49 protein-coding genes and 1 tRNA gene (2 of these 50 running past the window's edge) are annotated in these 57,096 nt (G+C 67.7%); 17 read left to right on the plus strand and 33 right to left on the minus strand.

The window, feature by feature from the left end; genetic code table 11:
* The 5 genes from AC1DIQ_RS03540 to pilG all read right to left on the minus strand — a co-directional run.
* Positions 1 to 5,268 carry the 5' portion of an Hpt domain-containing protein gene (locus tag AC1DIQ_RS03540; RefSeq protein ID WP_478049443.1) on the minus strand. It extends 1,554 nt beyond the left edge of the window, so 5,268 of the gene's 6,822 nt are visible here — the first part of the coding sequence; it begins with the start codon at positions 5,266 to 5,268; the stop codon falls past the left edge of the window.
* Positions 5,269 to 5,362: 94 nt separating this feature from the next.
* Positions 5,363 to 7,399 carry a methyl-accepting chemotaxis protein gene (locus AC1DIQ_RS03545; RefSeq protein ID WP_088432920.1) on the minus strand — a complete coding sequence of 679 codons (2,037 nt, stop codon included), beginning with the start codon at positions 7,397 to 7,399 and terminating at the stop codon, positions 5,363 to 5,365.
* A 43-nt stretch (positions 7,400 to 7,442) separates the two neighbouring features.
* A complete protein-coding gene (locus tag AC1DIQ_RS03550; protein WP_282262489.1) occupies positions 7,443 to 7,973 on the minus strand; it encodes a chemotaxis protein CheW in 531 nt (176 codons plus the stop codon).
* Entirely contained in the window at positions 7,973 to 8,335 is a 363-nt protein-coding gene (locus tag AC1DIQ_RS03555; RefSeq protein WP_019185138.1) for a response regulator, read from the minus strand. The genes AC1DIQ_RS03550 and AC1DIQ_RS03555 overlap by 1 nt, the downstream gene beginning before the upstream one ends.
* Positions 8,336 to 8,353: 18 nt before the next feature.
* Positions 8,354 to 8,755: a twitching motility response regulator PilG gene (pilG, locus tag AC1DIQ_RS03560; RefSeq protein ID WP_121039045.1), complete on the minus strand. Its 402-nt coding sequence runs from the start codon at positions 8,753 to 8,755 to the stop codon at positions 8,354 to 8,356.
* A gap of 257 nt (positions 8,756 to 9,012) precedes the next feature.
* Between pilG and gshB the strand changes: the two genes are divergently transcribed.
* Complete coding sequence (gene gshB / locus AC1DIQ_RS03565) at positions 9,013 to 9,963, plus strand: glutathione synthase (RefSeq protein WP_478049444.1); 951 nt, start codon at positions 9,013 to 9,015, stop codon at positions 9,961 to 9,963.
* Entirely contained in the window at positions 9,960 to 10,847 is an 888-nt protein-coding gene (locus AC1DIQ_RS03570) for an energy transducer TonB family protein (protein ID WP_121039053.1), read from the plus strand. Before gshB ends, AC1DIQ_RS03570 begins: the two co-directional genes overlap by 4 nt.
* Positions 10,848 to 10,952: 105 nt before the next feature.
* Here the strand turns inward: AC1DIQ_RS03570 and tsaB are convergent, their stop codons facing one another.
* From tsaB to mrcB, 4 genes are all read right to left on the minus strand, one after another.
* Positions 10,953 to 11,663, minus strand: coding sequence for a tRNA (adenosine(37)-N6)-threonylcarbamoyltransferase complex dimerization subunit type 1 TsaB (gene tsaB, locus AC1DIQ_RS03575; RefSeq protein ID WP_478049445.1), 711 nt, complete (start codon positions 11,661 to 11,663; stop codon positions 10,953 to 10,955).
* Between the two features lie 5 nt (positions 11,664 to 11,668).
* Complete coding sequence (locus AC1DIQ_RS03580) at positions 11,669 to 13,726, minus strand: ATP-dependent DNA helicase (protein WP_478049446.1); 2,058 nt, start codon at positions 13,724 to 13,726, stop codon at positions 11,669 to 11,671.
* A 70-nt stretch (positions 13,727 to 13,796) separates the two neighbouring features.
* Positions 13,797 to 14,324 (minus strand): hypothetical protein, encoded by a 528-nt coding sequence (locus tag AC1DIQ_RS03585; RefSeq protein ID WP_121039063.1) that lies wholly within the window; start codon positions 14,322 to 14,324, stop codon positions 13,797 to 13,799.
* 15 nt (positions 14,325 to 14,339) lie between these two features.
* Positions 14,340 to 16,781: a penicillin-binding protein 1B gene (gene mrcB / locus AC1DIQ_RS03590; protein ID WP_152151925.1), complete on the minus strand. Its 2,442-nt coding sequence runs from the start codon at positions 16,779 to 16,781 to the stop codon at positions 14,340 to 14,342.
* 96 nt (positions 16,782 to 16,877) lie between these two features.
* Here mrcB and AC1DIQ_RS03595 point away from each other — a divergent pair, with 96 nt between their 5' ends.
* Complete coding sequence (locus AC1DIQ_RS03595) at positions 16,878 to 18,977, plus strand: glycosyltransferase (RefSeq protein ID WP_478049447.1); 2,100 nt, start codon at positions 16,878 to 16,880, stop codon at positions 18,975 to 18,977.
* Here the strand turns inward: AC1DIQ_RS03595 and AC1DIQ_RS03600 are convergent.
* Together AC1DIQ_RS03600 and AC1DIQ_RS03605 are read right to left on the minus strand one after the other, a co-directional pair.
* A complete protein-coding gene (locus AC1DIQ_RS03600; protein WP_478049448.1) occupies positions 18,974 to 20,536 on the minus strand; it encodes a hypothetical protein in 1,563 nt (520 codons plus the stop codon). The genes AC1DIQ_RS03595 and AC1DIQ_RS03600 overlap by 4 nt on opposite strands.
* 29 nt (positions 20,537 to 20,565) lie before the next feature.
* Entirely contained in the window at positions 20,566 to 22,719 is a 2,154-nt protein-coding gene (locus tag AC1DIQ_RS03605) for a RelA/SpoT family protein (RefSeq protein ID WP_121039075.1), read from the minus strand.
* A 132-nt stretch (positions 22,720 to 22,851) separates the two neighbouring features.
* Between AC1DIQ_RS03605 and AC1DIQ_RS03610 the strand changes: the two genes are divergently transcribed.
* On the plus strand, positions 22,852 to 23,376 hold the full coding sequence (locus tag AC1DIQ_RS03610) for a hypothetical protein (protein ID WP_121039078.1): 525 nt from the start codon (positions 22,852 to 22,854) through the stop codon (positions 23,374 to 23,376).
* A gap of 57 nt (positions 23,377 to 23,433) precedes the next feature.
* Here AC1DIQ_RS03610 and hrpA read toward each other — a convergent pair whose 3' ends face one another.
* The gene (gene hrpA, locus AC1DIQ_RS03615) at positions 23,434 to 27,537 is read right to left on the minus strand and encodes an ATP-dependent RNA helicase HrpA (protein WP_478049449.1); all 4,104 of its coding nucleotides are present in this window, start codon (positions 27,535 to 27,537) and stop codon (positions 23,434 to 23,436) included.
* Between the two features lie 96 nt (positions 27,538 to 27,633).
* On the opposite strand from hrpA, the gene AC1DIQ_RS03620 reads away from it, so the two are divergent.
* The 6 genes from AC1DIQ_RS03620 (at position 27,634) to AC1DIQ_RS03645 (ending at position 34,665) form a co-directional block, all read left to right on the plus strand.
* On the plus strand, positions 27,634 to 28,185 hold the full coding sequence (locus AC1DIQ_RS03620) for a Dps family protein (RefSeq protein ID WP_019185151.1): 552 nt from the start codon (positions 27,634 to 27,636) through the stop codon (positions 28,183 to 28,185).
* Positions 28,186 to 28,794: 609 nt separating this feature from the next.
* Positions 28,795 to 30,600 carry a DNA helicase RecQ gene (recQ, locus tag AC1DIQ_RS03625; protein WP_282263336.1) on the plus strand — a complete coding sequence of 602 codons (1,806 nt, stop codon included), beginning with the start codon at positions 28,795 to 28,797 and terminating at the stop codon, positions 30,598 to 30,600.
* 94 nt (positions 30,601 to 30,694) lie between these two features.
* Positions 30,695 to 31,090, plus strand: coding sequence for a CopL family metal-binding regulatory protein (locus AC1DIQ_RS03630; protein ID WP_152151913.1), 396 nt, complete (start codon positions 30,695 to 30,697; stop codon positions 31,088 to 31,090).
* Positions 31,091 to 31,194: 104 nt separating this feature from the next.
* On the plus strand, positions 31,195 to 32,988 hold the full coding sequence (locus tag AC1DIQ_RS03635; protein WP_152151911.1) for a copper resistance system multicopper oxidase: 1,794 nt from the start codon (positions 31,195 to 31,197) through the stop codon (positions 32,986 to 32,988).
* The gene (locus AC1DIQ_RS03640; protein ID WP_121039092.1) at positions 32,985 to 34,052 is read left to right on the plus strand and encodes a copper resistance protein B; all 1,068 of its coding nucleotides are present in this window, start codon (positions 32,985 to 32,987) and stop codon (positions 34,050 to 34,052) included. Before AC1DIQ_RS03635 ends, AC1DIQ_RS03640 begins: the two co-directional genes overlap by 4 nt.
* Before the next feature lie 100 nt (positions 34,053 to 34,152).
* Positions 34,153 to 34,665 (plus strand): GNAT family N-acetyltransferase, encoded by a 513-nt coding sequence (locus tag AC1DIQ_RS03645; RefSeq protein WP_121039095.1) that lies wholly within the window; start codon positions 34,153 to 34,155, stop codon positions 34,663 to 34,665.
* Between the two features lie 18 nt (positions 34,666 to 34,683).
* On the opposite strand, the gene AC1DIQ_RS03650 is transcribed toward AC1DIQ_RS03645, so the two are convergent.
* Positions 34,684 to 34,980: a TFIIB-type zinc ribbon-containing protein gene (locus AC1DIQ_RS03650; protein WP_121039098.1), complete on the minus strand. Its 297-nt coding sequence runs from the start codon at positions 34,978 to 34,980 to the stop codon at positions 34,684 to 34,686.
* Positions 34,981 to 35,133: 153 nt separating this feature from the next.
* Between AC1DIQ_RS03650 and AC1DIQ_RS03655 the strand changes: the two genes are divergently transcribed.
* The 3 genes from AC1DIQ_RS03655 (at position 35,134) to AC1DIQ_RS03665 (ending at position 37,233) form a co-directional block, all read left to right on the plus strand.
* Entirely contained in the window at positions 35,134 to 35,898 is a 765-nt protein-coding gene (locus tag AC1DIQ_RS03655) for a CPBP family glutamic-type intramembrane protease (RefSeq protein WP_121039101.1), read from the plus strand.
* Positions 35,899 to 36,020: 122 nt separating this feature from the next.
* Entirely contained in the window at positions 36,021 to 36,419 is a 399-nt protein-coding gene (locus AC1DIQ_RS03660; protein ID WP_152151904.1) for a response regulator, read from the plus strand.
* Between the two features lie 148 nt (positions 36,420 to 36,567).
* On the plus strand, positions 36,568 to 37,233 hold the full coding sequence (locus AC1DIQ_RS03665; protein WP_121039107.1) for a DUF3011 domain-containing protein: 666 nt from the start codon (positions 36,568 to 36,570) through the stop codon (positions 37,231 to 37,233).
* Positions 37,234 to 37,254: 21 nt separating this feature from the next.
* Here the strand turns inward: AC1DIQ_RS03665 and AC1DIQ_RS03670 are convergent, their stop codons facing one another.
* On the minus strand, positions 37,255 to 37,926 hold the full coding sequence (locus AC1DIQ_RS03670; RefSeq protein WP_121039110.1) for a lysozyme inhibitor LprI family protein: 672 nt from the start codon (positions 37,924 to 37,926) through the stop codon (positions 37,255 to 37,257).
* 238 nt (positions 37,927 to 38,164) lie between these two features.
* Between AC1DIQ_RS03670 and AC1DIQ_RS03675 the strand changes: the two genes are divergently transcribed.
* Positions 38,165 to 39,013, plus strand: coding sequence for a hypothetical protein (locus tag AC1DIQ_RS03675; RefSeq protein ID WP_478049450.1), 849 nt, complete (start codon positions 38,165 to 38,167; stop codon positions 39,011 to 39,013).
* Positions 39,014 to 39,216: 203 nt separating this feature from the next.
* Positions 39,217 to 39,381: a hypothetical protein gene (locus tag AC1DIQ_RS03680; protein WP_183073690.1), complete on the plus strand. Its 165-nt coding sequence runs from the start codon at positions 39,217 to 39,219 to the stop codon at positions 39,379 to 39,381.
* 221 nt (positions 39,382 to 39,602) lie between these two features.
* Here the strand turns inward: AC1DIQ_RS03680 and AC1DIQ_RS03685 are convergent, their stop codons facing one another.
* Complete coding sequence (locus tag AC1DIQ_RS03685) at positions 39,603 to 40,073, minus strand: DUF2383 domain-containing protein (RefSeq protein WP_478049451.1); 471 nt, start codon at positions 40,071 to 40,073, stop codon at positions 39,603 to 39,605.
* Positions 40,074 to 40,299: 226 nt separating this feature from the next.
* Between AC1DIQ_RS03685 and AC1DIQ_RS03690 the strand changes: the two genes are divergently transcribed.
* Positions 40,300 to 41,748 carry a S41 family peptidase gene (locus tag AC1DIQ_RS03690; protein ID WP_183073691.1) on the plus strand — a complete coding sequence of 483 codons (1,449 nt, stop codon included), beginning with the start codon at positions 40,300 to 40,302 and terminating at the stop codon, positions 41,746 to 41,748.
* Positions 41,749 to 41,848: 100 nt separating this feature from the next.
* Positions 41,849 to 42,223 carry a DUF6713 family protein gene (locus tag AC1DIQ_RS03695; RefSeq protein ID WP_121039122.1) on the plus strand — a complete coding sequence of 125 codons (375 nt, stop codon included), beginning with the start codon at positions 41,849 to 41,851 and terminating at the stop codon, positions 42,221 to 42,223.
* Between the two features lie 371 nt (positions 42,224 to 42,594).
* On the opposite strand, the gene AC1DIQ_RS03700 is transcribed toward AC1DIQ_RS03695, so the two are convergent.
* The 18 genes from AC1DIQ_RS03700 to aspS all read right to left on the minus strand — a co-directional run.
* Positions 42,595 to 42,670 (minus strand) — tRNA-Lys (locus tag AC1DIQ_RS03700).
* Positions 42,671 to 42,742: 72 nt separating this feature from the next.
* A complete protein-coding gene (gene queC / locus AC1DIQ_RS03705; protein ID WP_121039125.1) occupies positions 42,743 to 43,408 on the minus strand; it encodes a 7-cyano-7-deazaguanine synthase QueC in 666 nt (221 codons plus the stop codon).
* A 115-nt stretch (positions 43,409 to 43,523) separates the two neighbouring features.
* Positions 43,524 to 44,222, minus strand: a complete 699-nt coding sequence (gene queE, locus AC1DIQ_RS03710; protein ID WP_121039128.1) for a 7-carboxy-7-deazaguanine synthase QueE — start codon at positions 44,220 to 44,222, stop codon at positions 43,524 to 43,526.
* A 131-nt stretch (positions 44,223 to 44,353) separates the two neighbouring features.
* A complete protein-coding gene (gene ybgF / locus AC1DIQ_RS03715) occupies positions 44,354 to 45,160 on the minus strand; it encodes a tol-pal system protein YbgF (RefSeq protein WP_121039131.1) in 807 nt (268 codons plus the stop codon).
* A gap of 3 nt (positions 45,161 to 45,163) precedes the next feature.
* Positions 45,164 to 45,679 carry a peptidoglycan-associated lipoprotein Pal gene (gene pal / locus AC1DIQ_RS03720; RefSeq protein ID WP_121039134.1) on the minus strand — a complete coding sequence of 172 codons (516 nt, stop codon included), beginning with the start codon at positions 45,677 to 45,679 and terminating at the stop codon, positions 45,164 to 45,166.
* A gap of 64 nt (positions 45,680 to 45,743) precedes the next feature.
* On the minus strand, positions 45,744 to 47,063 hold the full coding sequence (gene tolB, locus AC1DIQ_RS03725) for a Tol-Pal system beta propeller repeat protein TolB (RefSeq protein ID WP_046272625.1): 1,320 nt from the start codon (positions 47,061 to 47,063) through the stop codon (positions 45,744 to 45,746).
* 211 nt (positions 47,064 to 47,274) lie between these two features.
* Positions 47,275 to 48,333 carry a cell envelope integrity protein TolA gene (gene tolA / locus AC1DIQ_RS03730; protein WP_121039137.1) on the minus strand — a complete coding sequence of 353 codons (1,059 nt, stop codon included), beginning with the start codon at positions 48,331 to 48,333 and terminating at the stop codon, positions 47,275 to 47,277.
* On the minus strand, positions 48,323 to 48,751 hold the full coding sequence (gene tolR, locus AC1DIQ_RS03735) for a protein TolR (protein WP_121039140.1): 429 nt from the start codon (positions 48,749 to 48,751) through the stop codon (positions 48,323 to 48,325). Before tolR ends, tolA begins: the two co-directional genes overlap by 11 nt.
* A gap of 23 nt (positions 48,752 to 48,774) precedes the next feature.
* Positions 48,775 to 49,554 (minus strand): protein TolQ, encoded by a 780-nt coding sequence (gene tolQ, locus AC1DIQ_RS03740; protein WP_121039143.1) that lies wholly within the window; start codon positions 49,552 to 49,554, stop codon positions 48,775 to 48,777.
* Between the two features lie 10 nt (positions 49,555 to 49,564).
* Positions 49,565 to 50,008: a tol-pal system-associated acyl-CoA thioesterase gene (gene ybgC, locus AC1DIQ_RS03745; RefSeq protein WP_478049452.1), complete on the minus strand. Its 444-nt coding sequence runs from the start codon at positions 50,006 to 50,008 to the stop codon at positions 49,565 to 49,567.
* Positions 49,998 to 51,038 (minus strand): Holliday junction branch migration DNA helicase RuvB, encoded by a 1,041-nt coding sequence (ruvB, locus tag AC1DIQ_RS03750; protein ID WP_121039149.1) that lies wholly within the window; start codon positions 51,036 to 51,038, stop codon positions 49,998 to 50,000. The genes ybgC and ruvB overlap by 11 nt, the downstream gene beginning before the upstream one ends.
* Positions 51,039 to 51,279: 241 nt before the next feature.
* The gene (locus AC1DIQ_RS03755) at positions 51,280 to 53,199 is read right to left on the minus strand and encodes a potassium transporter Kup (RefSeq protein WP_121039157.1); all 1,920 of its coding nucleotides are present in this window, start codon (positions 53,197 to 53,199) and stop codon (positions 51,280 to 51,282) included.
* A gap of 58 nt (positions 53,200 to 53,257) precedes the next feature.
* Positions 53,258 to 53,848, minus strand: coding sequence for a Holliday junction branch migration protein RuvA (gene ruvA / locus AC1DIQ_RS03760; RefSeq protein ID WP_088433901.1), 591 nt, complete (start codon positions 53,846 to 53,848; stop codon positions 53,258 to 53,260).
* 10 nt (positions 53,849 to 53,858) lie between these two features.
* Positions 53,859 to 54,380 (minus strand): crossover junction endodeoxyribonuclease RuvC, encoded by a 522-nt coding sequence (gene ruvC / locus AC1DIQ_RS03765; protein ID WP_121039160.1) that lies wholly within the window; start codon positions 54,378 to 54,380, stop codon positions 53,859 to 53,861.
* A 96-nt stretch (positions 54,381 to 54,476) separates the two neighbouring features.
* Complete coding sequence (locus tag AC1DIQ_RS03770; RefSeq protein WP_478049453.1) at positions 54,477 to 55,208, minus strand: YebC/PmpR family DNA-binding transcriptional regulator; 732 nt, start codon at positions 55,206 to 55,208, stop codon at positions 54,477 to 54,479.
* Between the two features lie 83 nt (positions 55,209 to 55,291).
* The gene (locus tag AC1DIQ_RS03775; RefSeq protein ID WP_121039166.1) at positions 55,292 to 55,924 is read right to left on the minus strand and encodes an esterase/lipase family protein; all 633 of its coding nucleotides are present in this window, start codon (positions 55,922 to 55,924) and stop codon (positions 55,292 to 55,294) included.
* A gap of 109 nt (positions 55,925 to 56,033) precedes the next feature.
* A complete protein-coding gene (locus AC1DIQ_RS03780; RefSeq protein ID WP_193222761.1) occupies positions 56,034 to 56,567 on the minus strand; it encodes a GNAT family N-acetyltransferase in 534 nt (177 codons plus the stop codon).
* Positions 56,568 to 56,695: 128 nt separating this feature from the next.
* Positions 56,696 to 57,096 carry the 3' end of an aspartate--tRNA ligase gene (gene aspS, locus AC1DIQ_RS03785; RefSeq protein ID WP_121039169.1) on the minus strand. Its footprint extends 1,357 nt past the window's final position, so the window shows 401 of its 1,758 coding nt (coding positions 1,358–1,758); its start codon lies beyond the right edge, outside the window — the gene reads right to left on this strand; its stop codon occupies positions 56,696 to 56,698.

Raw genomic sequence — 57,096 nt, forward strand, 5'->3', positions numbered from 1 at the left:
GTCCAGTTCCAGCGGGTCGAACGTGTGATCGGCCTGGTCCTGCTCACGCTGATAGCGCGCCACGATCTGTGCTTCGGTTTCCAGATCAAGGCGGCGCAGCTGATCGCGCAGACGGGCATTGGTGCGGTCCAGTTCGCCCATGGCGCCGCGGAAGGCACCGAGCTGCTGTTCCAGACGCGAACGGTAGATCGCCACTTCACCGGCGTGGTTGACCAGCCGGTCGAGCAGATCGGCGCGCACGCGCACCTGTTCCTGCTGCGGCCGCGGCAGACCATCTTCCTCGCTGACGGTTTCCAGCGGCACCGGTGCCGACAGCGGCGCCGCCACGAGCGCGGCGATGGCGGCCTCCACCTTGGCATCGCCGGACGGCAGCGTGTCATGGGCGGTCTCGAGCGGCTCGGGCTCGGCGCGGCCCTGGGTACGCTGCTCGAACGCGGCGATCAGGTCATCCGGCATCGCCACGGTGCGGTGCTGGCCGGTGCGGGTCAGCAACTGGTGCAGGCGATCGAACCCGCGCTCCAGCAGGTGCACGTCGCTGCGGTCGATATCGGTGCGGTTGGCCGCGACGGCCTCCAGCAGCGATTCAATGCCGTGGCCAAGATCGCCGATCGGGTTGATCCCGGCCATGCGCGCGCCACCCTTGAGGGTATGCAGGTCGCGCTGCAGGCCGGCGATCACCTCGCGGTCCTGGGGCGCGGCGCGCAGCTCGCTGATCAGGCCATCGCAGTGGTCGAGCAGGTCCTTGCCCTCTTCCACGAAGATATCGACCAGCTCCTGGTCGAGCTGGGTGAAATCGAGCGCATCGCCCGACGCGAGGTCGTCACTGTCGGTGGACTCCACCGGGCGGGCGTCGTCGGCTTCCGGGGCGTTCGTGAAGGTTGCAGCGGGTGCGTCCTCCAGTTCGAAGAAGCGCGCCGGGGAGGCAGCGTCGGCGGAGGCATCGGGCGCCGTGGTCTCGATCGCCTCGGCGAACGCATCGGCTTCGCCGGCGTTCTCAGCCGTGGCGTCCAGACCGAGCACGCCGGTATCGGAGGCATCCGGCGCATCGACGACGGTCAAACCGTCATCCACCGCCTGCTGGGCGTCCACCACCTCGCCGAAGGCCGGCGGCGGCGGCAGGACCTCATCCAGCGCATGGGCGTCTTCGTCGCTGTCCGGATCGGTATCGCTCCAGCTGTCGTTGGCCGCGTCATCGACCGCGACCGCGTAGGCGCTGCCCTGCTCATCGTCATGGGCATGGGCATCGACATCAGCGGCGGCCGGACCGTCGGTGGTCGCCTCTGCCGAGTCGGAGCGGCTGTCGGTCGCCGTGTCTGCCACGCCTTCGGCCTCGGCCTCGGCCTCGGCCCTGGTGCTGGTGCTGGTGCTGGTGCTGGTGTCGGTGTCGGTGTCCGAGTTGGCGTCGGTTTCATCGCCGACGTCGACCGGACGTTCCGGCGTGACCGGCTCGGCGAGATGATCGAAGTAGCGCGAGAGATCCTCGGCCGAGGTCAGCTCGACCGCTTCCAGGCCCGCATGCACAGACGCCAGATCCGCGTCCTCGGCTGCGACATCCGGCGAAGGCGGCGCATCTGCTGCGCGCGCGGTGTCCGGCAGCGCGGCATCGAAGTAGGCGGACAGGTCGTCCGTGCCGGTCAGCTCCATGGCGATGAGGGCATCGTCGTCGGCCTCAGCGGCCGCGCGACCGGGCTCGATCACGCTCAGGCCATCGGCATCGATCTCGGCCTGCTGCTCGCCGGTAGCCGTGGTGTCGTCGGCGGTCGCGAGCAGCGGCACGGCGTCGTCCTGCACGTCATCACCGGTCGCGGCGAACGCATCACCCTGCGCATCGGAGACCGGGGCGAACGGCCCTGCCTCGGCATGCGCATCTGCTGCTTCGACGACTTCGTATGCCTCAACGGGTTCAACGGCTTCAACGGCTTCAACGGCTTCAACGGTATCCGCGCCTGCAGCCAGGACCTCGACCGCAGCCACGTCGATGGCAGCCACGTCCACGGCATCTGCGGCCGTCGCTTCGGTTACCGCTTCCGCTTCCGCTTCCGCATCCGCTTCAGTCGCCTCGACGGACGCTTCGTCGTCCACCAGGTCAAGATCGTCCTCGACCAGTGCCGGCCAGCGCGCCTCGGGCAACGTATCGGCCAGGGCGACCAGGCGGGCCGCCAACGCGTTCTGCACGGGCACCCGCGGCGCCTCGTCCTGCAGTGCCGCCATGGTGGTGGTGATCGCGACGCTGGTCTCGGCGAGCGCGTCGATGCCCGCCGCGCTGGGCAGTGCATCGGCAGCCAGGGAGCGCTTGATATAGCTTTCCGCCGCACCGGTGACCGCCGTGATCTCCGGCACGTCGGTCATGGCGAAGGCGCCGTTCATGGTGTGCACGGCGCGCAGCAGCCCGTCGGTCACTGGCTGGGGTGCATCGGCGGCGACATCCAGCCACGCCTGCAGCGTCGCCTGATGGATCTCAACCTCGGCTTCCAGGATCTCGCGCAGCACGCTGTCGATGTTGGCCGGCGTGCTCTCGATCACCGGCGCAGCGTCAGGCGTCCCACTGTCCACGGCCGTTGCCACGGCGGCTGCAGCGGCACGCTGCAGGGGCACATGGAAGGTCTCCTCACCGGCGGCCACGCGATCGGCGATGGCCTGCATGGCCTGCAGATCGGCGGTGACACGGCTGCCATCGCGCAGCGCGGCATTGAGCTGCGGCAGCACCTCGTAGGCCTGGCCGACCAGGGCGACCACCGCCGGCGAGGCCGGGCGGCTGCCATCGAGCACGCGGTTGAGCATGCCCTCGATCTTCCAGCTGAACTCGCCCAGGGTGCGCGCACCGACCAGCCGGCCACTGCCTTTGAGCGTATGGAACACGCGGCGGATCGGGCGCAGGCGGTCCAGGTTGTCCGGCGCGATGCGCCAGGCCGGGAGCAGGTTGCCCAGGTTCACCAGTTCTTCGTCGAACTCTTCGATGAAGACCTCGCGGATGTCCTGGTCGATGTTCTCGCCATCGTCCTCGAAGCCGGCCTCGATGCTGGTGTCGTCGGCGGGCACGGCCACTGCCGGGCTCGCCGCTGCAGAGGTGGCCGGCACCGTACCGGTGCCGGCGCCTTCCGGGCGGAACTGCGCGGCGGCGGCGTCCAGTTCGGCCAGGAAGCGGGTGGATTCGTCGTCCAGCTCGATACGGCGGATGACCGCATCCTGCACTGCGGGCGGCGGCAGCGCGGCATCTGCCTCGGCCTGCAGCACCGTGTCGGTGCCATCGATGAACGCATCGGTCGGCTCGGCGACACTGTCGTCCACCGAGGCCACCGGAATCTCCTGCAGGAACGTCGGCAGGGCTTCCACATCCACCGCACTCTGCGCGAACGGGCTGGAAGCAGCCGTCTCCGCGGCAATGCCATCGCTATCGGTGTCGGTGTAGGTGCCGCTGTCATCGATCTGAAGCGACAGCACGTCGTCGGCGTTGCGCAGGTCCTCATCGAAGGTGAATTCGATCGGCTCGTCGCTCAGCTCCAGCATCTCGTGCTCGGCGGCCACCGGATCAAACCCGGTGCCCGTGGCCACGAAGGCCGGCATCTCCAGCGACACGTCCGAAACCTCGGGCGCACGCTCCGACGTCGGCACATCCACCGCGTCGTGCACAGCATCGGCGTGCACGGTCGGCAGCGGCGCGACGTCCCACCCGGCGCCGGCGGGCACTTCGGCAATGACCGGATCGAAATGGGCGAACGTAGGCAGTTCGTCCACATCGTCATGGCTGGCCAGCGTCCACTGCGGCGCATCGGCGGCGACCGGGGCGGTGGAGGCGTCGAATACCAGCGCCACCGGTGCCGCGGGCAGCGGGGCAGTGTTCGCCGGCGGCGGATCGAAGGTGACGTCCGGCAGCGGCGGCGGCAGGTTGGCCGGGCGCGGGATGTCGGCAGTGACGCCGAGCTTGATCGGCTCCGGTGCAGGCGCGTCCCACGGCGTGAGCTCGATGGGTTCGGCCGCGACCGGCAACGACGCCGGCCCGGTATCGGGGGTGGGCTGGTTGGCAGCCGGCAGCGGCCAGTAACGCAGGGTTTCCAGGCTGCTGCGGGTGATGTCCAGGATTTCATCGCGGCCCGGGCGACGTTCGCGCAGGGCCTCGAGGTAATACTCCAGGCTGGCCATGGCGTCGGCCAGGGTGTCCAGCTGGCGCCCGCTGGGCACGCGCTGCTTGCCGAGCAGTTCAACGGCGATGTACTGGCGCACGCCCTGCAGGTAATCGGCCGGCACCGTCAGATCCAGCATGCGCAGCGCACCGGCGACCTCGCCGAGCAGGCGCGGTACTTCCTGCAGCTGCTGGTGGTTCCAGTTGGTTTCGATGAAGGCGACGAAATGCTCGCGCGCCGCAGCGAAGTTGGCGATGGCTTCATGCGCCAGCACCTCCACCGTGCGCCGGTTCTCCACCGCGCTCGGATCGTCTTCGCCACTGCCGCCGGCGCCCAGATGGGCGACCTGGTCATCCAGCGAGGCATCCACGTAGAGCAGCGCGCCGGCGATATCCAGCAGCAGCGTTTCATCGATCTGCTGCACGCCCTCGACCACGTCGCGCAGCGCGTCGCGCTGCTGTACGACCACGCCGCGGGCCACGCCCAGGCCCATCATGCCCAGCGTGTCGGCCACCGCGCCCAGCTCGTTGACCTGGGTCTGCAGCTGCACCGGCTCGCCGCCGGTACGCAGGTGCAGGTCCAGCGCATCCTTGATGCGCAGCAGTTCTTCCTTGACCGCATTGCCAACCGTATCGAGCAGCTCGCGATTGCGCCCGCTCAGGCTGCCGCGCGCGTGATCCAGCTCGGCTTCGGTGGCGCTCGCGCTGTCCGGCGCGAAGGCGAACAGCACGCTTTCATTGATGCCCGGCGCGGCGCGCGCCGAGCGGATGTCATTGAGCAGCGGCAGCAGCACGATCGGGATGTCGCGGTGACCGTTCTGCAGGCGCTCCAGGTAATCGGGCAGCAGTACGCTGCCACGCATCAGCGTGGCGCAGGCTTCATCACGGTCGGGCACCTCACCGGCACCGATCGCATTGGCCAGCTGCTCCAGCTCCTCGGCCACCATCGCCGGGGCATACAGCTCGACCATCCGCAGGGTGCCCTGCACCTGGTGCAGGTAGCCGGCGCAGAAGCGCATCCGGCTGCCATCGGCGGGGTCTTCCACGTAGTACTCGACCTCGTTGCGCACCTGGCGCAGGGTCTCGTCCAGCTCCGGCTTGACCCAGCCCAGCGCAGCGTGGCTCATGGCATCGCGCAGCGTGCTCATGCCAGGTCTCCCGGCAGCTCGGCGCACATGGCGTGCGGTGATTTCTCGCGATGCATCATCTGCTTGTTCCTTCCCTCTCCGCCCTGCCCGCGGCTCACGCCGGCAGCTTGAAGTCGGCGACCGAGCGGCGCAGGTCGGCCGCCAGCTGTGCCAGGTGGCCGATCGACTCGGCGGTCTGTCCCGCGCCCTGCGAGGTCTGGCCGGTAATCTGACGGATCACGCCCATGGTGCGGGTGATGTCCGATGCCGCGGCCGACTGCTGCTGGGCAGCGATCGAGATGTTCTTGATGAGGTTGTTCAACGCGTTGGAGACGCGCTCGATTTCGGTCAGCGCGGTACCGGCGTCTTCGGCCAGGCGTGCACCGGAGACCACTTCGGCGGTGGTCTGCTCCATCGAGCTGACCGCCTCGTTGGTATCGGCCTGAATGGCCTGCACCAGGTTTTCGATCCGTCGGGTCGCACCGGAGGTGCGCTCTGCCAGCCGCTGCACTTCGTCGGCCACCACCGCGAAACCGCGACCGGCCTCACCGGCTGAAGCTGCCTGCACCGCGGCGTTCAACGCCAGGATGTTGGTCTGCTCGGAAATGTCGTTGATCAGTTCCACGATCGAGCCGATTTCCTGCGAGGACTCGCCCAGGCGCTTGATGCGCTTGGAGGTTTCCTGGATCTGGTCGCGGATCTGGTCCATGCCCTGGATCGTTTCGCGCACCACGCCGGCACCTTCGGCGGCGATGATCACCGAGCGCTGTGCCACGTCGGCCGACTCGGCCGAGTTGCGCGACACCTGCTCGATGCTCGAGGCGATTTCGCCGATGCGGTCGGAGGCCGAGGTGATCTGGTTGGCCTGGTGGCCCGCCGCTTCGGCCAGCTGCATCGCGGTGGCCTGGGTTTCCTGGGTCGACACGGCGACCTTGGCCGAGGTGTCGTTGATGGTGGTCACCAGGTGGCGCAGCTCATCCACGGCGTAGTTGATGGCGTCGGCGATGGCGCCGGTCATGTCCTCGGTCACCGAGGCCTTCACCGTCAGGTCGCCTTCACCCAGCGAGCTGATTTCGTCCAGCAGCCGCATGATGGCCTGCTGGTTGCGGCTGTTGTATTCCACCTGGGTCTGGTACCGCAGTTCCTGTTCGCGCGAGCGGCTGCGCACCGTGCTGCCGACGAAGCCGATGATGGCGATCAGCGAGAACGCACCAGAGGCCACGCCCAGCCAGAAGTTGGGGAACAGGCGGGTATCGCGCAGCGAGCCGAACGAAGAGAAGGCTTCGAACAGCTTCTTGCTGTCGCGCAGCATGTCTGCCGAACCACCCGTCAGGGCCGCGGCCGAGGACTGCGCGGCGAACAGCTGGCGCGAGCTGGCCAGGATCGCGTCGGCATCCTGCTTCATGGTGTCCCACTGCTTCTGCGACTGCTCCAGCGCGGCCAGCGCCGGACCGTTGCGGACCGCGGCAATGCCCAGTTCCTCGTTGCCGTTGCGCAGCGCATCGAGCACCTGGGTGAAGACCACCGAGTCGCGGGCGAGCGCATCGCCCGCGGCAGCCGCATTGGCGCCACCGGCGCGCATTTCCGTCACGCGGCGGGCCATCGAGCCGACCACCACGACCTGCTGCAGGGCGTTGTAGACCTGCGAGGACGGCGCGCCACTGGCCGACATCGCGCGGACCACTTCGTTCAGCTGCGCCTGCAGTGCGGGCACGCCGTTGACGAAGTTGTTGGCGTTGCCGGCCAGGGCCAGCACGGCCGGTTCGCTGGCGACCAGCTGGCCGGCACTCTTGCCGAGCGGCTCCCAGGTCTGGATCAGCGTGTTCAGCGGCCCGGCGACATTGGTCTCGGTGCCGTAGCGGCCCTGCAGGCCACTGACGGTACTTTCGATGTCGCTCTTGGTCAGCTTGAACGCGGTGAACGCCTGCGCGTTGCCCGAGACCGCCTCACGGCCCTGGTTGGCCAGCTGCTGCGAGAGCACCTGCAGGTTCGCCGCATCGGTGCTCGCACTGGCCAGGCGACTGCCCTGCCAGGTCGCTACACCGGTGTTGACGCCGAACACGATCATCGACACGGCCAGCAGGCCGAGCCAGAAATTGGTGCCCACCGAGCCGAGCTTGCCGGCCTTGGCGGATTCCGAAGCAGTACTCATCGTTCAACCTCGATCTTCAATACGGAGAGACAGGCGCCTGCGGTCAGGCCGCGGCCTGCCTGAATTCGGGGGTACGCGACAGCAGCGACAGCGAGAACACGCCCCAGTCATGGCCATCGCCGTGGAACGCACGGTCGATGAAGTGCGCATAGCGGCCGGTAGCCAGATCGCCGGCGACAATGTCCTGGTCCAGCTCGAAGCTGCGCTGGCCGAACAGTTCATCGATGGTCAATGCCACGTCGCCGCCGGCCTGGCGCATGATCAGCACGCGCTGACCCTCCTGCTGCACGGTGCGCTCGCCTTCCAGGAAGCACTTCAGGTCCACCACCGGAAACAGGTTGCCGCGCAGGTTGCCCACGCCCAGCAGCCACGGCTGGGCGCCCGGCACCGGGGTGATCGGCGGCATCGGCACGATTTCCACCACTTCGCGGAAATCCGAGACCAGCCGGCGCTTGCCCACGCGGTAGCCGACGCCACGCCACAGGTCCTGCGAGAACTGCCGCTCGGGCAGCTGCACGGCATGGGCCAGGCTGCGCCGCTCATAGGCCTGGAGGATGTCGAAAGGAGAACGCATCAGACCACCAACTGGTTGATCCGCGCGATCAGTTCCTCCTCGCGCGGCGGCTTGACGATGTAGTCGGCCGCCCCCTGGCGCAGCCCCCACGCCTTGTCGGTTTCCATCGCCTTGGTGCTGACGATGACCACCGGAATGTGCTTGGTGGCCGCGTCGCGCGCCATCGCACGGGTGGCCTGGAAGCCACTCATGCCGGGCAGGACCACGTCCATCAGCACCAGCTGCGGTGACTGCTCGCGCACGAGCTTGAGCCCGTCCTCGGCGTTGTCCGCTTCCAGGACTTCATGACCGGCCTTGGTCAACCACTGCGTGAACACCGCACGGTCGGTCGGTGAATCCTCGATCAGTACGATTCGAGCCATTGTGCCTTTCCCCCCTGGTCAGGCGTTGACGTATGTGCGGATGGCACCCAGCAGTTCTTCACGCGTGAATGGCTTGGTCAGGTACTGCTCCGAGCCGACGATGCGGCCGCGTGCCTTGTCGAACAGGCCGTCCTTGGAGGACAGCATGATCACCGGCGTGGACTTGAACAGCTGGTTGCCCTTGATCAGCGCACAGGTCTGATACCCGTCCAGCCGCGGCATCATGATGTCCACGAAGATGATCTGCGGCTGTTGATCGGCGATCTTGGCCAATGCCTCGAACCCATCGGTCGCGGTCACCACTTCGCAGCCTTCCCGCTTCAGCAGGGTTTCCGCGGTTCTGCGGATAGTCTTCGAATCATCGATGACCATCACGCGCAGCCCTGCGAGTTCCCCACCCGCAGCCATGTATTCAGTCATTACCTTTCCCCAAGCGCGCGACGCTTGCCTGATCCCCGGCGTCGCTGCGAAAGCGTATCTATATCCCAATACCGCCGCGCGCTTCAAGCACACCCACCGCGGCCCCGGCGCCAGCGGCCCGGCGGGCGCCCGGGCCGGGCCGTTTGCGCAAATCCGGGGCGGCGCCCGCCCGGCCGGACACTGCGTTCCGCGCCCCCGGGCAGGCATTGCGGACCCATTGTCGCTACCATCATCGGCCTGCCCGCCAGGTTGCGACCATGCCGTTGAATGTCATCGTGGTGATGGACCCCATCGCCCATATCAAGATTGCCAAGGACACCACCTTCGCGATGCTGCTGGAAGCCCAGCGCCGCGGCCATGCGCTGCACTACGTCAGCCCCGGCGGGCTGGCCCTGCGCGATGGCCAGGCCATCGCCCGCACCGCCCCGCTGCAGGTGCGCGAGGACAAGAACGACTGGTTCACGCTGGGCGAGTTCAGCCAGACCGCGTTCGGCCCCGGCCAGGTGGTGCTGATGCGCAAGGACCCGCCGGTGGATGCCGAATTCATCTACGACACCCATGTGCTCAGCGTCGCCCAGCAGGCCGGTGCGATGGTCGTCAACGACCCCCAGGGCCTGCGCGACTACAACGAGAAGCTGGCCGCCCTGCTGTTCCCGCAGTGCTGCCCGCCGACCCTGGTCAGCCGCCGCAATGCGGACCTGAAGGCCTTCGTGCTCGAACATGGCCAGGCGGTGCTCAAGCCGCTGGACGGCATGGGCGGGCGCTCGATCTTCCGCAGCGGCACCGGTGATCCCAACCTCAATGTGATCCTGGAAACCCTGACCGATGGCGAGCGCACGCTGGCCCTGGCGCAGAAATTCATCCCGGACATCACCGCCGGCGACAAGCGCATCCTGCTGGTCGATGGCGAGCCGGTGGACTACTGCCTGGCGCGGATTCCGCAGGGCGATGAGTTCCGTGGCAACCTGGCCGCCGGTGGCCGTGGCGAAGGCCGCCCGCTGAGCGAGCGCGACCGCTGGATCGCCGCCCAGGTCGGGCCGGAGATGAAGCGGCGCGGCATGCGCTTCGTCGGCCTGGACGTGATCGGCGATTACCTGACCGAAGTCAATGTCACCAGCCCGACCTGCGTGCGCGAGCTCGACGCTCAGTTCGGACTGAACATCGCCGGCACCCTGTTCGATGCGATCGAGGCCAGCCTGCCGCGATGAGCGCCAGCGTCGTCCCGGCCCCGACGTGGCAGGCGCGCGAATCCCAGCGGCTGGGCGCGACCCTGACGCTGTCCGTGCTCGTGCACGCGTTGCTGCTGCTGGGAGTCGGCTTCGCGGTCAGTGACAGCGCGCCGCTGGTGCCCACCCTGGATGTGATCTTCAGCCAGACCCAGACCCCGCTGACCCCCAAGCAGGCCGATTTCCTGGCCCAGGCCAATCAGCAGGGCGGTGGCGACCACGACAAGGCGCAGCGCCCGCGCGACAACCAGGCCGGGATCGTGCCGCAGGCACAGGCCGGGCTGTCACCGGTGCCGCAACAGCGCCAGGAGGCAGCCAGCGTTCCGCCGCCGCAGACCCGCGTGGTCAACAGCCGCAATGGCGCCGACACCATCGCCGAGGCGCAGCCACAGCCGCTTCCCGAGCACCCCCGCCCGGATGCACCGATGACCGCCCGCGAGCAGCGCGACGTGGAGATGGCACGACTGGCCGCCGAGGTACATCTGCGCTCGGCCCAGTACGCCAAGCGGCCGAACCGCAAGTTCGTCTCGGCCAGCACCCGCGAATACGCCTATGCCACCTATCTGCGCGCGTGGGTCGACCGCGCCGAGCGCGTCGGCAATCTGAATTATCCCGATGAGGCCCGCGCCCGCCGGCTCGGTGGCCAGGTGGTGATCACGGTCGGTGTGCGCCGCGATGGCACGGTCGAAAGTGCCCGCATCCTGCAGTCCAGCGGTACCCCGCTGCTGGATGAAACCGCGCTGCGCGTGATCACGCTTGCCCAGCCGTTCCCGCCACTGCCCAGGACCGAGGATGCGATCGACATCCTGCAGGTGACCCGCACCTGGGTGTTCCTGCCCGGCGGCGAGCTGCGCGACGATCGCTGATCGGGCGCAGGGCGCAGCCACGCACGGCGTGGCGCTACCGCCCACTACGCAATCTGCATGTAGAGCCACGCCATGCGTGGCTGGGGCATTACAAGGCGACCGGCTTCAAGAAGCCGCCTGCTTCGCCGCCCGCGCCGCCTGCTGTTCCACCAGGGTCAGTGCCACGTTGTTGCGCAGATACGCCGGCTCCACCAGCTCCGGCGCCACGCCCTCGCCGCGCTGGAACGCGGGTACCGCCAAGGCCAGCACGTCCGAGGCCCGCGGCAGCGCCAGCGCATCCACGCCGGTCAGTTGATCGGCCAAGCGCGTGGCCAGCACGCCCTCGGCCGCGCCGAACCCGGTGCCGACGCCGAACCAGTGCGCGCCCTCAGGCAGCACGACCTGCTCGGGCGCGCACACGCTCTCCTCGCCCTGCAGCTGCCACTGCCCGTCCACGCGGATGTGGCGTGCGGCATAGACCTCGCCCATGCGCGCGTCGATGCTGGCCAGTACATGATCGGCTTCCGCCGGGGCACGCAGCGCCAGCGCCTGCAGGGTGGAGACCGCGATCAGCGGGCGGTCCAGCGCCAGGGCGATCCCCTGGGCGATGGCGATGGCCAGCCGCACGCCGGTGAACGCGCCCGGCCCCCGCCCCAACGCGATCGCATCCAGCTGCGAACGGGCCACCCCCGCTTCGGCCAGCAGCGCCTCGGCCCAGGGCAGGCTCAGCTCGGCATGGCGGCGCGGGGCGATCTCGAAGCGCTCGCTGACCTGCCCATCCACATACAGGGCAACGGAACAGGCTTCGGTGGCGGTTTCAAAGGCGAGCAGTTTCATGGCGGTCAGAACAGGGAAGTGGGAAAGTCATCGGTGGACGGCAGACGTTGCACGGGCTGCGGTGATGCAGGCGCAGCGACGGGTGTGGGGTCAGCGACGGGCCATTGTGGCGCAAAGAAGGCCTGCACATCGGTCAGCGAACGGGTACGCCGGAACGGCGGCAGTGAATCCAGGAAGATCCGGCCATAGCCACGGCTGAGCAGGCGTGGATCACACAGCACCAGCACACCGCGATCGGTTTCGCTGCGGATCAGGCGGCCCACGCCCTGCTTGAGCGCAATCACCGCCTGCGGCAGCTGCTCATCGCGGAACGGGTTGCCGCCGTCGCGGCGGATTGCATCCAGCCGCGCTTCGAACACCGGATCGTCCGGCGCGGCGAAGGGAAGCTTGTCGATCACCACCACGCTGAGCGCATCGCCGACCACGTCCACGCCCTCGCGGAAACTGGCCGAGCCCAGCAGGACGCCGTTGCCCGATTCACGGAAGCGCTGCAGCAGGGTCGCGCGCGGCGCCTCGCCCTGCACGAACAGCGGCCACGGTGCATCGCGCAGGGCCTCGGCCGCTTCGCGCAGTGCGCGGTGCGAGGCGAACAACAGGAACGCACGGCCGTGCGAGGCCTCCAGTACCGGCGTCAGTGCGCGGATCAACGCGGTGCCGAAGCCGCGCGCGGCCGGATCGGGCAGATCGGTCGGCAGATAGCACAGCGCCTGGTGGGCCCAGTCGAACGGGCTGGGCTGCAGCAGGCTGACCGGATCCTCCAGGCCCAGCCGCTGGGAAATATGCTCGAAACCACCGTCCACGGTCAGCGTGGCCGAGGTGAACACCCAGGCCGCCATCGAGCGCTGCCGATGCTCGCGCAGCGGACCGGACACATCCATCGGCGTGCGCTGGCAGCGGAAACCGCGTGGTGTGAGTTCATACCAGAGCACCTCCGCTGGCGGCGGCGCTTGGTCCGGATCGGTGTCGAAATCCAGCATCGGCGCATCGTCGCCCAGCCAGCGCGACAACCGTGAGACCGCTTCCATCGCGCGCGCATGGCAGGCATCCAGACCGGGCGACGCCTCGCGCACGCCGGCCAGCGCATCGCGCAGCTGCACCAGCGTACTCATCGCCGCATCGAAGCCATCGCGCACCTGCGGCACGGTCAACGCGCGCCACTGGGTGCCGCGCGGCGGCAGGCCATCCATCGCCACGCGCAGGTCGCGCAGGGTCTGCTCCAGCGCGGCCGCGGGCTCCTGCAGGGCCGCCTGCGCACCGGCCACGCTGCGGCTCTCTGCCAGGCAGTCGCGTGCCAGCTCCTGCCACGGGCGCATGCCGAAGCCTTCACCGAAGAAGTTGGCCGCCAGTTCGGGCAACTGGTGCGCCTCGTCGATCACGAACGCCTGCGCACCCGGCAGGATCTCGCCGAAACCTTCCTGCTTGAGCGCCAGATCGGCCAGCAGCAGGTGGTGGTTGACCACCACCACGTCGGCCGCCTGCGCCCGCTGCCGTGCCTGCACGACGAAGCAGTCATCCCAGAACGGGCACTCGGTGCCCAGGCAGTTATCGACGGTGGAGGTCACCATCGGGTACAGCGGCGAGTCCTCCGGCAACGCCTCCAGCTCGGCCATGTCGCCGTACTTCGTGCGCCCGGACCAGGCCAGGATGCGCTGGAACTGCGCGACCTGCTCGGGGGAACTGAAACGGGGTTCGCCCCGGGCCTGCTGCAGCCGATAGCGGCACAGATAATTGGCGCGCCCCTTCAGCAGCGCACTGCTGTGGCCCACACCGAGCGCGGCCCGCACGCGCGGCAGATCGCGGTGATACAGCTGATCCTGCAGCGCGCGGGTGCCGGTGGAGATGATGGTCTTCAGCCCGGACAGCAGCGCGGGCACCAGATACGCATAGGTCTTGCCGGTGCCGGTGCCGGCCTCGGCCAGCAGCACGTCGCGCTGGTCGAAGGCTTCGGCGATCGCCGCGGTCAGGCGCAGCTGGGCCGGGCGAGGTACGAAAGCATCGAGCTGGCTGGCGAGCGCACCGCCCTCACTGAGGGCATCGCGGCTGGCGTGGGCAAGTTGGGACATGACGACAATGATAGAGGCTGCCGGGCTGCGCCCGGCGCTACGCCGTCACGCATCCGCTGTCGCGCTGGCCTCAGTAGCGCATGATGCCCGGCACTGTGCAGCCTTCCAGCTGGGCATGCGCCGAGGCGGCATTTTCTTTTTCACCGCGGGCCAGGCGCGACTGCTCGATCGTTGCCCAATGGCGGCGGCACAGCGGGCCGGTCTTGGAGCCCAGTTCGACCGACTTGCGGGCGAAGGTTTCCGCCGCCGCCCAATCGCCCTGCAGCAGGGCGATCTCGGCACGGTCCTGCAGCACCGACGGATCCGAGGCCATGATCGCCAGCGCCTGATCGAGCGCCGCCGCAGCGCCGGTCAGATCGTTGGCCTGGCGACGGGCATGCGCGGCCTGGCGCAGGTCTTCCACCTCGCTGTCGCGCAGCGGCTGCACGGCCAGCTCTTTGTCGTCATTGCCCGCGGCGGCATCCACGGCGGCCAGGCGCTGGGCCGGCGTGGTGGTGTCGACCGGTGCCTTCACCACCGGCGGCGGAGTGACGCAGGCCGCCAGCGCGAGGCACAGCGTGGCAAGCGACGCGGAACGGATCAGGAAACGGGTGGTCATGCAGGCAGGCCTCGATCAGGGTTGACGCGCGGGGGTGGCGACCGGTGCATTCTGCGCCGGTTCGGGGGCAGGCTCGGGCTTTTTCTCCAGGCCGAACCAACTGCGCCAGCCACCGCCTTCACTCTGTTCGCCACCCTCGCCTTCCGGCAAGGCGCTCGGCGCGGTGCACGGTACATAGGCCGGGGTGTAACCCACCACGAACGGGAAGCGACGCGCGCCGGGGCAGGCTTCATCGGTGGTGGCCGTGCCGCTGGCCTCCACGTACTGCCAGTCCAGGCCCTTGTTGCTGACCTTCAGCGGCGAGCTGGGCAGGCGCTGGAAAATGCCGGACCAGACCCGCATCGACCCGGTCGCACCATACAGCCCGGCCTGTTCGTTCTGGTCATTGCCCATCCAGATCACAGCCAGATGGTCACCGGTGTAGCCGGCGTACCAGCTGTCGCGGCCGTCGTTGGTGGTGCCGGTCTTGCCCGCCGGCTGCAGGCGGCCCAGGCCGTCGGCGTTGAGGCGCTGCGCGGTACCGCTGGCCACGACCTGCTGCAGACCGATGCTGATCAGGTTGGCGGCAATCGAGTCCCCTTCCTGCGCCGGCGCCGGGGTCTTGTCGTAGCGCTTCATCAGCTTGCCCTGCGGATCGAGCACGCCACGCACCGCATGCAGCGGCTGGATCTCGCCGCCCGAGGCCAGGAACTGATACAGCTGGGCCATCGCATACGGGCTTTGATCCGTGGAGCCCAGGATCACCGCGGGATTGGGCTCGGCCTTGATGCCCGCCAGCACATGGATCAACTGCGTGACCCGCTCCGGACCCACCTGCATGCCCACCCGCACCGTGGCCTGGTTGTAGGAATGGGCCAGCGCATCGATCAGGCGGACCGTGCCGTGGCTGCGGTTGTCCGCGTTGCCGGGGGACCACTGCTTGCCGCGGCTGAGCTGCACCGTCACCGGCGAATCGTCGACCCAGCTGGACAGCGAGTAGCGGTCCGGCTGCGCCAGCGCCAGCAGATACACGAACGGCTTGAGCAGCGAACCGACCGGGCGCTGCGCCTCGATGGCGCGGTTGAAGCCCGGTTCGGAGACGTCACGGCTCCCGACCACGGCCAGCACATCCCCGTTGTGCACGTCGGTCAGCACCAGGCCGGCCTGCAACGCGGGACGGCGCTTGCTTTCCAGTGATTTGATCGTCTTGGTGACCGCGCCTTCGGCATACGCCTGCGCCGACGGTGCCATGCCGGTCATCACGCTCAGGCCGGCGCCCTGCAGCACCGACTCGGGGTAATCGTGACCGAGCTGGCGGCGGACCAGATCCACATAGGCCGGGAAACGGTTGGCCGCGATCAGGCCGGGCGTCTTGGGCACGCCCAGCGGCGCATCGACCGCACGCGTGTACTCGGCATCGTCGATCAGATTGGCGTCGCGCAGCTTGCCCAGCACGAAGTTGCGGCGGTCCAGCGCACGTTCGGGATTGCGGCGCGGATCGTAATAGGACGGGCCCTTGACCAGGCCGATCAGCAAGGCGACATGCTCGGTGTTGAGCGAGGCCAGATCGCGCCCGAACCAGAACTCCGCGCCCGAGGACATGCCGTGGATCGCCTGGCTGCCGCGCTGGCCCAGGTAGACCTGGTTGAGGTAGGCCTCCAGGATGGTGCGCTTGTCGTAGCGCGCCTCCATGATCAGCGCGTACAGCACCTCATTGAACTTGCGGGTGACGGTCTGCTCTTTGCCGATCCCGAGCAGGCCGCTGCGGGCCAGCTGCTGGGTCAGGGTCGAGGCGCCCTGGCGGCTCTGGCCACCGGAACGCACGGTCACCCAGATCGCGCGGGCGATGCCGCTCAGGTCGATGCCGTGGTGGCGGTTGAAGTCCTTGTCCTCCACCGCCTGCAGGCCGGTGACCAGCAGCTCGGGCGTCTCTTCAATCCGCACCAGCCGGCGCTCTTCCTGCTTCTGGCCGTACAGCGTGGCGATACGGGCCGGATCCAGACGCGCGGCCTTCAGCGCCTTGCGGGTGTCGGGGTCACGCAGCGAAGCGATCGACCCGCCGGACAGGCTCAGCTCGACGCGGCGCGGGGCGACCCGACCATCGACGTCGTTGTAGCCACGGCTGGAGATGACGAAACGCCCTCCCTCCTGCGTATACGTGGCCGGCGACTTGCCGATCCCGTCATCCCGGTAGGCGGAAGCCGCCAGCTCGGTCTTGAGCGTGGCCGCATCCATCGCCACGCCGGGCGCCAGCGGCAGCGGGCGCGCATAGACGCGGGTGGGAATCTGCCAGCGCAGCTCACCGAAGCGCTGGGTGACCTGTTGGTTCAGGTACACCGTATAGGGGATCAGGAAGCCCAACCCCAGCGCGACAGCCGCCATGCTCCAGGTGATCAACCGGCGCCGCCACAGCGGGCCGCGGCTTTCGGTGTCGTCGTCGAACTCGTCGATGTCGTCGGAATCGTAGCGTCGGGGCACGGGGATGCGAGAATATGGATTCCGGCGAGTCTAACGCAGCCACCGCGAGCGGCGCGTTCTCCCGGGTTCCCCCGCTTAAGCTGGAGTTGCAACGGGATGTCGATGTCCTTGGCCGATGCTCGCTATTTCCTGAACCGCATGCTCGGCCTGTTCCGTCGCAGCCTGGCCAGTCTGCGCACCCGGGGCTGGCGTGCTACCTGGCAGCGCATCCGGGTCCATACCCAGGCCGTGCCGGCGCCACGCGGGGCGCCCCTGTACCTGCCGGAGGCCACAGCGTTCGCGCCGTTCACCGTCCCCGCCAGCGAGCGCCCGGTGGTCAGCATCATCATTCCGGTCTACAACCACGCCGCGCATACGTTGGCCTGCCTGCGGGCACTGGCCGCGCATCCACCGCAGGTCGCCTGCGAGATCCTGGTGGTGGACGACGGCAGCAGCGACGAGACGATCACCTGGATGCCGCAGATCCGCGGCCTGCGCTATGAAATACGGGCGAGCAACGGCGGCTTCATCGAGGCCTGCAACGATGGCGTCGCGCGTTCGCGTGGTCAGTACGTGGTGCTGCTCAACAACGACACTGTGCCGCAGCCCGGCTGGCTGGATGCGCTGCTCGCCACCTTCGCCCGGGTGCCGCGCGCCGGCCTGGTCGGTTCACAGCTGCTCTACCCCGACGGCCGCCTGCAGGAGTCGGGCGGGGTGATCTTCCAGGATGGCAGTGGTTGGAGCTACGGCCGCTTCGAATCGCCCGAAGATCCGCGCTACAGCGCGCTGCGCGATGCCGACTACTGCTCCGGTGCGGCGCTGATGATCCGGCGCGCGCTGTGGGAGGAGATCGGCGGCTTCGATCTGCGCTACAAGCCGGCGTATTACGAAGACACCGACCTGGCTTTCGCCGTGCGCGCCAGCGGCCACCGCGTACTGGTACAACCGGCCAGCCGGGTGGTGCATGACGAGGGCACCAGCAACGGCACCGATACCGGCAGCGGGATCAAGGCTTACCAGGTCCGCAACCGCGGCGTGTTCGCGGCGAAGTGGGCCGACGCACTGCAGGCGCAGCCCGCCGTCGGCAGCGTTCCCTCGCCAGTCCTGCTGCACCGTGCCCAGCGCCAGGTCCTGATCCTGGATGAAGAAGTGCCGCAGCCGGACCGCGACTCGGCCTCGCTGCGCCAGTACAACCTGATCGGCATGCTGCTTGAAGCCGGGGTCCACGTGGTGTTCGTGCCGACCCGGCGCGAGCACGGCGGCGCGGCCACCGAGGCGCTGCAGGCGCTTGGCGTGGAGGTCTGGTACGCCCCGTATCTGGACGGTGTGGCGCCGTGGCTGCGCGCCAACGGCGCCCGCTTCGATGTGGTGATGATGGTCCGCTACCACGTCGCCCACGAGTGCCTGCCGCTGCTGCGCAGCTTTGCGCCGCAGGCCCGCACGGTCTTCGATACCGTTGACCTGCACTACCTGCGCGAACGCCGTGGTGCGGAGATCGCCGGTGATGCAGGGCTGCTGCGCAATGCCGAGCGCACCCGCGCACGCGAGCTGGCGGTGATGGAACAGGTGGATGTGACGGTGCTGGTCAGCGCGGCCGAGCGGGAGCAGCTGCGCGTCGATGCGCCAGGCGCAACCGTGGAACTGATCTCCAACCTGCACGAGGTTGCTGGGGCCGGCCCTGACTGGGCCGAGCGGCGCGACCTGGTGTTCGTCGGTGGCTTCCGTCATCCGCCCAACCTGGATGCCATGCAGTGGTTCATCGGTGAGGTCTTCGCGCGCATCCGCGCACACCTGCCCGACATCCGTTTCCACTGCATCGGCGCGGCCGTGCCCGATACCCTGCGCGCGCTGGCCGCGACCCAGCCGGGCGTGGAGATCCACGGGTTCGTGCCGGACGTGGTGCCCTACATGGATGGCATCCGCATCGCCGTCGCGCCGCTGCGCTTCGGTGCAGGCGTGAAGGGCAAGGTGAATCTCAGCATGGCGCATGGGCAGCCGGTGGTCGCCACGACCTGTGGCGTGGAAGGCATGCACCTGCGCGATGGCGAGGATGTGCTGGTGGCCGATGATGCCGAGGCATTCGCGCAGGCCGTGGTGCAGCTTTACCAGGACAAGGCCCTGTGGCGCCGGCTCTCGACCGCCGGGCTGCAGAACATCGTGGATCATTTCTCGCTGGATGCGGCCCGCGCCACCGTGCAGCGGGTGTTCCTGGATTAAGTGCCCGAGCCACCGCCGGCGCTGCGCAGGCGCTCGGCGAAGGCCGGCAATTCCAGCAGGTCCGGTTGCCAGCGCTGCGCCTGCTGCAGCGCCTGCTGCGCGTAAGCGATGTCACCCGAGCCCAGGCGCTCGCTGCCGATGGCCAGCCAGCGCTGCGCCAGCCGCCGCCGCGCGGCGGCCTGGGTGGCATCATTGGTCGACAGCGTCTGCCAGGCGTCCAGACAGGCCCCCGCGGCCAGCACACGGTTCTCGCGCAGGCGATCTTCAAAGCACTGCCGGCTTGCGGGCAGCAGGCGCTGCGCGGCGGCACGCACCCGCGGGTCCTGCGGCGCGACGCCCTGGGCCTCGCGCAGGGCGTCGTAGGCACTGCGTCCGGGCGGGTCCAAGAAGTTGCCACGGCCCTCCGCCTCCGCCAGGCGCGTGAGCAGACGCTGCAGTGTGCGTTCGCGCTGCGCCCTCGGCACCGCCGGGGTCTTCAGTGCCGCCTGGGAGCGCTGCGCCTGCTCGATCACATGGCGGGCCGCCTCCAGCGAACGCGTGGACGCGCCCAGCGATTGCGCCACCTGAAGCGCCCGGGCTGCGTCTTCGAAGCGGAAGTTGCCGGCCAGCCGCGTCGCACGCGTGAGCTGCGCATCGGCGACCTGCAGCTGGCCACGGCGCGCGGCAGGATCGTCGGGCAGCGCCGAAAGCACCGCGGCGAAGGCATCGGCCGCAACCTCCAGCTTCTGTCGGCGCAGCGCGATCTCGCCCTCGCGCTGGCGTCGCTCCAGCGCGTTGTTCAGCGCTTCCTGGGTGGCCGGCAGATCGACATGGCCGGCATCGAAGCCACGCGCGCTGCGCACCAGCGCCGCAGCCCTGGCCACATCGCCGCGGCCGGCCGCCGTGCGCGCCTGCTGGAGGAGATCGGACAGCGCATCCTCGCGCCCCTCCAGCGCGCGCACCTGGTTGGGGGACAGCGCCAGCACCTGCTGGAACAACGGCAGTGCGCTGTCGGGGCTGCCCTCGAGCCGCTGCGCCTGCAAGGCCGCTTCGGCGCGACCAAGCAACGCCCCGATCCCCGCGCGTGCCTGGTCGTGTGCGTGCAGCTGCTGCGCCACCGCATCGGCGTCGCGCTGCGGCACCTGCAGTTCGCGGGCCAGCGCCAGCGCGGCGGTCGCCGCCGGTGCATTGCCCCGGTCCAGCGCATCCCGCGCCTGCTGCAGGGCAGCCTGGCCCGTGCGTGCCAGACCGCTGCGCGCCTGCAAGCGGTCGTTGTCCAGCGCCAGCGCGGCCTGGAAGGATTCACGTGCGCCACGACCGTCTGCCGCACTCAACCGGCCCGCGGCCAGCGCGCGATCGCCCTGGTCGAGCAGCTGCTCGATCTGCGGTTCGTTCCAGAACCAGTTGGCCAGCGGCCGGCGCAACAGTGCCAGGCTGACGAACAGCAGCACGGCCACCAGCAACGCCCACCGCCAGATGCGCCGGGCATGGCGCGCCTGCAACCACCACCAGCGGCCTTCGCGGCGCACCCGTCGCAGTGCCTCGTGGGCGGCGTCATGCCTGTCATCGTCCCGGCTCATGGCGCGAGCCTAGCGTGGGGCACGTGAGCTCAGCCTAGACGCCGGGCTTCGCTGACACCGGGCAGCGCGTCCAGCTTGCCCAGCAGGGTCGAAAGCTGGCCGTAGTCACTGACCTTCAAGCGCAGACGCAGATGCGCACGGCCACTGTTGCGGACGTTGTCGCTGTGGATGTCCAGCACATAGGCATCCTCCTGCGCGATCAGGTTGGTGATGTCCTTGAGCAGCCAGCGCCGGTCGACCGCGTCGACCACCACGTCCACTTCATAGCCACCGCCGGCCTGGCCCCACTCCACCGGAAGAATGCGCTGCGGGCTGGCCGCGGCCAGACGTGCCAGCGCGGCACAGTCGGTGCGGTGCACGGTGACGCCGCGGGCACGCGTGAGGTACCCGACGATCGGCTCACCGGCCACGGGCTGGCAGCACCGGGCGAGCTGCACGAGCAGATTGCCCACGCCCTGGACGGTGAAATCGGCGCTGCGCACGCTGTCGCGCCGCGCCGTCGGGCGCGGCAGGGCAGGCACCGCCGGCTGGCTGGCGGCGCGCTCGGCTTCCAGCAGTGTGCGGCTGACCTGGTTCGGCCCGGTGTCACCCAAGGCCACCTGGATGTAGAGATCATCGACGCTGTCGGCGTGGAACTTCTTCACCGCGATGGCCAGATCGGCGTGCTGCAGGCCGAGGCGCTTGAGTTCGCGCTCGAGCAGCTCGCGGCCGGCCTGCACATTGCGCGCGCGGTCCAGCTTGTGGAACCAGCCGCGCACCTTCTCACGCGAGCGGTTGCTGGCCAGGAAACCGCTGGAGGCCAGCAGCCAGTCGCGCCGGGGATCGGCCTCCTTGCCGGTCAGGATCTCGACCCGGTCGCCGCTGCGCAGGCGGTAGGTCAACGGCACGATGCGGCCGTTGACCTTCGCCCCACGGCAGCGGTGCCCGACCATGGTGTGCACGTGGTAAGCAAAATCCAACGGCGTGGCGCCCTGCGGCAGGTCCATCACCTCGTCCTTGGGACTGAGCGCGTAGACCCGGTCTTCGGTCAGCTCGGCATCCAGCGCCCCGGCCAGCTCACTGGCATGTCCATCCTGGGATTGCTCCAACAACTGGCGCATCCAGGTGATCTTGCGGTCGAACGCCTTTTCCGCGCCTTTGCTGCCTTCCTTGTAGCGCCAGTGCGCGGCCACGCCGAGCTCGGCCTGGGCATGCATGTCGTGGGTGCGGATCTGCACTTCGATGGTGCGCCCTTCCGGGCCGATCACGGCGGTATGCAGCGAACGGTAATCGTTGGCTTTCGGGCGTGCGATGTAATCGTCGAATTCGCTCGGCACCGGCGCCCACAGTGCATGCACCACGCCCAGCGCGGCGTAGCAGGCGGCCACGTCGTCCACCATCACGCGCACGGCGCGGATGTCGTACAACTGCTCGAACGCCAGCCGCTTCTTCTGCATCTTCCGCCAGATGCTGTAGATGTGCTTCGGGCGGCCGCTGACCTCGGCACGGATGCCTTGCGCCAGCAGTTCACGCGACAGCGCCTTTTTGACGCCCTCGACATAGCGCTCGCGCGCCAAGCGCGTTTCATCCACCTCGCGCGCGATGCGGCGGTAGGTCTCCGGTTCCAGGTGGCGGAACGCCAGATCCTCCAGCTCCCACTTCAATTGCCAGATGCCGAGCCGGTTGGCCAGCGGCGCGTGGATGTCGCGGGTGAGCTGGGCCAGCGCGCGCCGTTCGTCCTCGGGCAAGCGATCGGCACCGCGCATGCGGGCCAGCTGGCGGGCGAGCAGGATCGGCACCACACGCAGATCGCGGATGATCGAGAGCAGCAGGCGGCGCAGGCCTTCGCTGTTGCGCCCGGCCTCGCGCCCGGCGTGCAGCGCCCAGACCTGGTCGGCAGCGTCCAGACCGTCCAGCAGGCCGACGACCACCGGCTTGAGCGCACCGATCGGCAGCGTGTCCAGCCCGGCACGCAACCACGGCAGATCGAACAGCAACGTGGCCAGCAAGGCAGACTCGTCGGCCGAGAGCAATGACAGCGCATCGAGCGTATCGGCCAGCACCGGCCAGCCCGCGCGCCTTTCCAGATCGGCCTCGGGTTGCTGCCAGCGCTGCAACAATGCCTCGCGCAGCTCAGGCGGCAGCGAAGCCACCGAGGGTCGGGTCAACAAGCCATCCAGGCCGGGGGAGGAAGCGCGGTTCACAGCATCGTACAGACAAGACAGAGGCCACCTACACTAGCGCCGCAGCGCCCCCCCGACAATCGCCATCACCTGCATGTGCACATGCCCCGGCGCTGGCACTACACTGCGGCTATCCCTAGGAGAGACCCTGCCATGCGCTTTTCCCGTCTGCGGTTGTTGGCCTGTGCGGCCGTCATGATGAGCCTCTCGCTACCGGCGCTGGCCCAGCGCGTGGTGGAAGGCGATCTGCAGCAGCAGATGTCGCCGGCCGAGTTCAAGGCCGCCGGGCTGGAGAAGCTCACGCCGCAGGAACTGGCCGAGCTCAACAACTGGCTGCAGGGCAAAGTGGCGGCGCTGGCGGCCGATGCACGCGAACAGGCCCGCGAAGAGGCCCGCGAAGAGGGTCGTCAGGAAGTGATCGTGAAAAACCACGGCTTCTTCGACTTCGGCACCAAGGAGCCGATCAAAAGCGCCTTGACCGGAGAGTTCCGCGGCTTCGGCAAGGGGCAGCGTTACGTGCTCGCCAACACCCAGGAATGGGAGCAGATCGACGACGTCCAGGTCGGTGGTGTCCGCCGCCAGTCGCCGGAGGTCAGCATCGCTGCCGGCGTCGGCGGCGCGTGGTACATGCAGGTCCAGGGCGTCAATACCCGCGCCAAAGTGCGCCGCGTCAAGTAAGCCGGTTCAGGTCCCCCCCAGCGCCCCGCGCCGAATCGGCACGGGGCAGTTGCCGGATCAGGCGTTCTGCAGCGCAGCGACGCGCTGGGCCAGCTTCTTGGCCGAAATGCCGGTCTTTGCGCCCAGCTCCTGGGCGAACAGCGAGACCCGCAACTCTTCCAGATCCCAGCGCAGGTCCTGCCACTGGGGCCGCTTGCGCAGGCCGCGTGCGTCGGCCTGTGCCAGCGCATCCAGGAACGGACGCAGTTCCAGCATGCGGGCCTGATCGCGTGGTGGATCGCGCTTGGCGCGCTCGGTGCGCAGGATCATCGCACGCAGATAGCGCGGGTACTGCGCCAGCGCGTCGGCCGGCGTGTCACGCAGGAAACCGGCATGGACCAGGGCGGCAAGCTGCTGCTCCATGTCATCCAGGTTGCCACGCGCCCAGCCCATCAGCGGCGCTTCCAGCTGTGGTTTGAGTTCGGCCACGTGGGCGAGGATGTTGTCGGCCAGCTTCAGCCGCGCCATCGCCTCGCCGAACAACGCCTTGCCCGCCTCGGCACTGCGTTTGGCGAACGTGGCCGGATCGCGGATATCGCCCAGCCCATCAGCCAGCACGGCGTTCATCGCCGCATCGACCAGATCACCACGCAGCCGCTCCTGCGATTCGATAGCGGCATACAGCAGGCCGGTTTTGGGCGGCACCGGCAATTGTTTGCGCGCTTGCTTGGCCTTGTCGGCCAGCGCGATCTCCAGCAGGCGGCGCACGCCAAGCGGATGCTGCTCCAGCGCCTCGTTGCGATCGGCAAAGATCTTCAACGCGGCGGTCTCGCCCTGGTCGACCAACGCAGGATAGGCCGGCACGCCGGCTTCGCCGGGCACCTGCAGCGGGATCGGGCTGGCGGGGAAATCGCGCAACCCGTCCGCCGCCAGCGCACGCCCGGCACGTGCGGCGAAGGCGTCACCGGCCTGGTCGCCGAAGCGGGCACGCAGTGCATCCAGATCGCGTGAGGTTGCCAGTACGTTGCCGTCTGCGTCGCGCAGGCGCAGATTCATGTGCAGGTGCGTCTCCAGCGACGCGTTGTCGAAATCGGTCGCCGCCAGTCTTGCACCGGTCGCGCGGGACAGGAACCGCGCCAGTTCACCACGGATCTCATCGGCGGTCGGCTCGGCGAAGGCCTCGGCGAACGCGCGACCGAAGTCCGGTGCCGGTACATAGTTGCGGCGCATCGCCTTGGGCAGGCTGCGGATCAACGCGGCGGCCTTGTCGGCCACGAAGCCGGGCGCCAGCCACGACAACCGTGCCGGATCGAGTGCGTTGAGCAGATGCAGTGGCACCTCCAACGTCACGCCATCTTCGTCGGCGCCTGGTTCGAAGGTGTAATGCAGCGGCAAGCGCGCATCGCCCAGCGGCAGGTAGTTGGGATAACGCTCGGCGTCGCTGCCGTCGCCCGGCAGCAGATCGGCCAGCGTCCACGACAGCGCGCGGCGCTTCTCCGGTGCCAGCGCCTTCCACCAGGTATCAAGGCCCATCGCCGAATGGATCTCGGCCGGAATCCGGTCCAGGTACCAGCGCGCCTGCCAGCCTTCGTCGGCGACGATGCCGGCACGGCGCAGCTTGGCCTCTTCTTCGCGCGCCTGCTCCAACACCTTGAGGTTGTCGGCCACGAAGCCGGCACGGGTGTTGATTTCGCCAGTCACCAGGCCCTGCCGCACGAAGATATCGTGTGCCTCGCCCGGCGCGATGCGGCCGTAGTGCACCGGCTTCTTCGGGGCCAGCACCAGCCCGAACAGACTGATCTGCTCGGAGGCCAGTACCTGGCCCTGCGCGCGCGACCAGTGCGGGTCGAAGTGCTTGCGCAGCAGCAGATGCGGCAGTTCGTTGATGACCCAGTCCGGCTCGATCGCCGCGTTGGTCAGGCCCCAGATTTTCTGGGTATCGAGCAAGGTCGCGGTGAGCAGCCACGGCGGCGGCCGCTTGGCCAGGGTCGAGCCCGGGAACGGCAGGAAGCGGCGCTGGCGCGGCGCCAGGAAATCGCCCTTGTCGCTGCGGTGGCCGATCTGCGTGGGCAGGCCGGCGATCAAGGCACGGTGGAGGGTCTGGTAGGCCGCCGCGCGTACTTTGTCGCTGAAGGCGTTGCGCGCCTCGGAATCGGCCCCCTTGACCGGCGCCGGCGTGTTCTGGGCAGGGGTCGGCTCGGATTTCCCTTCACGGGCCAGGCGTGCGGCACGGTGCTGCTGGCCACGCGTCGCCTTGATCTTGGCCTCGTCATCGCGCGCCGGGGCAGGCGCCGAGGATCCGGCAAGCAACGGTGCCAACGATGTCTCCGCCGGCTCTTCGCTCCATCCCAGTTCCTCGCACAGCACGCGCAGCTGACGATGCAGCTCCCGCCACTCGCGCATGCGCAGGAAACCAAGGAAATGCCGCCCGCACCAGTCACGCAGCTTGGACTGGGTCAGGTCTTCGTGGGCCTGGCGGTAGCCGTCCCACAGGCGCAGCACGCCGACAAATTCCGAACGCCCATCGGCGAACAGCGCATGCGCATTGTCGGCGGCGGCGCGCGCTTCCGGCGGGCGCTCACGGGGGTCCTGGATACCCAGGAACGAGGCGATCACCAGCATCGGCCGCAGGCAGCCCTGGGCCTGCGCGGCGACCAGCATGCGGGCCAGTTTCACGTCCACCGGCAGGCGCGCCATCTGACGGCCGATCGGCGTCAGGCGACGCTCGGCATCGACCGCGCCCAGCTCACCCAACTGCTGCCAGCCATCGGCGACCGCGCGTTCATCCGGCGCTTCCAGGAACGGGAAATCCTCGATCCGGCCGAGGCCGAGCTGCAGCATCCGCAGGATCACTCCGGACAGGCTGGAACGGCGGATCTCCGGATCGGTGAATTCCGGGCGCGACTGGAAATCCGCTTCGGAATACAGCCGGTAACAGATACCTTCGGACACCCGGCCGCAGCGGCCCTTGCGCTGGTTGGCGCTGGCCTGCGAGACCGCCTCGATGTGCAGCCGGTCCAGCTTCTGGCGCGGGCTGTAGCGCTTGACGCGGGCGAAACCCGGGTCGATCACATAGCGGATGCGCGGCACCGTCAGCGACGTCTCAGCGACGTTGGTGGCCAGCACGATGCGCCGGTTGGCGCCCGGGTTGAACACCAGGTCCTGATCCTTGACCGACAGCCGCGCATACAGCGGCAGCACGTCGGTGCCACGGTACTTGCGCCGTTCCAGCGACTGGTGCGCATCGCGGATTTCGCGCTCGCCCGGGAAGAACAGCAGGATGTCGCCGCGCGGGTCGATCCGGGTGATTTCATCCACCGCCGCGACCACCGCATCATTGACGGTGCGCTCGCCATCGCGCCCACCGTCCGCCTCGCCACCGCCCTCGCCTTCCAGCGGCCGGTAACGCACCTCCACCGGGAACGTGCGGCCTTCCACGCTGATCACCGGGGCATCGTCGAAATGCTGGGCGAAGCGCGAGGTGTCGATGGTCGCCGAGGTGACGATCAGTTTCAGGTCGGGGCGCTTCTTCAGCAGCTGCTTCAGATAGCCGAGCAGGAAATCGATGTTGAGGCTGCGTTCGTGCGCCTCGTCGACGATGATCGTGTCGTAGTTGGACAGCCAGCGGTCACTGCTGATCTCGGCCAGCAGGATGCCGTCGGTCATGAACTTGATGCGGGTATCGTCACCGACGCGATCGGTGAAGCGCACCTGGTAACCCACCGTGGTGCCCAGCTCGGACTGCAGTTCCTGCGCCACGCGGGTCGCCACGGCACGTGCGGCGATCCGTCGCGGCTGGGTGCAGCCGATCATGCCGGCGGTGCCACGGCCGGCGGCCAGGCACAGCTTGGGCAGCTGGGTGGTCTTGCCCGAGCCGGTTTCACCGGCGATCACCACGACCTGGTGGTCGCGGATCAGCGCAGTGATGGCCTCGGCTTCACGCGCAATCGGCAGTTGCTCGTCCAGAGTGATGGTCGGCTGATTCAGCGCACGCGCTTCACGGCGCTGCACGGACGCCTGCAAGGCCTGCTCGAACGCCGCCGCCAGACCCGTATCCGCCGGTTTGGCCCGCCAACGCGAGAGCATCCCCAGCAAACGACCGCGGTCGCGGCTCATGGCCCCGTTGATGGCGGCCTGCTGCTGGGCCAGGCGTGCTGCATGTGGTTTTTCGATAGCGCTCATCAATCGATTCGTTTAGAACTTTTGTTTACTACTGAAAGGGTAGTCTGATCTATTGTGAAGGCCATCCGATTCATCCCATCCATAAGGAGTGCTCCCATGGCGAAGACGACCAAGACCCCGGCAAAGCCCAAGACTGCCAAGCAGAAGCTCGGCGCGGCGGCCCCGTCGGCCCCGAACATCGATATCGGGATCAAGGAGGGCGATCGCAAGAAGATCGCCGATGGACTGTCGGCCTTCCAGGCCGATGCGTTCACGCTCTACCTGAAGACCCACAATTTCCATTGGAACGTGACCGGGTCGATGTTCAACTCGCTGCACACCATGTTCGAGACCCAGTACACCGAACAGTGGGCGGCCCTGGATGACGTGGCTGAACGCATCCGTGCACTGGGCTTCAATGCCCCGGGCTCGTACCGCGAGTTCGCGGCCCTGACCTCGATCGCCGAGGAGCCGGGCCTGACCGACAGCGCGGACTGGCGTGAGATGGTACGCCAGTTGGTCACCGCCAACGAGGCTGTGTGCCGTACGGCGCGCAAAGTGCTGGACGTGGCCGACGATGCGGACGACGCACCAACCGAGGATCTGATGACCCAGCGTCTGCAGACCCACGAAAAGTACGCCTGGATGCTGCGTTCGCTGCTGCAGTAAGGGGTTGTGTTGCGGCAGGCTTGGCTGACGGGGTCTGCGTGTTGGCGAGCGGGGGCCAGGCCCTGACGGGACGCGCCGTAAACCCATCCCTGGGGGCTCGTGGGCGCCATCCTTGGCGCCCTGACGGTCCCGTCAGGGCCCGGCCCCCACTCGCCAGACAGATCTGGATGGACGGTGGGGCAAGCCAAAGCAGCCCGCCGCAAGTAGCCAAGTCACCCCGTCGAGATGCAACGTCTAGATGCAACAGGCAACAACCCACAGGCGCCGATTGGCGCCTGTGTGCGTTTGACTGGTTCGTGACCGGACTCTTGAGCGGCCCTTGACTTGGCTCTCCTCTGGACACCAGCCACGTGTCGACGGCGCGGTGTGGGTGGGTTTGCAGGACCGTTGGGCGCCATGGATGGCGCACTACGAGCCCCCATGGACGGGTTCACGGCGGGTCCTGCAGGCCCACCTACACCGCGCCAAACCCGTAAGACGGAACGCCCGGCGCTTTGAGCCTCTGCCTTTGAGGCCTTGAGGCTTTGATGCCTTGGCTCCTGGCATCCCTACACGCCGATCCGGCATCAGAGGACACGGCCCGTAGCCTGGGCAAGGTAAACTAGCGCGATGTCTTCCCGCCCCGCGCACGACCTGCTCAGCCGCATCTTTGGTTACGACGAATTCCGCGGTCCGCAGCAGGCGATCGTCGAGCATGTCGCCGCCGGCAATGACGCGCTCGTCCTCATGCCCACCGGCGGCGGCAAATCGCTCTGCTACCAGGTCCCCTCCCTGCTCCGCGACGGCACCGGCATCGTCATCTCGCCGCTGATCGCCTTGATGCAGGACCAGGTCGAAGCCCTGCGCCAGCTCGGCGTCCGCGCCGAATACCTCAACTCCACCCTTGATGGCGAAACCGCCGCCCGCGTCGAGCGCGAACTGCTCGCCGGCGAACTGGACATGCTCTACGTCGCCCCCGAGCGGCTGCTGACCGGCCGCTTCCTCTCGCTGCTCTCGCGCAGCCAGATTGCCCTGTTCGCCATCGATGAAGCCCACTGCGTCTCGCAGTGGGGCCACGACTTCCGCCCCGAATACCGCCAGCTCACCGTCCTGCACGAGCGCTGGCCCGACGTCCCGCGCATCGCGCTGACCGCCACCGCCGATCCGCCGACCCAGCGCGAAATCGCCGAACGGCTGGACCTGACCAACGCCCAGCACTTCGTCAGTTCGTTCGACCGGCCCAACATCCGCTATACCGTCGTCCAGAAAGACAACGCCAAGCGCCAGTTGCTGGACTTCCTGAAGGTCCACCGTCAGGAAGCCGGTATCGTCTACTGCATGTCGCGGCGCAAGGTGGAAGAAACCGCCGAATTCCTGTGCAAGGAGGGCATGAACGCCCTGCCCTACCACGCTGGCCTGCCCGCCGAGGTACGCGCCGCCAACCAGCGCCGCTTCCTGCGCGAGGATGGCATCGTCATGTGCGCCACCATCGCCTTCGGCATGGGCATCGATAAGCCGGACGTGCGCTTCGTCGCGCATACCGATCTGCCCAAATCGATGGAAGGGTATTACCAGGAAACCGGGCGCGCGGGGCGCGATGGCGAGCCTGCCGAAGCCTGGCTCTGCTATGGGCTCGGCGACGTCGTGCTGCTCAAGCAGATGATCGAACAGTCCGAAGCCGGCGAAGACCGCAAAACGCTCGAACGGTCCAAACTCGACCACCTGCTCGGCTACTGCGAATCCATGCAATGCCGCCGCCAGGTGCTGCTGGCCGGGTTCGGGGAAACCTATCCCCAACCCTGCGGCAACTGCGACAACTGCCTGCTGCCGCCGGATGCCTGGGATGCCAGCGTCGCCGCCCAGAAAGCGCTGAGCTGCGTCTACCGCAGCGGGCAGCGCTTCGGTGTCGGCCATCTGATCGACATCCTGCGCGGCGGTGACAACGAGAAGGTCCGTCAGTTCGGGCATACCGAGCTGAGTACCTACGGGATCGGCAAGGACCTGGATGCCCGCAGCTGGCGCAGCGTGTTCCGCCAGCTGGTCGCCTCCAGCCTGCTCGAGGTGGACAGCAGCGCGTACGGTGGCCTGCGCCTGACCGATGGCAGCCGCGAGGTGCTCAAGGGCCAGCGCAAGGTCATGATGCGGCGCGAAACACCCAAGGCCGCCCGCGAGCGTGACCGCAGCGGCCAGCGCACCGGCCTGTCGGTGCTGCCGCAGGATCTGGCGCTGTTCAATGCGCTGCGTGGCCTGCGTGCCGAACTCGCGCGCGAGCAGAACGTGCCGGCCTTCGTGATCTTCCACGACAGCACCCTGCGCAATATCGCCGAACAGCGCCCCACCAGCGTTGACGCCCTGGGCCGGGTCGGTGGCATCGGCGGCACCAAGCTGGCCCGCTACGGCGACCGCCTGGTCGAGATCGTGCGCGAGGAAGGCTGATGCCCCGGCGCGTTCAGTCAGACCCGGCTCCAGAGTTGAACCCTGCGTTCAGCCGCGGGTGCGGCCGCCAGGGTTTGGCAGTAAGGTGAGCCCCATGTCCGCCAGTGGCCTGCTCCTGCGAGTCGTCCTGATGCTCAGCCTGTTGCTCAATGGGCTGAACGTGGCCATGGCCGGCCCGATGGCACTGGCCCTGGCCGAACCGGCCGTGGCCGGCAGCGCGGCACCGCCCTGCCATGGCGACGCGCCGATGCCCGCCGCACACGATCACCACACCATGGCCACCGCCGACACCGGCGTGCAGGCACCGCATGATGGCGACCACTGCAAGATCAAGGACTGCCTGCGCAGCTGCGCCCAGCAACCCAGCCTGACCGTCCAGGTCGCCTGGTTGGCGACCCCGCCGCCGGTGTCGATGTCGCCGCCGAACACCGCGCATCCCACCCTGCCGACACCGCCGCTGGACCGTATCACCCGCCCTCCGATCGCCTGATCCGCCGCGCTCTGCGAGCGCCTGCCTGATGCTCTGCGCGCATGCCCCGGTGTGCGTGCGTTGACGGCACCGCGTGTGCCATTCGAATCAGATCCGGAGTTGCAATGTCTTTCATTAAAACACCCGGCACGGGCACCCCGCCCATGCCGTCGCGGCGCCTGTTCGTGCAGGGCGTCGCTGCTGGCGGCGTGGTCGCCGGCCTGGCCGCCACCGGCCTGAGCCCGCGTGCGTTCGCCGCCGCCGGCCCCGGCCTGGCCGCTGCCCCGCAGGTGCTCAGCCACCACGACGTGCAGTTGAGCATCGGCGAATCGCTGGCCAATTTCACCGGCCGCACCCGCCCGGCGATCACCGTCAACGGCAGCCTTCCGGCGCCGATCCTGCGCTGGCGCGAAGGCCAGACGGTCAACATCCGGGTCGCCAATACGCTGCAGGGCCACCCCACCTCCATCCACTGGCACGGCCTGCTGCTGCCGGCCAACATGGATGGCGTGCCCGGCCTGAGCTTCAACGGCATCGCCCCGGGCGAGGCCTACCAGTACCGCTTCACCCTCAAGCAGTCGGGCACGTACTGGTATCACAGCCATTCCATGTTCCAGGAACAGGCCGGCCTGTACGGCGCGCTGATCATCGACCCGCTCGAGCCGGCGCCGTATCACGCCGACCGAGAGCACGTGATCCTGCTCTCGGACTGGACCGACCTGGACCCCGGTGCGCTGTTCCGGCGCATGAAGAAGCTCGCCGAGTACGACAACTACTACAAGCGCACCCTGCCCGACTTCCTGCGCGATGTCCGCAAGGACGGCTGGGCCGCCGCCACCGCCGACCGCGGCATGTGGGGGCGGATGCGGATGACGCCGACCGACATCTCCGACGTCAACGCCCACACCTATACCTACCTGCTCAACGGCACCGCCCCGGCCGGCAACTGGACCGGGCTGTTCCGCAGTGGCGAAAAGGTGCTGCTGCGCTTCATCAACGGCGGCTCGATGACCTATTTCGACGTGCGCATCCCTGGCCTGAAGATGACCGTGGTCGCCGCCGATGGCCAGTACATCCACCCGGTCAGCATCGATGAATTCCGCATCGCCCCGGCCGAGACCTTCGATGTGATCGTCGAACCCAGCGGCCAGGACGCGTACACGATCTTCTGCCAGGACATGGGCCGCACCGGCTATGCCGCCGGCACGCTGGCGGTACGCCACGGCCTGCAGGCGCCGATTCCCGCCCGCGACCCGCGCCCGCTGCTGACCATGAGTGACATGGGCCACGACATGGGCCATGCCTCGAACGGGATGGCAGGCCACGACATGAAGGGCATGGAAGGCGGCTGCGGTGCCAGCATGGGCCACGGTGCGCACGGTGCCGATCCCAAAGCGCCGCGTCACCCGGCCAGCGAGCAGGGCAACCCGCTGGTGGACATGCAGAGCATGGCCACCGAGCCCAAGCTGGATGATCCCGGTATCGGCCTGCGCGACAACGGCCGCAACGTACTCACCTACGGCGCGATGCGCAGCCTGTTCGACGATCCCGATGGGCGTGATCCCGGCCGCGAGGTCGAGCTGCACCTGACCGGCCATATGGAGAAATTCAGCTGGTCCTTCGACGGCATCCCGTTCGCCAGCGCCGAACCGTTGCGCCTGACCTACGGCGAGCGCATGCGCATCGTGCTGGTCAACGACACGATGATGCAGCATCCGATTCATCTGCACGGCGTGTGGAGCGATCTGGAAAACGCGGACGGCGCGTTCCACCTGCGCAAGCACACCATCGACATGCCGCCGGGCACCCGCCGCACCTACCGCGTCCGTGCCGACGCGCTTGGGCGCTGGGCGTACCACTGCCACCTGCTGTACCACATGGAAGCGGGCATGATGCGCGAAGTGAGGATCGAAGAATGAGCCGCGCTCCTCTCACCGCGCTGTCCGCACTGAGCGCCGCCCTGCTGCTGGCGTTGGCCGCACCGGCCTGGGCACAGTCGCATGCCGGCCATGCCACGGCGCCGACCACAACCACAGCCGACACACCACCGGCGGATGACCGCCCGATGGATCACGGCAGCATGGATCACACCAAGATGGACCATTCAACGATGGACCATGGCAGCACCGATCACAACCAGATGGACCACGCGACGATGGACCATGGCAGCACCGATCACAGCCAGATGGACCACGCGACGATGGACCATTCAACGATGGACCACGCCGCGATGGGCCATGGCACGCCGAAGCCGGCTGCCCCTACGGAACCGCTCGAACCGATTCCTGTCGTGACCGCCGCCGACCGCCTCGCCGCGTTCCCGCCGATCGACCACGGCGCGATGGAGCATGCGCCGGAGATCCACAGCCTGCTGCTGGTCAACCGCCTCGAACACTGGGACGGCCAGCACGGCACCGGCCAGGCATGGGAGGCCAGCGGCTGGGTGGGTGGCAACATCAACAGGCTATGGCTGCGCAGCGAAGGCGAGCGCAGCGACGGCCGCACCGGCTCGGCCGATCTGGAGGTGATGTACGGCCGCAGCGTGTCGCCGTGGTGGGACGTGCTGGTCGGCGTGAAGCAGGATTTCCGCCCGGCCGAGTCGCGCACCTGGGCGGCGTTCGGCATCCAGGGGCTGGCGCCGTACAAGTTCGAGACCTCGGCCACGGCGTATGTCGGCGAAGGCGGTCAGTTCGCGGCCACGGTGGAAGTGGAGTACGAGCTGCTGCTGACCAACCGCTTGATCCTGCAGCCGCTGGTGGAAGCCAGTTTCTCGGCCAAGGACGAGCCGGCGTATGGCAATGGCGCCGGCCTGAACAAACTCGAGGCCGGGCTGCGCCTGCGCTACGAGTTCAGCCGCCGCTTCGCGCCCTACATCGGCATCAGCCACGAGCGGCTGTTCGGTGATACCGCCGACTACCACGAAGCAGCCGGCGAACGTGCGCGCGATACCCGCTGGGTGGCGGGCGTGCGCGTCTGGTTCTGATCCAGCAGCCATGACAGGTTCCGGGTACCGACGTACCCGGAACCACGGCCGACCCCAGGCGATGGCGTAAGCTGCCGGCCCCACCTGCCTGCCTTGCGCCATGATGTTGACCCTCCGCCGTGCCACCGTTGCCGATGCCGACGCCCTCTCGGCGATCGCCATCGCCACCTATACCGAAACCTTCGGCGATTCCTACCCGCCGCAGGATCTGCACGCGTTCCTGCACAGCCACTATTCGGTCGAGCCGCAGCGTGACGAGCTCGCCGATCCACGCAACGCGGCGTGGCTGCTGGAAGCCGGGGAACGTGTGGTGGGGTATCTCGCCGCAGGGCCCAACAGCCTGCCCCATGCGGATGCCGCCGAGGGCGATATCGAGCTCAAACGCCTGTACCTGCTCGCCAGTCACCACAGTGGCGGCCACGGCGCGCGCCTGATGGACGCCTTCCTGGCGTGGCTCGATCAGCCACAGCGGCGCACGCTGTGGATCGGCGTGTGGTCCGGGAACGTTGGTGCGCAGCGCTTCTATGCGCGCTATGGCTGCAGCAAGGTGGGCGAATACGATTTCCCGGTCGGCGACAGCGTCGACCGGGAATTCATCCTGCGCCGCGCCTGAGCGCAGCGCAGGCGTACATCAGAAGTCGAACAGGTCCGACAGGAAGCTCTCTTTCTTTTTCTTGCGGTAGCCCTGCTGGTCGCCGTACTGCTGCTGGCCCAGGTGGCGGGTATCACGGTGCTGCACGGCGGCCGGCGGCGGCGGTGCGGCCGCGCGCACCGGCGCGGGTACGGCGGCACCGGCCGAGCGCTCGATGATCTTGTCCAGCTCGCCTCGGTCCAGCCACACGCCACGGCACTGCGGGCAGTAGTCGATCTCGATGCCCTGGCGCTCGGACATCTGCAGCGCTTGGGTCTTGCATACGGGGCATTGCATGGGCGGTCGTCCAAGGGGTAAAGCCGCACTCTAGCCGGTCGCACCTGACCGTGGTGCAACGCGGCCATGACCGATGGCCCCCCGACCTATGCCCCATGCTGCTGGTGTGGCAATGGCGAACAATCCACGCCGTCCCTGGATATGGAGCGTCCCATGCCGTCCCTTCGCCTGCGCACTTGGCTGGCCACCTTCGTGGTGGTGCTGACCCTGGCCGTGTCGATCAATCTGCGCGACCTCGCCGCGTGGCTGGGCACGCCAATTCCGACGCTGCCGATTCCCTATGGCGGGGCCATCCTCGACAACGGCCTGGGCGTGCTGCTGGTGCTGGCCGTGGCTGCGCTGGTGCTGCGTCCCGGGCAACGCCTGCACGCGCTGCTCGGGTTGCGCTGGAATGGCTGGCAGGGCCCGGCGCTGGCCCTGCTGGCGACCCTGCCATGCTGGCTCGGCCTGTGGTGGCTGGGCGGTGTGAATCCCACCCAGGACCTGCTCGCCCTGCTGATGCTCGGCGTGCTGTTCCCGCTCGCCGAGGAGATCATCTTCCGCGGCTTCGGCTTCATCTTCGCGCACCGCCAGCAGCGTTGGCCGTGGCTGGCCGCCGCGCTGGTGCAGGCGGTGGTCTTCGGTGCGATCCACTGGTGGTCGTTCGGCGGCGGCGGCGGCATGGCGCTGCAGGTGTTCGCCATCACCGGCATCGGCGGGCTGGTGTTCGCCGGGCTCAATACGCTGGACGATTACACCCTGTGGAGCGGGCTGGCGCTGCACGTCTCGCTCAACCTGGCCTGGAACGTCTTCGTGATCACCGAGGCGACCGCCGTCGGCTGGCCGGCGACGGTGCTGCGTCTCTCGGCAGCGGGCCTGGCGGTCGGGCTGCTATGGGCCTGGCAGCGTCGTCGAAAACGTTCACTCGCCCTCGCCTGACCCGCGCTGACGCCGGCAGCACGGCCGGTTCACCGGGCATTTCGGCGCCGTCGACGATCTCCTCACCATCGCCCCGCGATACTTGCGCGCCCCTGTCCGGGGGTAAGCAGGAACCACGCTCCATGTTGTTGTCCAAACACCATCCCGAACCCCGCGTGCTGTTGATCGAAGACACCGAAGACACCCGTGAGCTCAGCCGCATGGCCCTGGAAAGCCAGGCGTGCGAAGTCGTAGCGGTCAGTTCCGCCGAAGCCGCGCTGGGCCTGCTCCAGGCCGGCGAGCGCTTCGATCTGGTGTTCACCGATGTCTGCCTGGGCGCGGTGAGTGGCATCGAGGCGGCGCATCGGGTCAAGCAGGAACAGCCCGGGCTGCCGGTGCTGGTCACCTCGGGCCTGGAGCCCTCCGTGGTGGTGCCGCAGCTCGGCCCGGGCATGCACTTCCTGCCCAAGCCTTACAGCATGAGCGAGCTGCTCGACGCGATCCGTGCCTGCTTCCAGCACCCGCTGGCAGCCTGCGCCTGAGGCGAGTCGCCGGCGGCCGTCCGGGCGCGCAGCTCAGTGATCTTCATCCGGATTTCATGTCCGCGTGGCCATCGTCGGTGCCGGGAACAGGGGTCTCCCGCTTCCCATACGATGCGACGCGCTCCTTTTCCTTGCCGGAATCGACGACATGCTCTTCCGTATGCTGCTGGCCACGCCCTTGCTGTTGATGCTGCCGTTGGACGACGCACGCGCGGATGACTTCGTCACCTGTGAGAGCCGCGACAACCGCTATCAGTCCTGCACCCTGCCCCGCGCCGGCTACGTCACCCTGGACCGCAAACTGTCCGGTGCGGACTGCCGCCAGGGCCGCAACTGGGACTACGACCGCCGCGAGGTGTGGGTCGACGATGGCTGCCGCGCCTCGTTCCGGGTGCACGGCGGCAACGATCGCGATGACCGCCATGACGATGACAACCACGACGCCAAGGTCGCCGCCGGCGTGTTGATCGGTGCGGCGATTCTCGGCGCGTTGGCCCACAACGCCAACAAGGATGACGCGCGCTACGACGACGAGAACTACCAGGGCGCACGCCACACGTCCTACGTGCCCAACTGGATGATCGGCGAGTTCGAGGGCTACAACCCGACCTTCAACGCCGACATCCGCATGCGCATCGACAGCGACGGCCGCATGAGCGCACAGACGCGTGGGCAGTCGTTGAATGGCTGGGTCAATGGCGGCCAGCTCAACGTCGGCAGCAGCGTGTTCGACATCAGCCAGAGCCGCGAGGGCTTCGTCACCACCGAGGTGGGCGACCGCCAGAACGAGGTGCGTTACCGCCGCGTGCCTTGAGCTACGCGGCGATGGCCGCCATCACTTGGCGATCTGGCACTGCAGCGTGGTGCCGTAGAACTCCAGCGTGGTCTGGTCGTTGTGGATCCGCAGGTCGACACCTTCGCGCCCCCAGCGGCCACCGTTGTTTTCCTCACGGGTCACCGGCACCGGGAACACGATCGCCTGATCGTTGCCCCAACTGACCACGGCCGCGGTCGGGTCGATGTCGTTGTAGAACACCGCCGTCACCGGCTTGCTGTTGTCATCGCAGCGGTACTCGACCTTCGCCGGCACCTGGATGCCGCCAGCGTTGAGGGTCAGCTCGACCAGACGCGTCTGGTAGGACTCCACCAGGCAACGGTGCGGATCCACCGCGCGCGAACAGGCATCACGCCCCTTGATCCAGCCCCGCTGTTCGGCCGCGATGTCCAGCTCGTCCGGGCTGGTCTGCACCCGCTTGTAGAGCGCGGCCAGCTGGCGATCCAGTGCGGCCAGGCGCGCGTCGCCGCACACCAGCGTCTCCGCCTGGGACTGCGCCTTGGTGCAATCGAACGACGGCGGCTGCAGGGTCGGGCTGTCGGGGGCGGCGGGCGCGCTGGCAGCGGGGGCCGGCGCGGCCGGCTCTGCCGGAGTCGCGGTATCGGACGGCGCCGGCTTGGAACAGGCCGCGAGCGCAAGCGCCCCCACACCCAGCAGGACGAAACGGTTCATGGCACCTCCAACATCGATCAACGAATGACTGGCTATTGTGCCCCCGTAAGCGGTTCTGAGGTGTGCACAGGCAGACCGCTCATGGCCACGCCTGCATCTCTGCTCACCGTCATTCGAGAACAACCGATTGCCGGGCACCCGCAGGATGCCCCGGCGAGGCATGCTGCGCACCGGGTTGCCGCCCTGCCCCGGCTCACCTACGCTCCATGCCCGAATCGATCCAAGGACCATGCCCCGGATGAGTGGCAGCCCGTTTTCTTCTCTCACGCGACGACTGGCATGGCCGGCGCGTGCGCCTGCACCGACACCGCTGGGCGCGGCCCTCCTCGTTATGTTGCTGGTCGCCTCGCCCGCAGGTGCCGATGACATACCGCCGCAGTTCATGGCGCAGTACGAAGCCACGCGCGATTACCTGCAACTGCTGCAGCAAGCCGACGCCGACAACGCACCGGAGCAGCTCGACAGCCCACGCGCCATGCAACTGCTGGCGGCGGTGACCAACACGACCGACGTCCTGGCGCCGGACTACGCGACGGCGGACCTGGGTCTGCTGACTAACGCGTGCCAGTACGGTGTAACGCTGTCCACCCGGTTGATGCAGTTCGGCATGGGTACGATGCCAGCAGCCGTGCTCCTCCATTCCGGCGAGCAGGCCCGCCAAGGCAAGCACAACGCCGAGCGCTTCCAGGCACCGCTGGGCCTGCTGCTGCCGTACCTGCTGCAGTGCGGTGCACGGATGCAGCCCCTGGTGGATACGTGGCTGACCGTTGCAACGCCCGCAGAGCTCGCCGGTCTGGGACCGGGCGGCACCGACACCCTTCGCCGCAATGCGCAACGCCAGTATCTGGAGATGCTGGAGGTGATGCGTGCCCAGCCGGCGGGCAGCACGCTGAAGCGGACCCTGGTCGGTGCGCTGGCGGAGACGGCGGCGCCTTACGCGCAGATGCTGCAGCCCGCGCAACGGCAGCCGGTGCGCGAGGCGTTGAAGGAAGCGCTGGAACAGGTGGACCCCAGCGAGGTTCCGCTCCTGCAGCAGGCCATTGCCGCGTTCAGCAGCGACCATTGCGGGACACTCTGCCAATCCTGATACATCGACGGCCGCGTCCACCAACTCGGCGGCTCGGATGAAGGGACGTTGTGGACCCGCAGCGTCGTGGGTGGTCACACCCACGCGGTGTAGCACTTGGTCATGAGACTACCCTGACCCGATGCTCATCCCAGTGCGACCCTCGCGTAACAGCGGCAGGTCCACGCTGGGGTTGCGACATCACGTCGCCTTGGAGTCACACCATGTCCAACATGCAGAACAACGAAAACAACGTCAAAAATGCTGCTGCTGCACAGAAAGGCCCGCAGTCCGAACAGGATCGCAAGGACGCGCAGGCCAAGCAGCAGAAGCAGGAACAGGACACCAAGAACGCCCCTGACGCAGGCAACAAGCCGCAGCAGAAGTAATCGCTCTGCCGCATGGTGGGGCTGCGCATCCGCGCAGCCCTCACATGCAGACGGCGACCAGGCGCACTCGGCGCCATCCCGCACCCTTCAACGTCTCGCGTCCTTCAATCTCCTGCATCCTTCACTACGAACTTCACTACGAAGCTCATTCGTGACGCTGTTGATTCGCGACGCTGCGCATGCGCGTGCTTCCTGGACGGTGTAGGTGAGGGTGTGGGTGACTATGCATCCCGGCCCCGCAGCTCATCTACCTCCTGGCGCATGTCGTCCCAACCGAGCCGCGTCTCCAGCAGCATGCCGTTGAGCGTTCGTCGCGCATGTGCCGTCAGTGCGCCATCGCGCGCGGCCACTTCGAGTGCCCTCACCAGACGCGCTTCAGCTGCCTGGCTCTCACTGGCGTACTGGATGCCCGCATCCCCGAGTACGGTACCCAACCTGCCGAAGCTGCCACGGAGGCTGCCGGCCAGGGTACGGTGGCGGGCGGGCTGGCCACCGGCGTCGCGCACCAGCCGCGTGACCCCATCGATGACCTGCATTTTCGCTGCAGCCATCCGCATCATCAGCGCGTTCAACTGCGGATCCTGCGTCCCGTCGTCGGCGACGGCTCTGGCGTAGATGTCGTGGCCGTCACGCGCGATGCCGATGATCTGGTTGAGTTCGCGTATCGCGTGGCCGGATTGGACGGTACTCATCACAGCGCTCCGTGGGATCGTGGGCCCACTCTGGCCGGGGATCGCCTGATCGTGCGCGCGTCGTGGGGACGGTAGCGTGATGCGATACCGGGACTTCCGGGGAACACGCGCATTGGCTACGATCGACCGGAGTCGATCGCACACACGATCCCGTCACCCTTGCCCCGTGCGGCACTGCGCCGGGTCGCAAGGAGGCTGTATGGCAGGGTTAAGTGGCACTGTATTCATGCTCGCGATGCTGGGTGTCGCCGCGCCGGGGGCATCCGTTGCCGCGCCGGCATTCGATCGCAGCGCTTGGCAGGCCGACCATGTGGCGCTCAAGCGCGCCTTGGAGCAGGACTACGCGCATCTGGCATGGGTCGCCTCGCCACAAAGTGGCGTGGACCTTCCCGCACTGGATGCCGCGGCGCAGCGTGCGCTGGCTGAAGCACGTACGGATACGCAGGCGCGCCAAGCCCTGCGCACTTTCCTGGCCGGGTTCCAGGATGGTCACCTCAGCCTGCTCGACCCGCTTGAACAGGCGTCCGACACGGCCTCGCCCACTGCTGTGGACCCGCGCACGCTGGGCGCGAGCGCAGGGTGTGCCGCGCTCGGCGTGGCCGATGAAGGCCGGCACGATTTCAGCCTGCCGCTGGAAACGCTGGCCGGTTACCACCCCCTCAACGACGACGCCGATCCTGTGCTGCGCGCCGGCATTCTCTCGCTGCCGGATGGCCACACGGTGGGTCTGCTGCGCCTGCATGAGTTCGATGCCTTGCGCTATCCGGGCCTCTGCCACGCGCTGTGGCCGCAACTGCGGCATGCGGACTCCACCGACGACATGCGCGGCACCTTGGCCCGGGGCTGGGTCGCGGTGATCGCCGCCAGCCTGCGGCGTTTCCAACAGGACGGAGTGGACGCCGTGCTGGTGGATGTCGGCGACAACCCGGGGGGCGACGACAGTGGCGATACGCTGACCCGGCTGTTCACCCCGCAGCCGGTTGCCTCCGCCGTGCTCCAGGTCAGCCAGTCCCCGGCCGGCAAGCCCTATCTGGACGAGCAATACGAGCGGCTCGACGACGCACTGCGCAATCACCGCCCCAACGCCGCAGCCCGCAGGCTGCTCACTACGGAGCTGCAGGCGTTCCAGGCGTCGCGGCGGGCCACGGCGCTGCCGGCCTGCGATCTGTCATGGGCCTGGCGGGTACAGCACGACTGGAACGGCCCCACATGCCGGCGCCTGGTGCCCGCAGGTACCTCCGGGGGCCCGTTGCCGAGCCCTGCCGTGGACACCCTCGATGATTTCCTCATCGCGCACCGCCTGGACTGGTCACAGGATCTGCGCGAGCACTGGGGCGCCTGGAAGGGGCCGGTATATGTCCTCACCAATGCAAAGACGGCGTCCTCCGCCGAGATGTTCGCGGCGCGGATGCAGGACAACCACATCGCGCGCATCGTCGGGACGCACAGCGGAGGGTACGGCTGCGGCTTCATGAGTGCGCAGGCGATGCCTGAACTGCCCCATTCGCATCTGCGCCTGCGCGTTCCGAATTGCGTGCGCCTGCGTGCCGATGGCAGTGACGAGGTGGCCGGCATCCGCCCGGACCTGCCGGTCGCGCCGCGTCGTGGCGAAGGCGCACGGGCCCGCGCGCAGCGGCTGGTCGATACGCTCATCGGCGACATCGCGCTGCATTGAATGCGGGCCGCGGCGGAGCCAATCCGGCACGCAGGCACGCGGTGAGCGCCGCTACACTGTGCACGCTGCAGGATCCGCAGCCTTCGGCATCGCCTGTCCCATGGAAAGACGCTACTTCGCCACCCTGCTTGCCTTGATCCTTCATCAGATCGACGCCGCATTCTGGCGTGAGTGGGAGATATTCCTGCTGCCCGGTGGCGTGCAGGGCTTCCTGGTCTTCAACCTGCTGGCCATCGGCGTGGTGCTGCTCGGCTACCGCCACGTGCTGCTGCAGACCAGCAAGGCGCGCGGCTTTGCGATGGTCTGCGCGGCGCTGGGCATCGCGACGTTCCTCATTCACCTCGGCTTCGCCGTGTTCGGCCACCGCGCTTTCCACCTGCCGTTGTCGATGGCGGTGATCGCAGCCTGCCTGGTCTCGGCGGTGTGCCTGTTGCGCTCGCTGCGCACCGATGCGCAGGGACGCCCACGCGCCTGACCGGTACCCTGGAGACACTGCGCCGGTGTGCCAATGCCAGGCGCGCAGTAGGAGAGCAAAAACAGACAGTACCGTCGCAAAGACGACGGCGGTCTGCAGGACATCGATCACCATTGCCATTCCACTGCCCCGGATCGACCGCCGGCATGCACGCGTTCTCCGGGAAGCGGCATGTCGTGCTCAAGGTCGGGAGGTACAGCGTGCGCGTCCGGGCGATGGACAGGCATCGGTTCTTGCCCTGCTGCGTCTCAGTGAAAGACGCAATTCGCTGTGATGAAGCTCGGTAGCGCGGACTTGAGCTCCCATGGCGCGTGCGCCCCGCTGGAGGCATGAAAAAGGCGACCTCGCGGTCGCCTCGATCATGATGCAATTGGTGGGCCGTGATGGATTCGAACCATCGACCAAAAGATTAAAAGTCTTCTGCTCTACCAACTGAGCTAACGGCCCATTGCATCCCCGACGTGACGCCGGGGGTGCGCATTCTAACGCATCTTCGCGCTCATGCGTACCCGTCCCGCATCACACGTAGTGGGTCGGGTCCGGCACGCCGGCATCCGTGAAGCCCTGCGCGCGCAGGCGGCAGGCATCGCAGTGCCCGCAGGCGCGGCCCTGGTCGTCGGCGTTGTAGCAGGACACGGTCAGGCCGAAATCCACGCCGAGGCGGACGCCTTCACGCACGATATCGGCCTTGCTCAGGAACTGCAGCGGCGCGTGAACCTGGATACCCGCACCTTCCACGCCCGCCTTGGTGGCCAGGTTGGCCAGCGTCTGGAAGGCCTGGATGAATTCAGGGCGGCAATCCGGGTAGCCAGAATAGTCCACCGCGTTGACGCCGCAGAAGATGTCGTTGGCACCCAGCACCTCCGCCCAACCGAGTGCGACGGACAGCATGATGGTATTGCGCGCCGGCACGTAGGTGACCGGGATGCCCTCGCCGCCCGCTTCCGGGACGTCGATGTCATCGGTCAGGGCCGAGCCGCCGATGCTGCGCAGGTCGACATTGACGGTCTTGTGGGCGACCGCACCCAGCGCGCTGGCGACCGCCGCGGCGGCATCGAGTTCGGAGGTGTGACGCTGGCCGTAGCGCACGCTCAGGGCGTGAACGGCAAAGCCCTGCTCGCGGGCGATGGCGACAACGGCGGCGGAGTCCATGCCGCCGGACAGGAGGACGACTGCTTTTTTCATGGGGGGTGTTTCCGGTGGTTTGCGGGGAACCAGCACGCTGTCCCGCGCCGGACGTCTTTACTGATGGTGAGGCGTGGTCGATGGCATGCGCAGCGCCGTAGCGCTGCAGCCGGCGTTACCTCCCGGGTTCGTCATTCCACAACAGCTTGTGCAGCTGCATCTGGAAGCGCACCGGCAGGCGATCGGCCACGATCCAGTCGGCCAGCTCGCGCGGGCTGACCTCGCTCTTGCTCGGCGAGAACAGCACCATGCTGCGCTCGTTGAGCCGGTGCTCGCGGACCATGCCGCGGGCCCACTCGTAATCCTCGCGGCTGCACAGCACGAACTTGATCTGGTCGCGCTTGGTCAGCAGCGGCAGGTTCTCCAGCCGGTTGCGGGCCATTTCGCCGGAGCCGGGAGTCTTCAGGTCGACCACGCGCGACACGCGCGGATCCACGCCACTGACATCCAGCGCACCGGAGGTCTCCAGCGAGACGTCCAGGCCGGCGTCGCAGAGCTTCTCCAGCAGCACCAGGCAGCGCTTCTGCGCCAGCGGCTCGCCACCGGTCACGCAGACGTGGTGCACGCCTTGGGCCAGCACTTCGTCCACGATCGCGTCGATGTCCCACCAGGTGCCGCCGTGGAAGGCGTAGGCGGTATCGCAATAGGTACAGCGCAGCGGGCAGCCGGTCAGGCGCACGAACACGGTCGGCCAGCCGGCGGTATCGGCTTCGCCCTGCAGGGACAGGAAGATCTCGGTGATCTTCAGTCGCGGCAACGGGGACTGCACGATCTCACTGGGGAGTGCGGCGGCAGCGGACAGGGTCGTGGTCATGGCGGTGATTCTTGGCGGACGGCTTCGGAAACGACAACAGCCGGGCATGGCCCGGCACGGAAGACCGGGCAGCGCCCGGTTGGCGATCCATCAGTATACCGGGCCCGGCCGCTCCAGCGGCCCAGGCGGGTTCAGCGGATCTGCTGACCCAGCCGGATCGACTGCAGACGGTCCTGCGCGGTGCGCGCGGCGTCGGAGCCGGGATACGTGGACACGACCTGTTCGAGGGTCGCCTGGGCCTGGTCGACCTTGCCTTCGCCGTACTGGGAAAGGCCGATCTTGAGCAGGCCACCGGACGCCTTGTCATGGGTCGGGTAGCGCGAGATGAGGTCGCGGAACTGCGCCTCAGCCAGCGGGAAATTGCGGGTGGCGTAATAGCTCTCGCCCAGCCAGTACAGCGCGTTGGGGGTATAGACGCCGTTGGGGTACAGCTCGAGGAAGCTCATGAACAGCTGCGCCGAGTCGTCGTACTTGCCGGCCTTGAGCGAATCGAAGGCGACATTGTAGGCGGTGCGTTCATCGCCACTGGCGGCCAGGCTGCCGGCATCGCCGTGCACGCTTGGCGGCCGCTCGGAAGCGGCCGTTGCCGGTTTCGGGGATGCAGCGGGGGCAGGCGCGGGTGAGGCCGGGGCGGCAGGAAGCACGGGGGCTCCACCTTCCAGGCGGTTCAGGCGGCTGTCCAGGTCCAGATACTGGTCCTTGGCGGACTGCTTGAGCTGGTCATTGTCGTGCTGCAGCTGCTCGACCTGCGACTGCAGGGCCTGCAACTGGGTACGCAACTGATTCAGCTGGTTGAGCATGTCCATGTTGGACTGGTTGTTGTTCGCCTGCTGCTCAAGCGCGCCGACGCGGTCGGCCAGACTCTGGCGCTGCGCATTGGCCGGTGCGGCAGCCACGAGGGCTGCCGCAACGATCATCGATAGAAATCGAAAGCGCATCTATTACTGAGCCGTGTACACGATCTCGACGCGACGGTTCTGCGACCAGCAGGACTCGCCCGACTCGGTGCAGACCGGACGCTCTTCACCGTAGGACACGACGGTCAGCTGCGAAGCCGAGCCACCGTTGGCCTGCAGTGCCGAGGACACGCCGTTGCCACGACGCTCGCCCAGAGCCTGGTTGTAAGCACGCGAACCGCGCTCATCGGTGTGGCCCTGCAGGGTCATGCGCGAGGACGGACGGTCACGCAGGTACTTGGCGTGGCACGCCATGATGGCCTGGAACTCCGGCTTGACGCTGTCCTGGTCCAGATCGAAGTACACCACGCGCTGGCGCAGGCAGGAATCGGTATCCAGATCACCCGGACCGTACAGACCCGAAGTGGACGGGCCGGTCGGAGCGGTGGTGCTGCCGGTATCAACCGGGGCAGCCGGCACTTCCTTGACCTTCTTGGAACAACCGGCCAGGGCGGCCACGGACAACAGGGAGACAAGCAGAACGCGGGTGGTCTTGTTCATGGCGATACCTTTGAGGCTCCTAAAGCCGGATGAGGGATGAATACGGCGAAATCTTAACACTCTGTTAGCGCTTTGTACGGTATGGCGACCAAGAAGGCTCACGAACATCACCGTCGGCCAGAACCAGCCGCTGGCGCACGCGCGCATCGGCCGATACGGCGTACAACACTCCACGACCACCCTCACGGGCGGCGTACAACACCATGCTTGCGTTGGGCGCGAAGCTCGGCGATTCATCCAGCGACCCTGGCGACAGCGTGTTCCAGCGGGCCGAGCCCGTGCTGCTGTCCATCATCGCGATCTTGTAGGTATTGCCGCTGCCCTGGGCGACCACCAGCTTCTTGCCGTCGTAGGACAGGCTCGGGGTGGCGTTGTAGTTGCCCTGGAAGGTCACGCGCGAGGCGCTGCCACCGCTGGAGGCCACCTGGTAGATCTGCGGGCGGCCGCCGCGGTCGGAGGTGAAGTAGACGCTGCTGCCATCCGGGCTCCAGGTCGGCTCGGTATCGATGGCGAAGTGGTTGGTCAGCTGGGTCAGCTGCTTGCTGCCCAGATCCATCACGTAGATTTCCGGGTTGCCACTGCGCGACAGCGACAGGGCCAGGCGGCGGCCATCGGGCGAGAACGACGGGGCGCTGTTGATGCCGCGGAAGCTGGTGACCAGTTCACGGGCACCGCTGGAGATGTTCTGGATGTAGATCGCCGAGTTGCCGCGCTCGAAGCTCACATAGGCCAGCTTGTTGCCGTCCGGGCTCCAGCTCGGCGAGAGCAGCGGCTCGGCCGAGCGCACAATGGTCTGCGGGTTGAAGCCGTCCGAATCGGCCACCATCAGCGCATAGCGCATGGCATCGCCCTTGCCGCTGGCGGTCACATAGGCGATGCGGGTCCAGAAGGCGCCGCGGACACCGGTGATCTTTTCGTAGATGGCATCGGCCATCTGGTGGGCGACATCGCGCATGGCGTTGCCACGGGCGGTCATCGCCAGGCCCAGCAGGCGCTCGCCCTTGGGCACGTCGTACAGCTCGTATTCGACGCGGTAGGCGCCAGCGCCGGCGTCCATCACCCGGCCGACCACGATGTAGTTCTGCTTCAGCGCACGCCAGGTGGCGAACTGGATCTCGCTGCCACGGGTCGGCTTTTCGACGATCTGGGCTTCCGGCAGGTTGCGGAACTGGCCCGAACGGTCCAGATCGGCACGCACCACGGCGGCCACATCGGTCTGCGGTGCACCGGCCGACCCCTGGTACGGCATGGGGACGACGGTGATCGGCGTGGCGGAGGCATTGCCGCCAATGATGTCGATATCCAGCCCCTTCTGCTGCGCCATGGCAGCGAAGGGCAACAACAGGGCCGCAACAACGGCAAGCCAACGAGGCATTTTTTTCATGGAGCGCTCAATAGGGGGAAACCAGAACGAGGGATAACAGGACCGCGGTGAACAGTTTCGCAATCATGAACCAAGGCCGTGTGAATTCCGAGTCACCTGGCGCACAAAACTCACACACCGTTAACCCCTTCAGGCGCCGTTGGGCTGCGCAACGGCGGGCGGTGCGCGCCTGCCAGGACCGCTGATCCGGCGGGATCAGCGGTCTGCCGGGTCAATCCTGGGCGGTGAACGTGAAGTTGATGGTGCGCGCGAATACCGACTCGAAGCCGCGGTACGGCAACGGCTGGGCATTCAACACAGCTGCCTCGATCGAACGGCGGCCTGCCTCGTCGAACGGGCAGCTGCCGCTGACCTTGGCCTGGATCACCTGTCCACCCGGAATCTGGGTGATCGAGACCTGGCAGCGCTGGCCCAGCGGCACCGAATCCGGACGGGTCCACTGTGCGGAGACCTTCTGCTGGATGGCCGCCGCGTATTTGGCGCTGAGATCGTCACTGGTGCCACCGGCACCGGCGGCCGGCTTGGCGGCACCGGTCGCCCCGGCGGTCGAGGCCGAGGCATTGGCGGCACGCGCGGCCGTGACCTGGCGCAGCTTCTGTTCGGCCAGCTTGGCTTCGTTCTCGGCCTGGGCGCGCTTGCGGCGGATTTCGGCAAGCTTCTTGTCGCGCTCGGCGTCGGCCTTGGCATCATTGGCCTTCTGTTCCTGCTCGGCCAGCTTCTTCTTTTCCGCCTCTTCCTGCTGTTTGGCCAGGCGCAGCTTCTGCTCGGCCTGTTCCTGGCGCTTGCGCTCGGTCAGGTCGATCTGTTCCTGGCGGCGCTTGGCTTCCTGCTCCTGCTTGGCCTTTTCAGCCGAGATCGCCAGCGCGTTGACCGCTTCCTGATCGACCGTATCGGGCTGGGCGATGCGCTCCTGCGCCTGCGATTGCTGCGGCGTCGGCGCGTCCTGCGGGCGCGGCTCGGGCAACGGCTGCGGCGGCGGCACGGTGTCTTCCGGAATCGGCTCGGGCTCGGCAACCGGCTCGGGCAGGTCCGGCAGCGATTCGGAGGCACGCAGGGCCTGGCGCGCGGCCGAGGCTTCGGACGCGGACAGCTGCAGGCTGGCTTCGATGGCCGGATCGCCCGCGGCCGCTTCGGTGGTGCGCTGCGGCGACCACAACCAGGCGGCGATGAAGATCAGTGCCAGCAGCAGATGGACGCCGAGCGCCAGCGCGATCGGCAGGCCCCACTCCTCATCCCGTGCACGCTGCGGTGGCAGGGCTTCAGTGTGCATCGGTCGCCAGGCCCACCTTTTCCACGTTGGCGCGCTTGATCACGTCCATGGCCGCGACCACCTTTTCATAGGCCACGGCCCGGTCGGCGGCGACGATCACGCGCAGGTTCTTGTCCTGCGAGGAAAGCGCGGACAGCTGGGCCTGCAGGCGGGCCGCATCCATCGGCTCCGGGTCCTTGGCCTCGGGCAGCTTCAGGCTGAGCTGGCCATCCAGGCGGACGGACACGACGACCGGATCCTGCTTGCTCTCCAGCGCCTTGGCCTGGGAGGTCGGCAGATCCACTTCAAAGCTCAGCGTGAGCAGCGGCGCGGTCACCATGAAAATGATGAGCAGCACCAGCATGACGTCGATGTACGGCACGACGTTGATTTCGGATTTGAGCTTTCGGCGCTTGCGGCGGCCAATGGCTGCGGTCATGGCAGGACTCCTGTGCTGGGCGCTTACTCGTCGCCCGCGGTCTGGCGCTGCAGGATCGAGCTGAACTCTTCTGCGAAGGTTTCAAAGCGCACCGACATGCGCTCCACGCGGGTGGTGAAGCGGTTGTAGGCCCACACGGCCGGGATCGCCACGAACAGGCCGATCGCGGTGGCGAACAGGGCTTCGGAGATGCCCGGGGCAACCGAGGCGATACCGGCCTGCTCACCGCTGTTGATCATGTCGTGCATGGTCACCATGATGCCGAACACGGTGCCGACCAGGCCCACGTAAGGGGCGGTCGAGCCGATGTTGGCCAGCAGCTCCAGGCTGCGCTCCATCTGGTCCACTTCACGCGTATAGGTGGTGCGCATGGCGCGCTGGGCGCCCTCGAGCTGGGCCCGGCCATCCAGCCGACGCTTGTCGCGCAGGCGGGTGAACTCGCGGAAACCGGCTTCGAAGATCGCTTCCAGGCCGCCGACCTTGCGGTTGCGGTCGGTCGCCGAGCTGTACAGCTTGCCCAGGTCCGCACCGGACCAGAAGCGGCTTTCGAACTCGTCGGCCTCACGGTTGGCGGCATTGAACACGCGCGCCTTGCGGAAGATGATCACCCAGCTGATGAACGAGCCGGCCAACAGCAGCAGCACGATGATCTTCACCGGGATGCTGGCCTTGATCATCAGGTCCAGGTAATTGATGCCACCGCCATGCGCGGCTTGGGCGACAGTCTGCGCCGCGGCGCTGGTGACTTCCTGCGGCAGCGCTTCGGTCACCGTGGCCTGCAGGGCCAGGAGCATTGCGATCATCCGTTGTTCCTCAGTATGCGGATTCTGGAAATTCGAGGTGTTTCAGCGCGGCATGCAGTGCATCGTCCATGCCACGCGGTTTGAAGGTGGTTGCATCGAGCGCGGCGATCTTCACCTGCGCGGTCAGCAGTGTCTCATCGCCCCGATGGACCGCCTGGGCGAACACCATGCTGGCGCGCTTGCACTGCACCAGCGTGGCGGTGACCGCCAACGCATCATCCAGGCGCGCCGGCTTGAGGAAATCCATGGACATGCTGCGCACCGCGAACACCAGGCCATGGTCGCAGCGCATGCGCTCCTGACCATACCCCAGCGCCCGCATCCATTCGGTGCGCGCCCGTTCCATGAAGGCCACGTAGCGGGCGTGGTACACGACCCCGCCAGCGTCGGTATCTTCCCAGTAAATGCGTGTCGGCCAACTGAATCGGGGCTCAATCCGGGGCTCAACCGACATCCGGGACCTCCGCGAACAGGTCCGCCGGCGGGTTTTTCGGCTTCAGCCCCATGTGCCGGTAGGCCTTGTGCGTGCACATGCGGCCCCGCGCGGTGCGGATCAGGAAGCCCTGCTGGATCAGGTACGGCTCGACCACATCCTCCAGCGTGCCACGCTCTTCGGACAGGGCCGCCGCCAGCGACTCGATGCCGACCGGACCACCGTCGAAGTAATCCACCATGGTCCGCAGCAGGCGTCGATCGAGCTCGTCGAAGCCCTCCGGATCGACCTTGAGCATCTGCATCGCGGCCTGGGCAACGTCCTGATCGATGTGGCCCGCCGCCTTCACCTGGGCGAAGTCGCGCACGCGGCGCAGCAGCCGGTTGGCGATACGCGGGGTGCCGCGCGAGCGCCGTGCGATCTCGGCCGCGCCTTCGGCGGTGCAGTCGATGTTGAGGATGCTGGCCGAGCGCCGGACGATCTTGGTGAGCTCTTCCGGCGTATAGAACTCCAGCCGGTGCACGATGCCGAAGCGGTCGCGCAGCGGCGCGGTCAGCAGGCCTGCACGGGTGGTCGCGCCGATCAGGGTGAACGGCGGCAGATCGATCTTGATCGAGCGGGCCGCAGGGCCCTCACCGATCATGATGTCGATCTGGAAATCTTCCATCGCCGGGTACAGCACTTCCTCCACGACCGGCGAGAGGCGGTGGATTTCGTCGATGAACAGCACATCGTGCGGCTGCAGATTGGTCAGCAGCGCAGCCAGATCGCCCGCCTTTTCGATCACCGGGCCGGAGGTGACGCGCAGCGCGACCCCCAGCTCATTGGCGATCACATGGCTCAACGTGGTCTTGCCCAGACCCGGCGGCCCGAAGATCAGCACGTGGTCGAGCGCGTCGCCACGGGCCTTGGTCGCCTCGATATAGATCGACAGCTGCTCGCGCACAGGGGCCTGACCGAGGTAATCGGCCATGCGCTTGGGGCGGATGCTGGCGTCGGTGCCCTCGTCTTCGCGGGTGGCACCGGCGGCGATGATGCGGTCGTCGGTCATTCGGCAATTATGCGGCAAAAGCGGCGCGATCCGCGCCCGGTAGTGCCGGCCGCTGGCCGGCTCCTAATGACATCTGCATCCCGCGGAGCCGGCCAGCGGCCGGCACTACCGGGATCGAATCGGAGGAAGAGCCCCCTTGTTGTTCAAGGGGGCGCGCCGAAGGCGCGGGGATAAGGTGGAATGCGCCCGGGTCCCAAGGTTTGCGAAGCAGACCTTGGCCGCAGGTGGCGATCTGACGGCGTCAGATCTCCACCTGCGCCCCGAGTTCGACCAATCGATTACCCGGAATCCGGAAGAACCCGGTCGCCGGCGCGGCGTTGCGGTGCATCAGCGCGAACAGCTTGTCGCGCCAGATCGGCATGCCGCGGTTGGCGGTGGCCACGATGGTCTCGCGGCTGGCGAAGAACGTCGTGTCCATCGGGTCGAAGTAGATCCCGCCGTGGTCGCACGAGCGCATCAGCGCCAGCGGCACGTCCGGGGTCTCCATGAAGCCGAAGCGCACGTAGATCCGATAGAACTCATCGCCCACCGATTCGATCTTCAGGCGCTGGCCCGAGGGCGCGTACGGCACCGGCAGGGTCACCACGTGCAGGAACACGTTGCGCTCATGCAGCACCTTGTTGTGCTTGAGGTTGTGCATCAGCGCGTGCGGCGCCACCGAGGGGTCGGCGGTCAGGAACACGGCGGTGCCCGGCACCCGCACCGGGGGGGCCAGCATCAGGCCTGGCAGGAAGGTATCGATCCGGATGCCGTCCTTGCGGATCTCATCGCGCAGCAGCTCGCGGCCACGCCGCCAGGTGCGCATCATGGTGAACAGCACGATGCCCAGCACCACCGGGAACCACGCGCCCTGCAGCAGCTTGGCGCCGTTGGCGATCACAAAGCCCAGGTCGATCACGAAGAACACCGCGCACAGGGGGATGATCCAGTAGCGCGAGGTCGGCCACAGCGCGCGGGCCACCAGGGCCAGCAGCAGGGTATCGATCAGCATCGTCGCCGAGACCGAAATGCCGTAGGCCACGGCCAGGTTGGAGGAGCTGCGGAACGCCAGCACCAGCCCGATCACCATCACCGCGATACCCCAGTTGATGCCCGGGATGTAGATCTGGCCGATGGTGTCGTGCGAGGTGTGGGTGATGCGCATGCGCGGGATGTAGCCCAGCTGCATGGCCTGGCGCGACACCGAGAACGCACCGGTGATCACCGACTGCGAGGCGATCACCGCCGCCATCGTGGCCAGCACGATCATCGGGTACAGGCCCCACTCCGGCACCGCCTCGAAGAACGGGTTCTTGACCGCTTCGGGGTTCTTCAGCACCAGGGCGCCCTGCCCCAGGTAGTTCAGCACCAGGCACGGCAGCACGAAGTAGTACCAGGCATGGCGGATCGGCTTGGCGCCGAAATGGCCCATGTCCGCATACAGCGCTTCGCCGCCGGTCACCGCCAGCACCACCGCGCCGAGGATGAAGATGCCGTGCCAGCCGTGCTCCATGAAGAAGCGCAGCGCCCACATCGGGTTGAAGGCCTTGAGCACTTCCGGCGCATCGACGATGTTCCAGATGCCGATCGCCGCCAGCGAAATGAACCAGATCGAGGTGATCGGGCCGAACAGCTTGCCGATCTTGGCCGTGCCGAAGCGCTGCACCGCGAACACCGCCAGCAGCACCACCACGGTGATCGGCACGATGAAGTTGTGCAGGCCCGGGGCCGCGACCTCCAGGCCTTCGACGGCGCCCAGCACGGAGATCGCCGGGGTGATCACGCCATCGCCGAAGAACAGCGAGGCGCCGAAAATGCCGAGGATGCCGACCACATAGGCCGAGCGCGACCCGTTGCGCAGCGTGCGCTGGGTCAGCGCCATCAACGCCATGATGCCGCCCTCGCCTTCATTGTCGGCACGCATGATGATGGTGACGTACTTGAGAGTGACCACGATGTTCAGTGCCCAGAAGGCCAGCGACAGCACCCCCAGCACGGTGTCATGGTCGCTGTTGAGCCCGTAGTGCGGGGAGAACGCTTCCTTCAGCGTGTACAGCGGGCTGGTGCCGATATCGCCGAACACCACGCCGATGGCGCCGATCATCAGCGCCATGCCACCGGCGGCCGGCGCGTGCCCGTGCGGGGCCTGGCCGTCGCTGTGCTGGGAAGAAGTGGTGGACATGGGGCTCCGGGCGGACGCGGTGGGTAGTGTCGGAATCAGGAAACGGCAGGCGCGCGGCTCAGCGCAGCGCGGCCTGGAGGGCCTTGCGGATCACCGTGGCGACATCGTCACCCTCGGCGTTGGCATCGCGCGCCATGCGCGCGGCCTCGGTCGGCTTGTAGCCCAGCTGCTGCAGGGCCACGGTTGCCTCGGAGACCGGATCGGTGGCCGGTGCCGCACCGGCGATCGGCGCGCCGCCGCCACCGAAATTGGCCGCGCGGTCGCGGAGCTCCAGCACCATGCGCTCGGCGGTCTTCTTGCCGATGCCCGGGATGCGGGTCAGCGCGGTGATGTCACCGGCCTGCAGCATGCGCGCGAACTCGTCCACGCTGACGCCGGACAGCACCGCCAGCGCGATCTTGGCACCGATCCCGCTGACCTTCTGCACATCGCGGAACAGGCGCCGCTCGCCCTCGCGCAGGAAGCCGTACAGCGAGACGCTGTCTTCCTTCTGCGCGTAATGGGTGAACAAGGTGACCTCGCGGCCCAGCTCGGGCAGATCGTAGAAGGTGCTCATCGGCGCCTCCAGCTCGTAGCCGACGCCATTGACGTCCACCATCAGCCAAGGCGGCGCCTTGTAGGCCACGATCCCGCGCAGACGACCAATCATGCAGTGTTCCTCATTTCCGGCTCCAGGCCTGGCGCGCATTGACGCCCAGGCGCAGCGCCGTCGCCCGGACATGGGCGTGGGTGATCGCCACGGCCAACGCATCGGCAGCGTCGGCCTGCAGCTTGGTTTTCAGGTTGAGCATGAGCCCGACCATGTGTTGGACCTGTTGTTTTTCCGCGCCACCGCGGCCGACCACGGCCAGCTTGATCTCGGTGGCGGCGTACTCGCTGACCGGCAGGTCGCGCATCACCACGGCCGAGATGGCGGCGCCGCGCGCCTGGCCCAGCTTCAAGGCCGAATCCGGGTTGCGCGCCATGAACACCTTTTCGATGGCCACTTCGTCGGGGCGGTATTCCTCAACCAGGGCAGTCAGGCCGACCACCAGCAGCTTCATCCGCTGCGGGAAGTCGTCCGCGCCCAGCAGGACCAGCGGCAGGTGATGCACATGCACCACCTTGCCGGCGGCGTCCACATCAATGATGCCCACCCCGGTGCGCTGCGAACCGGGGTCGATGCCGAGAATGCGCGTCATGCGGCACACAGACGGGGATAACAGGGAACGGCTGGAGTCATCATGGTCCGCATTGTCCGCTCACCGGTCGCGCAAAGCGACCGGTGAAGCGCCTGCTCAGGCGTAGACGTCCGCGCCGAGATCGGCGTTGGAGAACACGTCCTGCACGTCGTCCAGGTCTTCGAGCATGTCCAGCAGCTTCTTGACCTGCAAGGCGGTGTCGCCTTCGACCTTGATGTCGTTGTCAGCGCGGTAGGTGATTTCGGCATGGTCCGGGGTGAACCCGGCGGCCTCCATCGCATCCTTGACGGCGTGATAGCTGTCGGCCGCGGTCACCACATCGATCGCCCCGTCTTCCGGGTAGACCACGATGTCGTCCGCGCCGGCCTCGATCGCCGCCTCGGTCACGGCTTCTTCGTCCGCACCGGCGGCGAAGTGCAGCACGCCCAGGCGCTTGAACATGAACGACACCGAGCCTTCCGTGCCCATGTTCCCGCCGCACTTGCTGAACGCATGGCGGACATCGGCCACGGTGCGCACGCGGTTGTCGGTCAGGCAGTCCACGATCACGGCCACGCCACCGGGGGCATAGCCCTCGTAGCGGATCTCTTCGTACTCGACGCCTTCCAGCTCACCGGTCGCCTTCTTGATGGCGCGCTCGATCACGTCCTTGGACATGTTCGAGGACAGGCCCTTGTCCATGGCCACCCGCAGGCGCGGGTTGTTGTTGGGGTCGCCTCCACCGCCGCGCGCGGCAACGCCGATCTCGCGGATGATCTTGGTGAAAATCTTGCCGCGCTTCGCGTCAGACGCGTTTTTGCGGTTCTCGATGGAGGGGCCTCTACCCATGGGGTGACTCTCGTGTTTCTGTCAGGAACAGGGCGCGAATTCTACCTGATCCGTCGGCCTGCCCGTGTCAGTGCCGGGCCCGATCAGGCAGCGTGGGCCGCGTCGTCCCGGCGGAATCGGCCATCGCGCAGGAACGCGGCGGTCTGGCGCGCGGCATCCGGTGAGAACACCAGCCCGCTATGGCTGGCCGGGATCACGCAGTGGTCGGCCAGGCCCGGCAACTGCGTCTCATCCAGCGCCACGGTGCCATCGGAGGCATCGCCACAGGCGCCCAGCAGGCTGCCCAGCCCGTGCGGGACGGAGCCGGCGATCAGGCCGACCTGCGCCCTGCCCTCCCAGGCCGGCAGGCCATCCAGCAGCAGTTCCGAGCTGCGCCCCAGCGCCAGCGACCAGCCGTGATCGCTCAGCGAGCGCGCGGTCACACTGCCACGCAACGGCGAGCCGAGGCAGACCACCCGCGAAACCGGCAGTTCCGGCGCGCGCCGCAGCGCCTCCAGCGCGACCAGCCCGCCCAGGCTGTGCCCGACCAGCGAGACCGGACCGCTGCCCTTGAGCCGCTCCAGCAGTTGCGGCACCGCCACCTCCGGCCCCCCGAACACACTGGAATACCCGAAGGTATCCACGGCGAAGCCACGGGCACGCAGACGCCAGGCCAGCGGGCCGACCCACGCGCGCGCATTCCAGATGCCATGCAGCAGTAAAACAGGGGGATTCATGGTGTCAGCCTAGCCCGTTGGGCGGGGCGCCTGCAGAAGGAAACAGCGTCATTAGACGAATGGACCGGACAACGGCAGGTGAAGCCATCGCGGCCCGTCAGGATCGGGCTCAGGCGGCCGTTGGCGGGCGGCGCAGGATGAACTCCAGGTCGCGCACCTTGCCGACCGGGAACTCATAGGTGCCGACCTTGCTGAAGCCGTAGCGGGCATAGAAGCGCTGCGCGCCGAAGTTTTCCGACCACACCCCCAGCCACACCGTGCGGGGGCCCTCGCGTTCCAGCCAGGCCAGCGCGGTTTCGAACAGACGGCTGCCCCAGCCACAGCTCTGCTGGTCCTTGATCAGGTACAGGCGCTTGAGCTCGCCATCGCCGGGCTGCACCTCGGCATGCGGCAGCCCACAGGGGCCGGCAGCGGCGTGGCCCACGGCAACACCGTCCAGCTCCAGCAGCCAGACTGCGTAATCGGGGTGTTCGAGGATGATGCGCTGGCGCTGCGCCGGGTAGGCCTCGTCGAGGAAGGCCTGCAGGTCCTCGGGCGGGTACAGATGGCCGAAGGTTTCCACGAAGGTACGCGCGGCCAGCACCGACAGGGTCTGGGCATCGTCCGGGGTGGCGCGGCGGATGGTGTAGCGGCCTGGGGTCACGGCGGGAGCATCGGCATCGGCGGGAGCCGCCAATTTACCTGAACGCTGCGATGATGGCGCGGCCCGGCACCGACCTCCTGCCGGTACCTGCCGCACCCCACGCCGACCGATGGCCGGCGCTTGCCGGCTTATTCCTTGACCGCGCGCGGACGCACCTGGACGTGCACTTCGGCCAGCTGCTCGTCCGGGATCGGCGAGGGGGCACCGGTCATCAGGCACTGCGCGCCGGTGGTCTTCGGGAACGGGATCACGTCGCGGATCGACTCGGTACCGGCCATCAGTGCCGCGATGCGGTCGATACCGAAGGCGATGCCACCGTGCGGCGGCGCGCCGAAACGCAGCGCGTCGAGCAGGAAGCCGAACTTGCCCTCGGCCTCTTCGGCCCCGATGCCCAGCAGGTCGAACACCGCGCTCTGCATGTCCGAGCGGTGGATACGGATGGAACCACCGCCGATCTCGTTGCCGTTGAGCACCATGTCATAGCCCCGCGACACGGCGGTCTTCGCATTCGCGCGCAGATCGGCAATGT

It is taken from the genome of Stenotrophomonas sp. 05L413 (genome assembly GCF_056397945.1).

Bases quoted from the DNA above. Each gene is read 5' to 3' on its own strand.
- AC1DIQ_RS03545 (WP_088432920.1), bottom strand. From the start codon at position 7,399: ATGAGTACTGCTTCGGAATCCGCCAAGGCCGGCAAGCTCGGCTCGGTG.
- AC1DIQ_RS03550 (WP_282262489.1), bottom strand. From the start codon at position 7,973: ATGCGTTCTCCTTTCGACATCCTCCAGGCCTATGAGCGGCGCAGCCTG.
- AC1DIQ_RS03555 (WP_019185138.1), bottom strand. From the start codon at position 8,335: ATGGCTCGAATCGTACTGATCGAGGATTCACCGACCGACCGTGCGGTG.
- pilG (WP_121039045.1), bottom strand. From the start codon at position 8,755: ATGACTGAATACATGGCTGCGGGTGGGGAACTCGCAGGGCTGCGCGTG.
- gshB (WP_478049444.1), top strand. From the start codon at position 9,013: ATGCCGTTGAATGTCATCGTGGTGATGGACCCCATCGCCCATATCAAG.
- AC1DIQ_RS03570 (WP_121039053.1), top strand. From the start codon at position 9,960: ATGAGCGCCAGCGTCGTCCCGGCCCCGACGTGGCAGGCGCGCGAATCC.
- tsaB (WP_478049445.1), bottom strand. From the start codon at position 11,663: ATGAAACTGCTCGCCTTTGAAACCGCCACCGAAGCCTGTTCCGTTGCC.
- AC1DIQ_RS03580 (WP_478049446.1), bottom strand. From the start codon at position 13,726: ATGTCCCAACTTGCCCACGCCAGCCGCGATGCCCTCAGTGAGGGCGGT.
- AC1DIQ_RS03585 (WP_121039063.1), bottom strand. From the start codon at position 14,324: ATGACCACCCGTTTCCTGATCCGTTCCGCGTCGCTTGCCACGCTGTGC.
- AC1DIQ_RS03595 (WP_478049447.1), top strand. From the start codon at position 16,878: ATGTCGATGTCCTTGGCCGATGCTCGCTATTTCCTGAACCGCATGCTC.
- AC1DIQ_RS03600 (WP_478049448.1), bottom strand. From the start codon at position 20,536: ATGAGCCGGGACGATGACAGGCATGACGCCGCCCACGAGGCACTGCGA.
- AC1DIQ_RS03610 (WP_121039078.1), top strand. From the start codon at position 22,852: ATGCGCTTTTCCCGTCTGCGGTTGTTGGCCTGTGCGGCCGTCATGATG.
- hrpA (WP_478049449.1), bottom strand. From the start codon at position 27,537: ATGAGCGCTATCGAAAAACCACATGCAGCACGCCTGGCCCAGCAGCAG.
- AC1DIQ_RS03620 (WP_019185151.1), top strand. From the start codon at position 27,634: ATGGCGAAGACGACCAAGACCCCGGCAAAGCCCAAGACTGCCAAGCAG.
- recQ (WP_282263336.1), top strand. From the start codon at position 28,795: ATGTCTTCCCGCCCCGCGCACGACCTGCTCAGCCGCATCTTTGGTTAC.
- AC1DIQ_RS03630 (WP_152151913.1), top strand. From the start codon at position 30,695: ATGTCCGCCAGTGGCCTGCTCCTGCGAGTCGTCCTGATGCTCAGCCTG.
- AC1DIQ_RS03635 (WP_152151911.1), top strand. From the start codon at position 31,195: ATGTCTTTCATTAAAACACCCGGCACGGGCACCCCGCCCATGCCGTCG.
- AC1DIQ_RS03640 (WP_121039092.1), top strand. From the start codon at position 32,985: ATGAGCCGCGCTCCTCTCACCGCGCTGTCCGCACTGAGCGCCGCCCTG.
- AC1DIQ_RS03645 (WP_121039095.1), top strand. From the start codon at position 34,153: ATGATGTTGACCCTCCGCCGTGCCACCGTTGCCGATGCCGACGCCCTC.
- AC1DIQ_RS03650 (WP_121039098.1), bottom strand. From the start codon at position 34,980: ATGCAATGCCCCGTATGCAAGACCCAAGCGCTGCAGATGTCCGAGCGC.
- AC1DIQ_RS03655 (WP_121039101.1), top strand. From the start codon at position 35,134: ATGCCGTCCCTTCGCCTGCGCACTTGGCTGGCCACCTTCGTGGTGGTG.
- AC1DIQ_RS03660 (WP_152151904.1), top strand. From the start codon at position 36,021: ATGTTGTTGTCCAAACACCATCCCGAACCCCGCGTGCTGTTGATCGAA.
- AC1DIQ_RS03665 (WP_121039107.1), top strand. From the start codon at position 36,568: ATGCTCTTCCGTATGCTGCTGGCCACGCCCTTGCTGTTGATGCTGCCG.
- AC1DIQ_RS03670 (WP_121039110.1), bottom strand. From the start codon at position 37,926: ATGAACCGTTTCGTCCTGCTGGGTGTGGGGGCGCTTGCGCTCGCGGCC.
- AC1DIQ_RS03675 (WP_478049450.1), top strand. From the start codon at position 38,165: ATGAGTGGCAGCCCGTTTTCTTCTCTCACGCGACGACTGGCATGGCCG.
- AC1DIQ_RS03680 (WP_183073690.1), top strand. From the start codon at position 39,217: ATGTCCAACATGCAGAACAACGAAAACAACGTCAAAAATGCTGCTGCT.
- AC1DIQ_RS03685 (WP_478049451.1), bottom strand. From the start codon at position 40,073: ATGAGTACCGTCCAATCCGGCCACGCGATACGCGAACTCAACCAGATC.
- AC1DIQ_RS03690 (WP_183073691.1), top strand. From the start codon at position 40,300: ATGCTCGCGATGCTGGGTGTCGCCGCGCCGGGGGCATCCGTTGCCGCG.
- AC1DIQ_RS03695 (WP_121039122.1), top strand. From the start codon at position 41,849: ATGGAAAGACGCTACTTCGCCACCCTGCTTGCCTTGATCCTTCATCAG.
- queC (WP_121039125.1), bottom strand. From the start codon at position 43,408: ATGAAAAAAGCAGTCGTCCTCCTGTCCGGCGGCATGGACTCCGCCGCC.
- queE (WP_121039128.1), bottom strand. From the start codon at position 44,222: ATGACCACGACCCTGTCCGCTGCCGCCGCACTCCCCAGTGAGATCGTG.
- ybgF (WP_121039131.1), bottom strand. From the start codon at position 45,160: ATGCGCTTTCGATTTCTATCGATGATCGTTGCGGCAGCCCTCGTGGCT.
- pal (WP_121039134.1), bottom strand. From the start codon at position 45,679: ATGAACAAGACCACCCGCGTTCTGCTTGTCTCCCTGTTGTCCGTGGCC.
- tolB (WP_046272625.1), bottom strand. From the start codon at position 47,063: ATGAAAAAAATGCCTCGTTGGCTTGCCGTTGTTGCGGCCCTGTTGTTG.
- tolA (WP_121039137.1), bottom strand. From the start codon at position 48,333: ATGCACACTGAAGCCCTGCCACCGCAGCGTGCACGGGATGAGGAGTGG.
- tolR (WP_121039140.1), bottom strand. From the start codon at position 48,751: ATGACCGCAGCCATTGGCCGCCGCAAGCGCCGAAAGCTCAAATCCGAA.
- tolQ (WP_121039143.1), bottom strand. From the start codon at position 49,554: ATGATCGCAATGCTCCTGGCCCTGCAGGCCACGGTGACCGAAGCGCTG.
- ybgC (WP_478049452.1), bottom strand. From the start codon at position 50,008: ATGTCGGTTGAGCCCCGGATTGAGCCCCGATTCAGTTGGCCGACACGC.
- ruvB (WP_121039149.1), bottom strand. From the start codon at position 51,038: ATGACCGACGACCGCATCATCGCCGCCGGTGCCACCCGCGAAGACGAG.
- AC1DIQ_RS03755 (WP_121039157.1), bottom strand. From the start codon at position 53,199: ATGTCCACCACTTCTTCCCAGCACAGCGACGGCCAGGCCCCGCACGGG.
- ruvA (WP_088433901.1), bottom strand. From the start codon at position 53,848: ATGATTGGTCGTCTGCGCGGGATCGTGGCCTACAAGGCGCCGCCTTGG.
- ruvC (WP_121039160.1), bottom strand. From the start codon at position 54,380: ATGACGCGCATTCTCGGCATCGACCCCGGTTCGCAGCGCACCGGGGTG.
- AC1DIQ_RS03770 (WP_478049453.1), bottom strand. From the start codon at position 55,208: ATGGGTAGAGGCCCCTCCATCGAGAACCGCAAAAACGCGTCTGACGCG.
- AC1DIQ_RS03775 (WP_121039166.1), bottom strand. From the start codon at position 55,924: ATGAATCCCCCTGTTTTACTGCTGCATGGCATCTGGAATGCGCGCGCG.